General features: G+C 40.5%; 48 protein-coding genes and 1 pseudogene (1 of these 49 running past the window's edge). 33 read left to right on the forward strand and 16 right to left on the reverse strand.

Annotated features, from left to right (window positions below):
- Window positions 1-289: 289 nt before the first annotated feature.
- A complete protein-coding gene (locus tag CWB65_RS03740; protein ID WP_138739919.1) occupies window positions 290-817 on the reverse strand; it encodes a sugar O-acetyltransferase in 528 nt (175 codons plus the stop codon).
- A 154-nt stretch (window positions 818-971) separates the two neighbouring features.
- Here CWB65_RS03740 and CWB65_RS03745 point away from each other — a divergent pair, with 154 nt between their 5' ends.
- The 11 genes from CWB65_RS03745 (at window position 972) to CWB65_RS03795 (ending at window position 17249) form a co-directional block, all read left to right on the forward strand.
- The gene (locus CWB65_RS03745; protein ID WP_138739920.1) at window positions 972-1736 is read left to right on the forward strand and encodes a DeoR/GlpR family DNA-binding transcription regulator; all 765 of its coding nucleotides are present in this window, start codon (window positions 972-974) and stop codon (window positions 1734-1736) included.
- 46 nt (window positions 1737-1782) lie between these two features.
- Window positions 1783-3603 (forward strand): glutamine--fructose-6-phosphate transaminase (isomerizing), encoded by a 1821-nt coding sequence (glmS, locus tag CWB65_RS03750; RefSeq protein WP_010557868.1) that lies wholly within the window; start codon window positions 1783-1785, stop codon window positions 3601-3603.
- 291 nt (window positions 3604-3894) lie between these two features.
- Window positions 3895-7422 carry a type I restriction-modification system endonuclease gene (hsdR, locus tag CWB65_RS03755; protein WP_138739921.1) on the forward strand — a complete coding sequence of 1176 codons (3528 nt, stop codon included), beginning with the start codon at window positions 3895-3897 and terminating at the stop codon, window positions 7420-7422.
- A gap of 116 nt (window positions 7423-7538) precedes the next feature.
- Window positions 7539-8618 (forward strand): Fic family protein, encoded by a 1080-nt coding sequence (locus CWB65_RS03760; RefSeq protein ID WP_138739922.1) that lies wholly within the window; start codon window positions 7539-7541, stop codon window positions 8616-8618.
- 27 nt (window positions 8619-8645) lie between these two features.
- Complete coding sequence (locus tag CWB65_RS03765; RefSeq protein ID WP_138739923.1) at window positions 8646-10313, forward strand: class I SAM-dependent DNA methyltransferase; 1668 nt, start codon at window positions 8646-8648, stop codon at window positions 10311-10313.
- Window positions 10313-11791, forward strand: a complete 1479-nt coding sequence (locus CWB65_RS03770; RefSeq protein WP_138739924.1) for a restriction endonuclease subunit S — start codon at window positions 10313-10315, stop codon at window positions 11789-11791. The genes CWB65_RS03765 and CWB65_RS03770 overlap by 1 nt, the downstream gene beginning before the upstream one ends.
- Before the next feature lies 1 nt (window position 11792).
- Entirely contained in the window at window positions 11793-13535 is a 1743-nt protein-coding gene (locus CWB65_RS03775) for an AAA family ATPase (RefSeq protein ID WP_212750941.1), read from the forward strand.
- Window positions 13498-14625 carry a hypothetical protein gene (locus tag CWB65_RS03780; protein WP_138739925.1) on the forward strand — a complete coding sequence of 376 codons (1128 nt, stop codon included), beginning with the start codon at window positions 13498-13500 and terminating at the stop codon, window positions 14623-14625. The genes CWB65_RS03775 and CWB65_RS03780 overlap by 38 nt, the downstream gene beginning before the upstream one ends.
- Window positions 14626-14634: 9 nt before the next feature.
- Window positions 14635-15678 carry a restriction endonuclease gene (locus CWB65_RS03785; protein WP_138739926.1) on the forward strand — a complete coding sequence of 348 codons (1044 nt, stop codon included), beginning with the start codon at window positions 14635-14637 and terminating at the stop codon, window positions 15676-15678.
- A gap of 74 nt (window positions 15679-15752) precedes the next feature.
- A complete protein-coding gene (locus tag CWB65_RS03790) occupies window positions 15753-16037 on the forward strand; it encodes a type II toxin-antitoxin system HigB family toxin (RefSeq protein WP_138739927.1) in 285 nt (94 codons plus the stop codon).
- 9 nt (window positions 16038-16046) lie between these two features.
- Window positions 16047-17249 carry an ImmA/IrrE family metallo-endopeptidase gene (locus CWB65_RS03795; RefSeq protein WP_138739928.1) on the forward strand — a complete coding sequence of 401 codons (1203 nt, stop codon included), beginning with the start codon at window positions 16047-16049 and terminating at the stop codon, window positions 17247-17249.
- Window positions 17250-17345: 96 nt separating this feature from the next.
- On the opposite strand, the gene CWB65_RS03800 is transcribed toward CWB65_RS03795, so the two are convergent.
- A complete protein-coding gene (locus tag CWB65_RS03800; RefSeq protein WP_249365012.1) occupies window positions 17346-17717 on the reverse strand; it encodes a helix-turn-helix transcriptional regulator in 372 nt (123 codons plus the stop codon).
- Between the two features lie 313 nt (window positions 17718-18030).
- Here CWB65_RS03800 and CWB65_RS03805 point away from each other — a divergent pair, with 313 nt between their 5' ends.
- The 9 genes from CWB65_RS03805 (at window position 18031) to CWB65_RS03845 (ending at window position 29751) form a co-directional block, all read left to right on the forward strand.
- Entirely contained in the window at window positions 18031-18843 is an 813-nt protein-coding gene (locus CWB65_RS03805) for a TnsA endonuclease N-terminal domain-containing protein (RefSeq protein ID WP_171047561.1), read from the forward strand.
- The gene (locus CWB65_RS03810) at window positions 18836-20944 is read left to right on the forward strand and encodes a TnsB C-terminal domain-containing protein (protein WP_138739930.1); all 2109 of its coding nucleotides are present in this window, start codon (window positions 18836-18838) and stop codon (window positions 20942-20944) included. Before CWB65_RS03805 ends, CWB65_RS03810 begins: the two co-directional genes overlap by 8 nt.
- Window positions 20945-20946: 2 nt before the next feature.
- On the forward strand, window positions 20947-22395 hold the full coding sequence (locus tag CWB65_RS03815) for a TniB family NTP-binding protein (protein ID WP_138739931.1): 1449 nt from the start codon (window positions 20947-20949) through the stop codon (window positions 22393-22395).
- Window positions 22364-23872: a TnsD family Tn7-like transposition protein gene (locus CWB65_RS20235; protein WP_138739932.1), complete on the forward strand. Its 1509-nt coding sequence runs from the start codon at window positions 22364-22366 to the stop codon at window positions 23870-23872. The genes CWB65_RS03815 and CWB65_RS20235 overlap by 32 nt, the downstream gene beginning before the upstream one ends.
- A gap of 265 nt (window positions 23873-24137) precedes the next feature.
- Window positions 24138-25328 (forward strand): alpha/beta hydrolase-fold protein, encoded by a 1191-nt coding sequence (locus CWB65_RS03825; protein ID WP_138739933.1) that lies wholly within the window; start codon window positions 24138-24140, stop codon window positions 25326-25328.
- 159 nt (window positions 25329-25487) lie between these two features.
- Window positions 25488-26795, forward strand: coding sequence for a DEAD/DEAH box helicase (locus tag CWB65_RS03830; RefSeq protein WP_138739934.1), 1308 nt, complete (start codon window positions 25488-25490; stop codon window positions 26793-26795).
- 344 nt (window positions 26796-27139) lie between these two features.
- Entirely contained in the window at window positions 27140-27988 is an 849-nt protein-coding gene (locus CWB65_RS03835; RefSeq protein WP_138739935.1) for a hypothetical protein, read from the forward strand.
- A 7-nt stretch (window positions 27989-27995) separates the two neighbouring features.
- Window positions 27996-28904: an acyl-CoA desaturase gene (locus tag CWB65_RS03840; protein ID WP_138739936.1), complete on the forward strand. Its 909-nt coding sequence runs from the start codon at window positions 27996-27998 to the stop codon at window positions 28902-28904.
- A complete protein-coding gene (locus CWB65_RS03845; RefSeq protein WP_138739937.1) occupies window positions 28894-29751 on the forward strand; it encodes an alpha/beta hydrolase in 858 nt (285 codons plus the stop codon). The genes CWB65_RS03840 and CWB65_RS03845 overlap by 11 nt, the downstream gene beginning before the upstream one ends.
- Before the next feature lie 168 nt (window positions 29752-29919).
- Here CWB65_RS03845 and CWB65_RS03850 read toward each other — a convergent pair whose 3' ends face one another.
- The 5 genes from CWB65_RS03850 to CWB65_RS03870 all read right to left on the reverse strand — a co-directional run bounded on the left by CWB65_RS03850 (window position 29920) and on the right by CWB65_RS03870 (window position 33156).
- Window positions 29920-30822 (reverse strand): homocysteine S-methyltransferase family protein, encoded by a 903-nt coding sequence (locus CWB65_RS03850; RefSeq protein WP_138739938.1) that lies wholly within the window; start codon window positions 30820-30822, stop codon window positions 29920-29922.
- Between the two features lie 166 nt (window positions 30823-30988).
- Window positions 30989-31234, reverse strand: coding sequence for a DUF3297 family protein (locus tag CWB65_RS03855; RefSeq protein WP_006792550.1), 246 nt, complete (start codon window positions 31232-31234; stop codon window positions 30989-30991).
- Between the two features lie 161 nt (window positions 31235-31395).
- Entirely contained in the window at window positions 31396-31605 is a 210-nt protein-coding gene (locus CWB65_RS03860; protein ID WP_006792549.1) for a cold-shock protein, read from the reverse strand.
- 187 nt (window positions 31606-31792) lie between these two features.
- The gene (locus CWB65_RS03865; protein ID WP_006792548.1) at window positions 31793-32002 is read right to left on the reverse strand and encodes a cold-shock protein; all 210 of its coding nucleotides are present in this window, start codon (window positions 32000-32002) and stop codon (window positions 31793-31795) included.
- Window positions 32003-32406: 404 nt separating this feature from the next.
- Window positions 32407-33156: a GntR family transcriptional regulator gene (locus CWB65_RS03870; RefSeq protein WP_008131874.1), complete on the reverse strand. Its 750-nt coding sequence runs from the start codon at window positions 33154-33156 to the stop codon at window positions 32407-32409.
- A gap of 170 nt (window positions 33157-33326) precedes the next feature.
- On the opposite strand from CWB65_RS03870, the pseudogene CWB65_RS03875 reads away from it, so the two are divergent.
- From CWB65_RS03875 to CWB65_RS03915, 10 genes and pseudogenes are all read left to right on the forward strand, one after another.
- A pseudogene (locus tag CWB65_RS03875) lies at window positions 33327-34084 on the forward strand (TSUP family transporter).
- A 521-nt stretch (window positions 34085-34605) separates the two neighbouring features.
- Window positions 34606-36189: an alkaline phosphatase gene (locus tag CWB65_RS03880; RefSeq protein WP_138739939.1), complete on the forward strand. Its 1584-nt coding sequence runs from the start codon at window positions 34606-34608 to the stop codon at window positions 36187-36189.
- 11 nt (window positions 36190-36200) lie between these two features.
- On the forward strand, window positions 36201-37991 hold the full coding sequence (locus CWB65_RS03885) for an alkaline phosphatase (RefSeq protein WP_138739940.1): 1791 nt from the start codon (window positions 36201-36203) through the stop codon (window positions 37989-37991).
- 112 nt (window positions 37992-38103) lie between these two features.
- Window positions 38104-38832 (forward strand): hypothetical protein, encoded by a 729-nt coding sequence (locus CWB65_RS03890; protein WP_033025783.1) that lies wholly within the window; start codon window positions 38104-38106, stop codon window positions 38830-38832.
- Window positions 38833-39116: 284 nt separating this feature from the next.
- Window positions 39117-39548: a hypothetical protein gene (locus CWB65_RS03895; RefSeq protein ID WP_008131882.1), complete on the forward strand. Its 432-nt coding sequence runs from the start codon at window positions 39117-39119 to the stop codon at window positions 39546-39548.
- A 112-nt stretch (window positions 39549-39660) separates the two neighbouring features.
- Window positions 39661-40011 (forward strand): hypothetical protein, encoded by a 351-nt coding sequence (locus tag CWB65_RS03900; protein ID WP_008131883.1) that lies wholly within the window; start codon window positions 39661-39663, stop codon window positions 40009-40011.
- A 53-nt stretch (window positions 40012-40064) separates the two neighbouring features.
- The gene (locus CWB65_RS03905; RefSeq protein WP_249365014.1) at window positions 40065-40736 is read left to right on the forward strand and encodes a hypothetical protein; all 672 of its coding nucleotides are present in this window, start codon (window positions 40065-40067) and stop codon (window positions 40734-40736) included.
- 52 nt (window positions 40737-40788) lie between these two features.
- A complete protein-coding gene (locus tag CWB65_RS03910; protein ID WP_008131886.1) occupies window positions 40789-41202 on the forward strand; it encodes a hypothetical protein in 414 nt (137 codons plus the stop codon).
- A gap of 18 nt (window positions 41203-41220) precedes the next feature.
- Window positions 41221-41322 (forward strand): hypothetical protein, encoded by a 102-nt coding sequence (locus tag CWB65_RS20200; RefSeq protein WP_349304530.1) that lies wholly within the window; start codon window positions 41221-41223, stop codon window positions 41320-41322.
- Window positions 41323-41336: 14 nt separating this feature from the next.
- Window positions 41337-41708, forward strand: a complete 372-nt coding sequence (locus tag CWB65_RS03915; RefSeq protein ID WP_008131888.1) for a hypothetical protein — start codon at window positions 41337-41339, stop codon at window positions 41706-41708.
- Between the two features lie 97 nt (window positions 41709-41805).
- On the opposite strand, the gene CWB65_RS03920 is transcribed toward CWB65_RS03915, so the two are convergent.
- Together CWB65_RS03920 and CWB65_RS03925 are read right to left on the reverse strand one after the other, a co-directional pair.
- On the reverse strand, window positions 41806-43695 hold the full coding sequence (locus CWB65_RS03920; RefSeq protein WP_006792530.1) for a monovalent cation:proton antiporter-2 (CPA2) family protein: 1890 nt from the start codon (window positions 43693-43695) through the stop codon (window positions 41806-41808).
- A gap of 119 nt (window positions 43696-43814) precedes the next feature.
- Window positions 43815-46211 carry a PKD domain-containing protein gene (locus tag CWB65_RS03925; RefSeq protein WP_008131891.1) on the reverse strand — a complete coding sequence of 799 codons (2397 nt, stop codon included), beginning with the start codon at window positions 46209-46211 and terminating at the stop codon, window positions 43815-43817.
- A 250-nt stretch (window positions 46212-46461) separates the two neighbouring features.
- Here CWB65_RS03925 and CWB65_RS03930 point away from each other — a divergent pair, with 250 nt between their 5' ends.
- From CWB65_RS03930 to CWB65_RS03940, 3 genes are read left to right on the forward strand one after another with little or no spacing between them, the layout of a single operon-like run.
- The gene (locus CWB65_RS03930; protein WP_008131893.1) at window positions 46462-47118 is read left to right on the forward strand and encodes an ABC transporter ATP-binding protein; all 657 of its coding nucleotides are present in this window, start codon (window positions 46462-46464) and stop codon (window positions 47116-47118) included.
- The gene (locus tag CWB65_RS03935; protein ID WP_138739941.1) at window positions 47111-49552 is read left to right on the forward strand and encodes an FtsX-like permease family protein; all 2442 of its coding nucleotides are present in this window, start codon (window positions 47111-47113) and stop codon (window positions 49550-49552) included. Before CWB65_RS03930 ends, CWB65_RS03935 begins: the two co-directional genes overlap by 8 nt.
- A 7-nt stretch (window positions 49553-49559) precedes the next feature.
- Complete coding sequence (locus CWB65_RS03940) at window positions 49560-50669, forward strand: lipocalin-like domain-containing protein (RefSeq protein ID WP_008131897.1); 1110 nt, start codon at window positions 49560-49562, stop codon at window positions 50667-50669.
- Between the two features lie 82 nt (window positions 50670-50751).
- Here the strand turns inward: CWB65_RS03940 and CWB65_RS03945 are convergent, their stop codons facing one another.
- The 7 genes from CWB65_RS03945 to CWB65_RS03975 form a co-directional block, all read right to left on the reverse strand.
- Window positions 50752-51645 carry a DUF4097 family beta strand repeat-containing protein gene (locus CWB65_RS03945; RefSeq protein ID WP_008131898.1) on the reverse strand — a complete coding sequence of 298 codons (894 nt, stop codon included), beginning with the start codon at window positions 51643-51645 and terminating at the stop codon, window positions 50752-50754.
- Window positions 51646-51850: 205 nt separating this feature from the next.
- Window positions 51851-54382 carry a TonB-dependent receptor plug domain-containing protein gene (locus tag CWB65_RS03950; protein ID WP_138739942.1) on the reverse strand — a complete coding sequence of 844 codons (2532 nt, stop codon included), beginning with the start codon at window positions 54380-54382 and terminating at the stop codon, window positions 51851-51853.
- Window positions 54383-54672: 290 nt separating this feature from the next.
- On the reverse strand, window positions 54673-55518 hold the full coding sequence (locus tag CWB65_RS03955; protein WP_138739943.1) for a DUF4198 domain-containing protein: 846 nt from the start codon (window positions 55516-55518) through the stop codon (window positions 54673-54675).
- A 35-nt stretch (window positions 55519-55553) separates the two neighbouring features.
- Window positions 55554-56063: a DUF2271 domain-containing protein gene (locus CWB65_RS03960; RefSeq protein WP_138739944.1), complete on the reverse strand. Its 510-nt coding sequence runs from the start codon at window positions 56061-56063 to the stop codon at window positions 55554-55556.
- Window positions 56063-56695 (reverse strand): PepSY-associated TM helix domain-containing protein, encoded by a 633-nt coding sequence (locus CWB65_RS03965; protein WP_039038175.1) that lies wholly within the window; start codon window positions 56693-56695, stop codon window positions 56063-56065. Before CWB65_RS03965 ends, CWB65_RS03960 begins: the two co-directional genes overlap by 1 nt.
- Before the next feature lie 134 nt (window positions 56696-56829).
- Window positions 56830-57225: a YbaN family protein gene (locus CWB65_RS03970; RefSeq protein WP_138739945.1), complete on the reverse strand. Its 396-nt coding sequence runs from the start codon at window positions 57223-57225 to the stop codon at window positions 56830-56832.
- Window positions 57226-57357: 132 nt separating this feature from the next.
- Window positions 57358-57671, reverse strand: partial view of a porin gene (locus CWB65_RS03975; RefSeq protein ID WP_039038176.1) — the 3' portion only. It continues 1000 nt past the right edge of the window; only the last 314 of its 1314 coding nucleotides appear in the window; the start codon falls outside the window, past its right edge; the stop codon is at window positions 57358-57360.

The raw sequence follows: 57671 nt of genomic DNA on the forward strand, positions 1-57671 counted from the left end.
ACATTACCAGGCTTCAAATTGTAGAAAGCCGCTTCAGAAGTGAAGCGGCTTTTTTACGTCTGCAGAAAAGTAATATTCAACATTCCCTTCTCTAAAGCGTAGCGTCTCCTGAGCAAAGCGCCTCTTTGTGAAGGGGGCTTTTGTTATTAGCAGCGCACCGACTTCACATAAGAAAAACCCGTTACAGCGATGTGACGTTTTTTTGCTGTCTGGGGTTTAAAAAACGAACCTTCAACACCTAGGTCGGGCGAGCAAAGCGACACCCGACGCTAAAAAACATCGATTATAATTATAGTGTTCTTATTTCACGAGCAGGGTTACCAGCAACAACAGTATCCGCCTCTACATTTTTAGTTACTACCGATCCCGCACCAATAACACTATTATCGCCAATAGATACGCCTGCTAAAATAATTGCACCTGCGCCAATCCATACGTTGTTGCCTATTGTAATCGGTGCTGCAAAGTTTTCTTTATTGAGTCGCTGTGTAGGGTTAACAGCATGAGATACCGCTAATAGCTGAACATTGGGACCAATTAAGCAGTCCTGCCCAATGCTGATAGCACCTTCACTAATTGGGGCATCTAATACCGTACAGTTAATGTTTATGAAGCTACGATCACCAATAGTTATTTGATTACCATAATCGCAATGAAAACCCGATTCTATAATTACCCCTTCACCGCATTGAGCGAACAGCTCTTTAATACGTTTTAAATTACCTTTACTTGGGCTTTTATTAAAGAGTCGGCATATTTCGCCAGTTTGCTTTCGTAGCGCTAATAGCGTTTTATCTAAGCTGTTAAATGACTGCATTAAGGCTTCTTTGATTGATTAACTGATCCTAGCGCTATTTTACCTTTATTATTACTTGTTGAAAGCTGCTTTATTTTTGCTCGTTCACTTGCCATTTAAGGAGTTTCGTTTAGAATTACATATCTTTCGAAACGAAACTTAATTTACGAGCTTTATGACTAAACGAAACACACAGCAACGCCGTCATTTAATACTTACTCAGGTAAATGAGCTAGGTGAAGTGGCTGTTGAAAAGCTCGCTGAGCAGTTTCAAACATCTGAAGTAACCATTCGAAAGGATTTAACTGCGCTTGAAAAAAGCGGCTTGTTACTGCGCCGTTATGGTGGAGCTATTGCACTGCCTAAAGAAATCGTCACCGACGAAATAGACTCTAAACGCAAAGTAGCAATAGCTAAGGCTGCAGCAGCACTCATAAAAGATCATAACCGCATTATTATTGATAGCGGGCGCACTACGGCCGCTATGATCCCAGAGCTTGCAAATAAGCGAGGGTTAGTTGTAATGACCAACGCGATTAAAGTGGCGAGCCGTTTACTATCACTTGAAAACGAGCCAACACTTTTAATGACCGGTGGTACATGGGATCCACATTCTGAGTCGTTTCAGGGGCAAGTTGCCGAAAACGTATTATGCTCTTATGACTTCGATCAATTATTTATTGGTGCAGATGGCATAGATGTAAAGCGCGGCACGACTACCTTTAATGAGTTAGTTGGCTTAAGCCAAGTAATGGCAAAAGCAGCTCGCGAAGTAATCGTTATGGTTGAATCAGATAAGATTGGCCGAAAAATACCAAATTTAGAATTACCGTGGAAAATAGTAACCACTTTAATAACCGATACTAGCTTAGCAGATGATAAACGCAAAGCGATTGAGGCGTGTGGTGTAAAACTAATTTGTGCAGAGATTATTGATTAGTAACTACAAAGCGAGTTACTAGAATTAAAAAATTGATGGAGACACTATGTGTGGAATAGTTGGGGCAGTTGCAGAACGTCCAGTAAACAAAATTTTAGTTGAAGGCCTTAAACGTCTTGAATACCGTGGCTACGACTCTGCCGGTGTAGCACTTTTAGAAGGCTCTACACTAAATACTGTAAAAGCAGTCGGTAAAGTAGTTAACGTAGAGGCTGCACTTGAGAAAGCAGGCGTTAGCGGTCATACAGGTATTGCACACACACGCTGGGCAACACACGGCAGCGTTACTGAAGAAAACGCTCACCCGCACGTATCAAACAACCAGCTAGCACTCGTGCATAACGGTATCATTGAAAACCACGCAAGCCTACGCGCATCGCTTAAAGAAGAAGGCTACGAGTTCCTATCTGAAACCGATACCGAAGTAATGGTGCACTTAATTCATAAGCTTCGTAAGCAACACACTACGTTACTTGCATCTGTTCAAGCAGCGGTTAAGCAATTTGAAGGTGCATTTGGTACTGTTGTATTTGATAAAGCAAACGACAACGAAATCATCGTAGCGCGCTCAGGTAGTCCACTTGTTATAGGTTTAGGCCTTGGCGAAAACTTTATTGCCTCTGATCAGCTAGCACTATTGCCCGTTACTCGTAGCTTCATCTTTTTAGAAGAAGGCGATGTAGCCCGTATTACCCGCGACACTGTTGAAATTTTTGATGAAAATGGTGACGCTGTAGAGCGTGAAGTTATTGAATCAAATATCACGCAAGACGCGTCAGGCAAAGGCGACTACCGCCACTACATGCTAAAAGAAATTTACGAGCAACCACTTGCGGTACGCAATACCCTTGAAGGGCGTTTAAACGACGACCGCGTAGCAATTGATGCCTTTGGCGACAGCGCTCAGCAAATATTTAAAGACGTAAAACACGTACAAATTATTGCCTGTGGTACGTCATACCATTCAGGTATGGTTGCCCGTTACTGGCTTGAGCAATTTGCAGGCGTTAGCTGTAATGTTGAGATTGCCTCTGAGTTCCGTTACCGCCAATCGTATGTACACGAAAACAGCCTGCTTGTGACTATTTCACAATCGGGTGAAACAGCCGATACGCTAGCGGCATTACGCTTAGCTAAAGAGCAAGGTTACATGGCATCAATGACCATTTGTAACGTACCGGGTTCATCGCTTGTGCGCGAATCTGACCTTGCCTTTATGACTAAAGCCGGCGCTGAAATTGGTGTAGCTTCTACTAAAGCATTTACAACACAATTAGTTGGTTTGTTAATGCTTACTGCGTCTATAGCTCAAGAAAAACAGCTTGATCAAAGTGCCATTGTAAATGCTATAAAAGTACTTCCTGCTAAGCTTGAAGAAACATTACTGCTTGCTGATGGCATTGCAGACCTTGCAGAAGAGTTTGCCGACAAGCATCACTCACTGTTTTTAGGTCGTGGTTCGCAATACCCAATTGCAATGGAAGGCGCGCTTAAGCTTAAAGAGATTTCGTACATTCACGCAGAAGCCTACGCAGCGGGCGAGCTAAAACATGGCCCACTTGCACTTATTGATGCCGACATGCCAATTATTGTTGTAGCACCAAACAATGAGCTATTAGAAAAGCTTAAATCAAACGTAGAAGAAGTACGTGCACGTGGCGGTATTATTTACGTATTCGCAGATAAAGATTCACACTTTGAGTCAGACGACACAATGCGTGTAATCAACGTAAACCACACTGACGACATTATTGCGCCAATTGTTTACACACTGCCATTACAGTTATTGTCGTACTATGTAGCCGTAATTAAAGGTACCGACGTTGACCAACCACGTAACTTAGCTAAATCTGTTACGGTTGAGTAAAATCAATAAGTTATTGTTTGTTGTGCACGTTAAATAATGATCAAAACTGAGTTTAATGTGCGCTACTAAAAATAAAGAACGAAACAAACGAGTTCGATTCTAAAAATAAAGTATGCAACTAAAACGGTCACAATAAGTGGCCGTTTTTTGTATGTATATCTTTTTGATTAAGAATGTATAATTTTTAACTTATATTGGTATTATGGCTGAAAGTAATAAGCTTAATGGTATTCAACAATAAAAATATAAGTTGAATAAGTAGATGCCCAATAAGTTAGAGCAAGTGCTTAAATGGAGTTAGCTGTGGATAATAAAATGGGAAATTTTTACTTTCTTTCTGAACACGACGATCTTTTTGTCGAGCTAGCGGGTGCAGCTGAAAAAGCGTTTGCTAGTGACCCCAATACCACGTTAATTAAATTGAGACAGCTAGGCGAGGCGATTGCGCAACACATTGCTGTATTAGTAAAAGTGAATTTTGAAGACAATACATCGCAGCTTGAATTAATACACAGAATCAGCAGAGAGCTTCAATTAGATCAAGTTGTTAAAGACCTTTTTCATACGCTAAGGGTTGAAGGAAATAAAGCAACTCACAAATTTAGAACAAAACATAAAGAAGCTATTAATGGCTTAGTTGTCGCACGTAAGTTAGCAATCTGGTTTCATCAGTCATTTGGTAAGCAGGGTACCTCATTTAAACCGGGTGCTTTTACCCCTCCTCATGACCCCAGTGAGCAATTACGTAGTTTACAAAGTGAAATAGATAACTTAAAAGTCGACCTGCAAAAAGCAAACCTCGATCTTGACTCCAGCCAACAACTCAACGAATTAATAAATAAAGAAAAAACAGAATATGAATCGCTAGCTTTTGAAATGGACCAAGAGTCCAAAGAGCTAGCTGAGCAAGCGAAAGAACATGAAAGAGCGCTTGCCGACCAAAAACACAACTACGAAAAAAAGATAGCAGAGTTACAAACTAAGCTTTCAAACCTAGATGACGAGTCAAACACCTCATATAAGCAAAAGCTAAGTACAAGTTCAAAAGCTGCAACTCAGCATATCGTCCTGGATGAAGCGTTAACGCGTATTTTAATCGACCAACAGTTACAAGAATCTGGCTGGGAGGTTGATACTGAAGTACTTACCTATAAAAATGGCACTCGCCCAGAAAAAGGAAAAAACATAGCCATTGCTGAGTGGCCTACTGAATACCAAGGAAAAAAAGGGCGTGCTGATTACGTACTTTTTGCAGGCCTTTCACCTATTGCTGTGGTTGAAGCTAAAAAAGAAAACACCAATGTTGCAGGTAAAATTTCACAAGCAGAGCGATACAGTAAAGGCTTAAATGTTCAGTCCCCTTTAATACCTGCTTGGGAGCTACAAGGGTTGACCATAGCATGGCCAGATGAAGATGATGGCCACTATAAAGTGCCGTTTGTTTACTCCTGTAACGGTCGCCCGTATGTACCTCAACTTGCTGAACAATCAGGTACGTGGTTTCGTGATGTACGCGAGCCTGCAAATATTAAACGCGCTTTGCCAAAGTTTCATACCCCAGAGGGGTTGCTTGATCTACTTAAGCGCAGCAAAGACGCCGCACAACAAAAACTAAAAAATGAGCCTTTTGGCTACTTAAAAGTGCGTGATTACCAGCAAAAAGCGATTATCGCTGTTGAAAATACCTTAGCGCAAAATATTCGCCATGCTTTGCTAGCAATGGCCACAGGCACCGGAAAAACCCGTACAATTATTGGTTTAATGTATCGCTTTTTAAAAGCTGAACGTTTCAAGCGAATTTTATTTTTAGTCGATCGAACGGCTCTAGGGCAACAAGCAATAGACGCTTTTAACGAAGCTCCGCTTGAACAAAACCACACTTTATCAAAAATATATAATGTGGCAGAACTAGGAGACATGGCGGCCGAGGCAGAAACCCGCGTACAAGTTGCAACTGTGCAAGCTATGGTTAAGCGTATTTTTATGAGTGATAATCCGCCACCGCTAGATCAGTTTGACTGCATCATAATTGATGAAGCCCACCGAGGTTATACACTCGATCAAGAAATGACAGAGGGTGAACTGGCGACTCGCGACACGAGCCAATACTTGTCGAGCTATCGCCGAGTATTAGATTATTTTGATGCAGTAAAAATAGCACTGACGGCGACACCCGCAAAACACACTAGCGATATTTTTGGCAAACCTGTTTATACCTATTCATACAGAGAAGCAGTAGCTGACGACTGGCTAATAGATCACGAGCCACCGATTCGTTATGAAACCTTATTAACACAAAATGGCATTACTTTTACCAAAGGTGAGGAAGTTAGCGCTATTAATACGCAAACTGGTGAAGTACAAAGCGCCGAACTCGATGACGAACTAAGTTTCGAAGTTGACGCGTTTAACCGCCGAGTTATTAACGAAAACTTCAACCGTGTTATTTGTGAGCAACTTGTGCAAGAGCTAGATCCCTTTGGTGACGAGAAAACCATGATTTTTTGTGCCACCGATTTGCACGCCGACATGGTAAAACGCTTACTCGATGAGGCTTTTAAAGATCTTTATAACGGCGAATATAATCAGGCTGCCGTGGCTAAAGTAACTGGCCAAAGCGATAAGGTAGAGCAGCTTATCCGCCAATATAAAAACGAGCGATACCCTAATATTGCCATTACTGTCGACTTATTAACGACCGGCATTGATGTGCCTAAAATTTGTAACTTAGTGTTTATGCGCCGAGTAAAATCTCGTATTTTATACGAGCAAATGGTTGGACGTGCAACCCGCCGCTGTGACGACATAGGTAAAACCGTATTTCGCATTTATGACCCAGTTGATATCTACGCTGCATTGCAAGATGTTAATACTATGAAGCCCCTAGTAAGAGATCCGAATGTTACGCTCGACCAATTAGTGGATGAAATTACTAACCCTGATCTACTTGAACGAGCGCTTATTGCTCCAGGCGATACACCTGAACAAAGCCATGCTGATGTCGTGCTGAGTCAACTCAGCCAAAAGGTGATGCGGGTATTACGTAAAGCACAGAAAAAATCAGAAAGTAAACCAGCCCTTAAGCAAAAGTTAGATGAGTTACAAGAATCATGGGGCGTAGAACCAAAAAGCTTACACACCTATTTAAACCAGCTAGGGCCAAAACAAGCGGCAACGTTTATAAACCAGCACAGTGGTTTATTAAATCAGTTAGCAGAGGTCAATAGCTTGCTAGGCAGCGAACGACAACCTGTTATTTCAGAGCATCACGATGAAATCCGCGATCGTAGCCAAAGCTATGGTGCGCATCAAAAACCAGAAGATTACCTCGATAGTTTTAATCAGTTTGTTAAAGAGCAATTAAATCAAAATGCAGCGCTTGCAGCGGTTGTTAACAAGCCGCGTGATTTAAATCGCACGCAGCTCAAAGATATTAAGTTACTACTTGATGGTGCCGGTTACACCGAGCCTAAGCTGCAAAGTGCAGTGCGTAACCAAACTAATCAAGATATTGCAGCGAGCATTATTGGTCATATTCGTCGCGCGGCATTAGGTGAGGCACTGGTTCCGTTTGAACAAAGAGTTGCGCAGGCTATGGCGCGCATTTACCAAAGCCACCAGTGGAACCCTAACCAGCGTAAGTGGTTAGACCGATTAGCTAAGCAACTTGTGCATGAAGTCATTATTGACCGTGATTTTGTTAATAACCGCTTTGGCGAGCATGGCGGTGCAAAGCAATTTGATAAAGTATTGAATAATCAACTTGATAGCGTACTAGAAGAACTTAGCGAAGCCATATGGCCTGCTAAAACGGCTTAACAACGAAGTATATAAATAAATGGAATTGCTATACATGTTATATAGCTTATGTATAATTTTCTAAACAATTTATACATAACCAAACAGACATGTATAAAAAAGGATAAAAGCTATCTATGTCGACCTATATTGAGCCTTTACCTCTCCCTAACATTGAACAGTGGGAAACCCGTGCCGTTTTAAAAAAAACCGCCACAGCACATCGTCATTTAGCAGAGCTAAAAGGCGTTGCTGCAAGCATACCTAACGAAGCCATACTGATTAATACACTCGCTCTACAAGAAGCAAAAGACAGCTCAGAAGTAGAAAACATCGTAACAACACACGATGAACTTTATAAAGCTAACTTGTTTGAAGAAGCTGTAACCAACCCTGCAACAAAAGAAGTACAAGATTATGCAGTCGCTTTGAAGCAAGGGTTCGAAACGGCGCGTAAAAGCAAACTTATTCGTCTTAATGACATTCTAGCAATACAAAAAAACCTAGAACATAATGATGCTGGTTTACGAAAGCTCCCGGGCACAGATCTAAAAAATGCACGAACAGGTGAAGTGGTTTATACCCCACCACAACACGGCGATGAAATTACAAAACTTATGGATAACCTAGTGCAGTTTATTAATAACGATGAGTTATGTGACGCTGATCCATTAGTAAAAATGGCCATTATTCACCATCAGTTTGAAAGCATTCATCCATTTTACGATGGTAACGGCCGTACAGGGCGTATTTTAAATATTTTGTACTTGGTGACTAAAGACTTACTAAACCTACCAGTACTGTACTTAAGCCGATTTGTGATTAAGAACAAAGCTGATTATTACGCTAATTTACAAGCAGTGCGCGACACGGGTAATTGGGTACCTTGGTTAGAGTTTATGCTTGATGGTGTTATTGATACCGCCCGAGACACCATTTCACTTATCACCGCCATGAAAACCCTTATGGCAGAAGTAAAACACGGTATACGAGAGCAGCTCCCTAAAATTTACAGCCAAGATTTACTTAACAACTTATTTAACCACCCTTACACCAAAATAGACTTTATTGTGGAAGACCTCGGTGTAACCCGGATTACTGCCACCAAGTATTTAGAACAACTGGTGGAGCACGGCTTTTTGACCAAACAAAAAGTAGGCCGTGTTAATTACTACATAAATGAACCCTTGTGCTCCTTGCTCGTTGCACACGGCTAATCACCTATTACTAATTTTGAGAACATCATGACGAATAACGACATTGTACAAAAACTTTGGAACCTGTGTGACGTACTGCGTGACGATGGCATTAACTACAGCGACTACGTTACCGAACTGGTACTACTGCTGTTTATTAAAATGGTGCACGAAAACACCGAAGCCGGTACCTTAAAAAAACATCCGCTGCCAATCGGCTGCCGCTGGCAGGATATCAATGAAAAATCTGGCATTAACCTACTTAACGATTACAAGGCCATTTTATTTGCCCTTTCAACCGGTAAACGCCTTGAAGCCGATCCAGAAAATCCAGGCCAAACCAAAGAAGTACAAGTACACGAAGATCCATTAATCAGCGCCATTTATGCCGATGCGCAAACGCGCCTGCGTGAGCCGCGCCATTTAGAGCAAATGATTAAAACGCTGGATCAAATTGATTGGTTTAGTGCCGCTAAAGACGGCCTAGGCGATTTATACGAAGGCTTATTAGAAAAAAACGCCAGTGAGACTAAATCGGGTGCAGGGCAATACTTTACACCGCGCGCGTTAATTAACTCCATGGTACGTTGCATCAAGCCGCAAGTTGGCGAAGTAATACAAGATCCTGCTGCGGGAACCGCTGGCTTTTTGGTCGCTGCCGACCAATACATGCGTGAGCAAACAGATGATTATTTTGACTTAAATATCAAGCAATCTGAATTTCAAAAAAACAGCGCTTTTGTGGGGGTAGAGCTGGTGCCTAACACGCGCCGTTTAGCATTAATGAACTGTTTATTACACGGCATGGAAGGCTACGACGAGGGTGTAATACATTTAGGTAACGCACTGGGCGATGCAGGTAAAGCCTTACCAAGCGCAGATATTATCTTAGCCAACCCGCCGTTTGGCACCAGTAAAGGGGGCGAGGCCAGCAATACCCGAAATTTCACTCACAAAACTAGTAACAAACAGTTAGCGTTTTTACAGCATATTTACCGCAACTTAAAACCCGGTGGCCGCGCCGCCGTAGTATTGCCCGACAATGTATTGTTTGAAGCAGGTGTAGGCACAGACGTACGCCGTGATTTAATGGATAAATGTAACCTACATACTATTTTACGTTTGCCGACGGGTATTTTTTACGCCCAAGGCGTTAAAACCAACGTATTGTTCTTTACCAAAGGCAGCGCGACCGACAAGCATCAGCAAGAAAACTGCACTGAAAATGTGTGGGTGTACGACCTGCGTACAAACATGCCCAGCTTTGGTAAACGCACCCCGTTTGGTAATTCAGATATTGGTTTTACACAACAAGATTTTGGCTTAGACCCACACCTTGGGGCTTTTGAAAAAGTATTTGATCCTGTAGGTCGTGATTTATCGCGACAACAAGATATTGCCACAATACTCGCAGCCCGCACCCAAGGTGAATACAGCTTTGGCGCCGAACAAATCGCGGTAGACAAACAAGCAGCCGTGGAAAATGAAAATGTTGACGACAAGCTATTACATAGCCGCTGGCGCTGCTTTAGCCGCGAGTGGATCGCCAACACCAAAGGTGACTCGCTCGATATTTTATGGTTAAAAGATAAAGACAGCGTTGATGCGGCTGATTTACCCGAGCCAGAAGAGTTAGCAAAGGAAGCCAAAGAGGGATTGCAAGCGGCGTTAAGTGAACTGGATGAGTTGTTGGCTGCGTTGGAAGGAGTGAATTGATGGGTGAGGTTAATTTGCCTGAGGGGTGGGCGCAAACCGTTATTTCAGATATAGCGGATGTTAACCCTAAAAAAATTGAGGCAGAGGCCGAAGCTTTATCGGGTTTCGTTCCAATGTCTCATGCTCCAACTGACTTTAACGGAACATTATCTTTTGAAGAAAAGCCTTGGGGAGAAATTAAAAAATCATACACGAATTTCCAAGATCACGATGTCATTGTTGCGAAAGTAACGCCATGTTTCGAAAATGGAAAAGCCGCTATTGTTAGAGGATTACCAAACGGTATTGGAGCTGGTAGTTCTGAGTTTTATGTTCTTCGGCCAGCGATTAAAGAGGTTTCAACACGGTTTTTGTTTTCTATCGTAAAGTCCTATAAGTTTTTACAAGAAGGTGCCGCGAACATGACTGGTGCGGTGGGCTTGCGTCGTGTGCCTCGTGCATTTGTTGAGACATTTCCTATTGCACTTCCCCCCCTAGCAGAACAAAAAGTCATCGCCAATAAGCTCGACACCCTGCTGGCACAGGTGGAAACCACCAAAGCGCGCCTCGACCGCATCCAACAAATTCTAAAAACCTTCCGCCAATCCGTCCTCGCCGCCGCCGTCAGCGGTAAATTGACCGAGGAATGGAGGGGGGGGGAAACATTAGATGCTAAAGCTGATTTGGAAAAAGAGTTATTATTTAAAGATGATAAGAAGCGAAAAATCGAAGCAACTTCGTCCCATGAACTTGTTGTTGATAACTTTTCACACGCTTGGGCTGAAACTAAATTTGATGAGCTTTACCGTTTTATAGATTATCGAGGTAAGACCCCCAATAAATCGGAGTCCGGTAAACGCCTATACACGGCTAAAAATATAAAAATGGGCTACTTGTCTAATGAGCCTATAGAATACTTAAGCGAAAAGGATTATAAATCTTGGATGACGCGTGGCTTCTCCAAGGTAAATGACATATTTTTTGTTACAGAAGGCCATACAATGGGCTGCGTTGCATTGAATGATATTGGTTCAGATATTGCTCTTGCACAACGGACGTTAACGTTGCAACCATACGGCGACGTTTGTACTAAATTTCATTACTACTTTATGCTTTCTCATTCTTTTCAAAAGCTTGTCGATTTGAACGCAACAGGAACCGCAGCCAAAGGTATAAAGGCATCAAAGTTTAGAGGCTTACCGTTACCATTTCCAACATACAAAGAGCAAACTGAAATCGTCCGCCGCGTAGAAGAGCTGTTCGCCTTTGCCGATCGCATCGGGCAAAAAGCCAATGCGGGATTAGAACGCGTTAACAACCTCACTCAATCAATATTAGCTAAAGCCTTCCGCGGCGAACTTACCTCCGACTGGCGTGCCAACAACCCTGAATTAATTAGTGGTGACAACAGTGCAGAAGCCTTGTTGAAAAAAATCAAAGCAGAGCGTGCAATTAAAGGATCTGGGAATAAATTAAAAGTTAAAAGGACTAAGCGGTAAAATGAAACTATTGAGCATTTCACTAGATGGCAAATATAAAGGATTAAGAACAGATACCTTTGATTTTAGTCATAGCCATGGGCGATTAATTGCTTTGATCGGTTTAAATGGATCAGGTAAATCGCAGTTACTGGAATTAATTAGTGAAACATTTGCTTATATAGAATGCTATCAAAGACATGATTTTAAAACGTATCAACCATTAGGTTTTGCTGTCTCTGTTATTTATCAAATAAACCTGATGAATGATCCGAATGTACTTAGCTATCCTGATGAATTAGTTAATCTTGATGGCAATAAACCTACATTAAAAGTTTCCATTTTTAAAAGTGGTGCGGTTCAGACTGAAGTGAAAAATGATGGGGTATGGAATGAAATTAACTCAAAGAAACGTCATTTTCCTACCCCCAAAATCATCGGTTATTCATCAGGTTTGCATGAGAACCTTCAACGTAGCTTTATGAAAACTGCTACCCAATTTTATGATGTAATGCGTATTCGCAGTAATCGCCGTAAAGAATTGATAGGTAGAATTGATGAGGTGGAAGTAGCTAATATCAATAAACGCTATTTAAAGCGTAATAGGCATATTTTTTCTGAACCTGAAAACTATGACGAAGAACTTAATAATCTTTATTTACTTCAAGAATCTGACACAGTAATCCCAAAAAATCTCTTCATGGATTATGACTGCTGCTCTCTTCTTATGGTGGCATTTTCTATTTTACCGGCGGATGAAATTAATGTGATTTTGTCGGAGATTCGTCATAATATACCGACAATCATTAAACTCCGTTATTCACTGAACGCAGGAATAGTTGGAGAAGACTCCTTAAAAGATATTAGGTTATTAATACGTGCTGGCGGTGAAGGATGTGTGCAGGGGGTAGGCCAAAGAACAACTGATGAGCAGTATGATTTCTATGAGTTAGATTTCACTGAAGGGATAATTTCATTAGATATGAGGCGCGAAGACGTAAGAGAAAGGTTAAAAAGTCAAAATTATAATGATCCACTTCGTTTATTTGGACGACTGTACAAACTCCAATTACTTGGAGTTAAAAATTGGGGCGGAAATAATCTTAAAAAATTAAGAAGAAATAATTTTTTTGAAACGGTTAAGAAACCTCTAAAAACAAAACTACCTATCTCTGTAGAATTATTAGAATTATCGGATCAACAAGGAAGCTATATAAATTTTGATGATTTATCTGATGGTGAAGCACAATTAATTCAAATTTTAGCTGCTGCTAGAATTTTTAGAGATGAACAAGCTTTGTTTCTTATGGATGAGCCTGAAACTCACCTTAACCCGTCATGGCGTACATATTTCCATCAACATTTAGCGGCTGCAAACGGTATAGGAGGAGCTTGGACAGACAGTTCTCAAACTATACTATCAACGCATTCTCCTTTTATGATTTCATCTTTGCGTAAGAATGATGTTTATCGTTTTGAAAGAAATGAACATGATGTCATCACAATGACTCAAGCTGAAAATCAAACTTATGGTGTCTCTTTTGATCTATTAATTAAAGAGTATTTTGATTTACAGTCATTAATATCTCAGACTGTTGTCAAAGACATAAAAGCTCATTTACCCAAAAATAATCTTCCGGATGAACGAGCAGCTGCTTGGGAGTGGATTAACGATAATATAGGTGAATCAATGGAAAAGCTTACTTACTGCGGAAACTTGAAGACTAATGCTATTCCCGTTAAATCCAAATACTCCAAAAAGTAAAATATTTGAAAAACTCAACTCAGAGCTTTTGTTTTTCTTAAGGACAAGCATATTTAAAAAACGTTTTTCTCGACAGTTATTTTCAAAAAAGATTGGCCAAGAGTGTTTTGATAATGAGCAAACTAAAGAGAAGTTTATGGCTGTTTGGAAGAAACTACCGAAAGATCAAGCTGGAAAGCAGGATTTTTTTAATTTAATCAATAACAGCCAAGACGTTTCACTGTTGTTCGTTAATAAAAATGCCGCTATTCCTCGTATTCAACCGACTGATTTGTTTGATGCATTCAAGGAACTTACTTCACATTTGTTTGCCAGAACAAAAAAGTTAAAAGGAATTATTCAGTTAGCTAATGAGTCTATTGGGGACCATTATCAACTATACGTTCAATTTAATACTGAGCTTTGTTTTTTATGCGGTACTGCTGCGCTTTCGCAAAACCGATTTAATATAGAAGATGCTGAACAATGGGTATCAGATTATGACCACCTTCTTTGTAAAGATAAATATCCGACATTTTCATGCCATCCAGATAACTTTATACCAACTTGCCACATATGCAACAGTAAAGCTAAAGGTGCAAAGGACGCTTTATATGATGGTGCTATAAGGAGAAAAGCATTTTATCCGTTACCACCACTCACTCAGAGCTTTTATCAAAAAGTAATGTTAAAACCAGTATTTGCAAAGTTAGACGATTATGCCTCTGATGGTAATAGCAACCCGTTACGTTCAGCACAAATAAAATATATGGAGCCCACCCCAGATGAAGTTGAAATGATTAAGTCTTGGGTAGACCTATATCAAGTTCCAAAGCGCGTAAACGAAAGAATAGTCGCTAATTTTTGTGAGTATATTTCTGCGGATTGTACACCGGAGGACTTTGAAGATTTCTGTTATCAAATTGAAAAAAAATCAAAAAGAGAGCCACTAGATATGAAAGCAACTGAGTGGCGGTTTTGGTGGTTTAGACTCTATGAATGGCTTCATAGCCAAGATGAAGAGACTAAGAGAGATGCTTGGGCATTAATAGAGTGGAAGCAGCAACAAGTTAATAGTAATAATAATGCTATACAGACGTATGGAATTTAGGAGAGGTATATGGCTATTTGGTTAATAAGAGCTGGCTCTCAAGGACAGTTTGAACAAAAGTTTATTAATGAAAACCGTGTTTATGTGACGTGGGATGGATTAAACAGCGATCTTACTAAAATGAGAGAACGCCAAGAGCTAATCGATGCGCTGTCTATTAATGACCCTGATGCTAAGCCGAAAAAGTTAATGAATCATGCTAGCCAAGTTTGGCCATTTGCCCATGCGATAAATATGGGTGACAGGGTTATTTTGCCCTCAAAAATTCAGCCTGTTATTTATATTGGAAAAATAACATCAAACTATAATTTTGATAAAAATGGTACCGACCCTTTCTTTCACTGGCGTAGCGTTGAGTGGTTACCGGATCCAATCCCCAGAGGACACTTTTCTCAAGATTTACTTTACAGTTTTGGTGCGTTTATGACTATATGTCGGATTCAGCGTAATAATGCTGAAGAACGTATTAACGCTATGGAAGCGAATGGTTGGAAGGCTGAAACTCAAAGGCAAATTATAAATCAAACTGTTAACTATTCGTCTAACCAAGATGCTAATGATGAAGAGGTTGAAATAGATTTAGAGGAGCTGGGTCATAGCCAAATTATTAAATTGATTGAGGCTAAATTTAGAGGTCATAACTTAACACGTTTGGTTTCTGCTATTTTAACAGCTCAAGGTTACACCTGTTGGCAGAGCCCTGAAGGTGCGGATGGTGGTGCTGATATTTTAGCTGGTGACGGGCCTATGGGGTTTGGAGCTCAGCGAATTTGTGTTGAAGTTAAATCTGGAGACGGTTTAGTTGATCGCCCAACCGTTGATAAACTGATGGGGGCGATGACAAAGTTTAATGCTACCCAAGGATTATTTGTGGCTTGGGGTGGGTTTAAAGGTAACGTTCAAAAAGAGTTAGCATCAAGCTTTTTTCGAGTTCGATTATGGACTCAGCATGATTTATTAGAACAATTATTTATGTTCTACGACAAGCTAGAAGAGGACATTAAAGCTGAGCTACCACTTAAACGTATTTGGACCGTAGCGTCAGCAGATTAGAATCCATTATCATACTTAACTTCCCTTTTTGGTAATAATAACTATAATTCCCTTGTTGGGAACTTTGAGGCAAGATGAAGGTCTTAGGAAGAGACAAACTTACAGAGTTTAGTCAAAAGCATGCTAATGCAAAAAAAGCACTTGAAGCTTGGTTTTCAGAAGCTAATGAAGCTGACTGGAAAACACCCCAAGATATAAAGAACCGATATCGAAGCGCAGATTTTTTAGCTGATAATAGAGTGATCTTTAATGTAAAAGGTAACCATTATAGGTTAGTTGTGAAAGTGAGATATCAAAATGGTATTGCTGTGATTGAATGGGTTGGAACCCATTCGGAGTATGACAAGCAACGCTTTTAAGGAGGTATTATGGGCTACATTAAGTTAATTAAATCGTCTCAAGATCATGAGCAAGCTTTAGCGCGTGTCATGACATTAATGGATTTTGATCCCGCTCCAGATTCAGCTGAAAGTGATGAGCTGGATTTACTAGCATTTTTAATTGAAAAGTACGAGGAAGAAGCGTTTCCTATTGACTCCCCTGATCCAATTGAAGCAATAAAATTTCGTATGGAGCAACAGGGCTTGATTAAAAAAGATTTAGTGCCTTATTTTGGATCTGCTTCAAAAGTAACAGAGGTACTAAATGGCACGCGAAGTTTAAGCCTGAATATGATTCGTAAGCTAAGCGCGGGCTTAGGAATATCTGCTGATGTGTTGATTAAAGAACCTTGCGCTAAAAGCGCTATCTCAAAAGATATTAATTGGGATGCCTTTCCTATAACTGAAATGCGATCTCGAGGATATTTTGAAGGATTTAAAGGCTCAATAAATGAATTGAAAGAGTATTCAATTGAGAAGCTTAATCAGTTTTTAACGTCTGTACCCAATGGATTTTCTTTAAAACCAGCATTGTTAAGAACCACAGCTCATTTACGCTCAAATGACAAAGAGACTGATAGCTATGCTTTATGGGCTTGGCAAGTTAGGGTTTTACAAAAAGCGCAATTGGAGCAGCTCCCAGTAAAATATGTAAAAGGGACTGTTGATGCTAATTGGATGAAAAAATTAGCGCAATTGTCGTGGTCTGATCAGGGGCCTAAATTAGCTAAAGAGTTTTTAAACCGCCATGGTATTCATTTAGTTATTGAGGGTCATTTGCCAAAAACATATTTGGACGGTGCTGTATGTATTTGTGCAAGCGGGAACCCTGTTGTTGCACTTACATTACGCCACGATAAGTTAGATAACTTTTGGTTTTCTTTAATGCATGAATTAGCGCATATCGCGTTGCATTTAGATGGAACCGAGACTTGGTACTTGGATAATTTAGATGCAGAAGGTGGAGATAAAGTTGAACAAGAAGCCGATGCATTGGCCCAAGAAAGCTTAATTCCATCAGGTTATTTGAACCCTTTAGAAATGCACGATACTAGTTCAGTCCGTAAATTTGCGAGTAGCCTTAGTATCTCCCCTTGTATTGTTGCCGGCAGAGTACGCCATGAGCTCAATGATCATTCTAAATTTGGCAAAGCATTTAGAGATAAAGTAAAAAGCCATTTTAAAAAATAAACTTCGTTTTCAACAGTAATGGGTAGGTATGATTCTACCTGTTACTTTACAGCACAAAGCTTCGTTCGATTAAAAAGGCTATTTTGTGTTGTAAATTCAATTATCAGATGCACGAATCCACTCTGTAACAGTACTCTTTTGCCAAGCTTTGTAGCGAGGCCCTAAATCTAGTGCTTTAGGGAACAGGCCATCATTAACCATTCGATATAGTGTCGATCTACTTATTCCGAGTATTAAACAAACCTCCTGAATTCGTAAAAGTGATTCCGGCGGTTTTTCTGATAATTTACAGGTAGGTGGTGCGTCTAAAATCTGGGAGGACTTTATACTTTTGTCATTTTGTTGGTTTAAAAGGTTATTTGATATTTCAGTAATCGTTTTTAATGCCAGTTGCATTTCTGCAATATTGTTTTTTAGTTGTAGCTCTAAAACTTCTAGGTATTGCTCTACTTGTTTATGTTGTTTCATCTGAGTCTTAAGCATGTTTTAAGAGTGATTTTGAATAGCTCACCAAAAGAAGAGGCGAGAAATATTTTTCAAAATTTTAGCACTTAAAAATAAATTTTTTATAAAAAAATTATTTTTTCTTAAATTTAATTAAGTACTTATTTTTTAAGGGAAACGCTTTATATATATTTATCTTTAGCTTGGTTATATTACTTTAAAGTTAATAAAAACATTAGGTTACGAGCGGTTCTTTCAAAATGTGTTAAAATTAACTTGTAATTAAGGGCATCAGGATGATGCCTCAAAGAGTCTTATGTTGATAAGGATATTAACGATGTTAAGTACCACTGATGTGAGTGGCGAGGCTCAAATGAGTCTTAAGTTAAATGAAATTGTCGAAGAAGCTTATGTTCCAGACAAAGATTATCAGCCTGGTGCTACTGTGCACACGGTTTCTTCAAAGGGTCAAATGCGACGAGTTAAAAGTCGCACAACTGGGCGCATTGAACATACACTGTCTTTACTTGAATATATGGTGTTCATCATTTTGGATATGGATCCTCAAGTGGTCGACATCCAATCTCAGTACCCACATGACCTACAAACCACGTTGAAGCTAGCCCATGATTTAGGGATTAACCACTCGCCACAGTACGAGCCAGAGAAAAAGCCTCTAACAACCGATTTTGTTGTTACGCTTGACGGTCCTGAACATGAAAAGTTTGGTGTTTATGTAAAATACGTACAAGATTTAAAAGGCTGGCGGACGATTGAAAAGCTTCAATTAGAACGAGCTTCGTTGGCTCGACTTGGCATTCCGTTGTATGTGGTTACGGAAGAACAAATTTGTAGGAAAACCCACCGTACTCTGGAGTGGATAATTGGCGCGAACCTAGATGATTGTGATGTTGATGAGCTTTACTCTCATGTTGCCACAATTCAGAACGTTTTTCTCAGCAACCCAGACGAACGAATTCATAATTTACTTGTTGCTCTTGATGAAGATATAGGGGTTCAGGATGGCACCTACCTTTACAGGTTTAAGCAACTCGTGCAGCTTGGTGCTTTCTTTTTGAAATTTGACAGAGACTTCTTTGACCTAAGGGGAGCTGACATTCAAGTTGTAAATGAGGTGCTTCATGCTTGATTTTATGACGCGCAATCATGTTTACAGCTGGGACGGCCATAAGTACCGTTTATTGGATGATTTTGGTGACTTTGCCATTTTCATTAATATTGAAAAAGATGACGCTCTCCCTTTTCAGCTAACTGTACAACAAGTCGAAAATATTGATGATCAACACCAGATTATCAATGTTGAGGATCCATGGCGAGAAAGTGTAAATCGTAGCTATGAAGTAGGTCATGATTATCATGCAATACGTGATAGTAACCTTGCTCGAATCCAAGGTGTCATTGGTGGCTCTAAATATTGGATTAAAAAACAGCGGGCTGAATTAATTAAAGTACTTGTATCAATGAAAGTTGGTGCAAAAAGCACGATTTATCGTTATCTCAGACGATATTGGCAGCGCGGACAAACTCCCAATGCACTTTTGCCTGATTATGCTAACTGTGGTGGTAAAGGTAAACCTAAAACAAGAGGGGAAAAACGCTTAGGTCGGCCTAAAGAACATGGAAGTTACGATTCATCTCAATCTACTCCGGAAATGGAGTCAGTAATGGAGACTGCTATCAAGTACACCATTTTCAGCGGTAAATACACGGTTGATAAAAAGGGTAAACCCAAGAATGTATTTAGATTGGAAGATGCATATCTTGATTTTTTGGCGCGATGGTGTGATGGCGATGTTCGTAAATTGGAAAATGAAAAACCAAGCTCTGATTTATTTAAAGCTTTTTTCTATCACAAATTCAGCCCAGAAGCCCGAGCAAAAGCCAAAGTTGGTGATAAGTATTTCAATGCTAACTTAAGGAAGCTAAATTCAGACGTCAGTGCCAATTTAGTTGGCCCTGGATACTCTTATGAAATAGATGCGACGCCATTCGATGCTGGACTGGCCGATGAAGAGCGGTTCCCTCTAGGTAGGCCGACTCTCTATGAAGTTATTGATAGTGATACTTCTAGCTGTGTAGGCTTCTTGCTGACACTAACGCCTCCATCCTATTTCAATGCCATGAACGCTATGACCGTTGCGATCAGGGATAAAGTTGAATTATGTCGAGAGTTTGGTTTGGAAATCGAACCAAGTGACTGGTCGATGCAAGGTTTACCAAAAGCTTTTTTTGGGGATTTGGGCTCTGATCTTAGAAGTAAAAAAATCACTTCTGTCACAGTGGAGCATGGATCAGCGATGATTAATAGCGGAGCTTCTCAGCCAGAAAAAAGAGGTAAAGGTGAAAGAAGTTTTGGTCGAGTTTATGCTGAAATAAGCCACCTACTTCCTGGCTTGATCTCGCAATATTTACCAAAGAAACATGGCGGTAAGTATAAGCCCGAAGATTATACAATGCTGCTAGATGAGTTGAATCGCATTATTGCGCGAACAGTCATGGTGCTTAATTCAAAGCCGATGGGAGTTGGAAAAGTCGACGCAGACTATCCAACCAAGCTTGATACCTCTCCAAACTCGAAATGGAATTGGGGCATAGCTCATAGAACAGGACCACTTCATTCTATTGATCCAGAGTACTTTTGGTATTCATTGCTTGAAAGAGATCAAGCGAGCGTGTCTAGAGGTTATATTCTCACTTACAAACATCTTCAATTTGAGATCCCTGATACGCCAGGTCTACGAGAAAGGGTTTACAACAACAGGCAAAAAATGGAGGTTGCCATCGATCAATCAGACGCCTCTGCTATCTACCTAGTGCCAAAGAATGGAGAGACTAAGTATATTAAATGTCTTCTGTACGTTCATTATAGACGATTTGAAGGACTAACTTGGCGTGACGCAGAGTTGAGGTACAAAGAAATTCAAGACACAAATAATGACGCAATGCACCATCACACGCTGTATGCACTTGAACAACAGTTAAAAAACAAGGAAGAAGTGCGTGCAGCTATAGAAGATAAGAAGTCAAAGTCAGCTAATCGAACAATGAGTGAAGAGCTTTCTAAACTTGGTGATAAAGCTGCTCAAAGGGATGAAAGTAAAGCGATTTACGGTGCTGTAAAGCCTGAGTCAGCGAGAAACGAACGCAATCCTTCCAACAACGATTCGCAAACTTCTGTCGTGATGGCAAATACACGACTGAACAAAATTTTCATGGATGATGAGGACTAATTATGAAAAAACAGCAGACATTACCTATTGAAACGATACCAGCAAAAGCTTGGCGAGCTGAAGATTTGATTTCAACTGATGACACAACCGGTAATCAATTTGTTGATGTGCTCAGGGATACATTAGATATGGGCTTATTAAAGGCTCATTTTAAAAATGATCAAGTTATTAAGGCAACAGCTGAAGATAAAGATAGCCGGCGGAAAAGTAGTGTTCAGTCGTTAATTGATAGTTTTTATGTTTCAGTGCCTGAGATTGTTGATTTGTACGATCGCTTAGACTTGACGATAAAAAGCGGGTATCAAAATAAGGCTCCTATTAGGAATAAAGGTCGAGTCTTATCTAATAACCTAATGTTAGCTATGGGCGGTAATCCCCATGTTTGGCATGACGACACAGCAGTGCAAAAGCGCCGAGATATTACCGCCATTGTAGGGCCGAAGAGCTGTGGTAAAACGGCAGCAATTGAGCGTTGTTTATCACTCTATCCGCAAGTAGTTTGGCATGGGAAGCTTTCTCAAGTTCAAGTCGTGTATTTAAAAGTTGAGTTGAAAGGGGTTTCCAATCTATTGGAGTATTGCGCCCGGTTCCTAGAAGCCTTAGAGCTTGCTTTAGGAAGTGAAAAGTTTGATGAAGAAGTGAAGGTGGCCCCTAGTGTATGCGCTGCATTTATGAAAATGAGGAGTCTTCTAACAACCTATAATGTGGGAACTTTGATCATTGACTCATTAGAATCGACTCAGAATTGGCCTACCGATAAACGAGAATTGTTATTTGAACACTTAGCTGGTCTTGCTGACATAATTCCTGTTGTTATGCTTTCGAGTGATGTTGATTGTTATGACATTAATGAAATAAGTTCGGAAAAGCTTACCTGGGATCCTCTTTGTGCTTTCGCAAGTGAAAACGAAGAACTATCTGATCGCTGGTCTCGATTTACAGCTAGGCTTTGGAAGTTTAACTGCTTGAAAGCGCAGGATATTGAGCTAAATAAAGAGCTTAAAGAAATATGGTTTAACGCATGTAAAGGTGTTGTTGGAATAGCAGTGCGCTTTTATGCACGATGTCTGCATGAGGCTATAAATACGGGAATGGAAAGCATTTCTAAAGAGTTAATGTTGAGAGTACAGAAAAAGTACTTTAGCCAGCACCGTTCGTTTTTCTCTGACATTGCTCGTGGAAAGCGATACGATAAATCAGCTAAACCTCTGCCGCCGCCAGCTTCAAAGCCAAAGCGTCGTAAAATGCCTAAATTGGAATCCATGCAGCGAAAAGACTTTAGCCGCATATCAAAATCACAATGGAAGACTCTGCCTGAAGATGATTTGCGTTACATAGCATCTCAACAAAAAGAGGACAATTATTACTTAATGCTCAAGGAAGTTGGACTCGTATTGCCAATTGGAGATTTCACTCTTCATGATAAATTTCCCCAAACCTTATCCAGATGAGCTCTTATACAGCATTTTAGCGAGAGCGAGAGTGCAATTTTGTGAGGTCAGTCCCAAGCGATTGATTGACCTTGCAATGGATACTCGAACAGCAATATCGACAATTAACTTCCCTTCCAGACTTAATGCTCTGAGTGTAACAAACTCTTTAACCCTGCGTTCAAGCGAACAATTGACTTATAACAACACGCTATTTCCATTATATGCGCCATTCATGCCGGAAGACCGTCGAGTACAATGTTTAGAACTTTTGAAAGGTAAATCATATGGAGCGGTGCATTTACGCTCTGGGTATGCCTGCTCAAGAATTCCAAAGTTACATCACCTTCGGTGTTGTCCTAAATGTTATTCCGAGCAATTAAACACTTTGGGTGAGCCATACTGGATGCGAGTACACCAGATTAGTGGAGTTGAATACTGCCTTGTTCATAAAGCAAAGTTAGTTTCAGTGCAGCCATATCACTCAGTATCTAAGCGACATGAATATATACCCTTATCAATTATCTCGCTCGACGATATTAAAATGAACACCACATCTGAGTTTCATTGTTTTTATTGGCTTGCTAATCAAGTAATGGGTTTGCTTGAGAAAGGATCTGAAACTTCAGCAAGCTATAGCCAATGGACGGCTTTCTACCATCAACTAGTGAACGAAGCTGGTATGAGCAAGGGTAATTATGTCGACTATTTAAAGATAAAATCAGCGATATTAAAAGCTTGGCCTTTGTTTTGGCTTAGCGCCATGAATCTAGTTCCGAGTGAATCTGAATCTAGTTGGCTACACTGCATTACCAGAAAACACCGGAGGTCATTCAGCTATCTTGAGCACTTAGTTTTTATTTATGCACTTAAAGGGGAATCTGCGAATATTATTGAAATTTTAAGGTGCGTAAAGTTAATTCAATTAGGAAAAGAACTAACATATAAGGGTTGTACTCACACTGATAGGGAGTTAAAAGGCTATAAAAAAGATTGGTACAATTTGGTTAAAACCAGAGGAACTAAAATTGCTCGTACAGGTAATGGAGCTGCTATATATGCTTGGCTATACAGGCACGATAAAGGTTGGCTACTTAAAGTTAACCTTCGATATAAACAGCCTATACCATACATTAATACACGAGTTGACTGGCACAAAAGAGATGTTCAGCTGATTCGCCAATTAGTAGAAATTAGGGATTTGTATTTGTATGACCTTGAAGGCCCAAGAAAGTCTCAAAAATGGTACCTGAGCCATTTGGATAAAGGCACATCAATTGAAAAGCAATTCAATAAACTTCCTTTAACCGCTGAGTTTCTTCGAAGATATTCAGAAGATGTATCTGACTATCAAATTAGGAGATTAACTTATACATTAAAAAATAGCGGCGACATGTCACTACCAAGGTGGTTAGTTCTTCGAAAATCTGGGCTGAATGATGTGCGCATAACTGAGGTTGCATCGAGGTTTTTGAGTTGCTTTTACCCGGATAGTTAAGCTAAAAAGTGATTAATACCTATTTTGTTTAGTTGCGAAGTTATCTAGTAGCGAACTTTAAGAAGTAGAAACTGGGAGCGTACACTTTAAATTGGCTGGGATCGTACTTTCTATTTAAGATCATACATTTATAGAGCATCTCAGTTTCGAACATTATTTAACGTGCACATTTGTTAGTTAAAACTAAAAAGGCGCTTAACGCGGCTTTTTTTGTACCTCAAAGCCTGTTAGATTAAATAACCCACTATTTTCAAAAGGATTAGTAATGCGTTTATTAGCCGTTATTTGTTTTGTTAGCTTTTTTGCTTTTAGTTCACAAAATGCCTTTGCACAATCTGGCACTAAACAGCAAAGTGTAGATTACTCTCAGTTCATGCACTCTATTAAATCGGCTGTTTTAAACGAAGAGCGTACTGTTGTAGTCCAGCTACCAAAGAACTACCAAGCTGAGCCAAACAAAGTTTATCCGGTCATTTATCGCCTTGATGGCGCGGGTAACATACCGCTTATAAGTGCTGTGATGGAGCGCTTGCAAAATGATAATCGTGCACCAGAGGTTATTATTGTCGCTATTGAAAACACCAATCGCTTAAGGGATTTATACCCCACAGTTAATAAAGAGCCACAAGGCCCGGTAGGTGAAGGCGGTGGTGCAGCAAAGTTTTTAGCATTTATTGAGCAAGAACTTATGCCCTTAATTAATAAAAGTTATCGTACGCACAATTATAATGTGATTGCAGGGGCCTCTGCGGCAGGCGTGTTTGCACTTTATACAATGCAAGCTAACCCAGATCTTTTCCAAGCGCATATTGCCTATAGCCCAGCGGTTTGGTGGAACTATGGTACATCGGTAAAAGCAACTAAGGCGTTTATTAATACATCAAAAGACCTAAATAACTATGTTTACATTAATATAGGCGAAGAAGCAGGCATAATGCGTGAGCGATACAATGAACTTCAGCAAGCTTTGCAATCTAATCGCTTGCCAAATTTACGCTTCTTTAGTGATGCGTTTGATGGTATCTCGCATAACCTGACTTCGGTTGCTGGTTCATTTAATGCCTATCACAACTTATTTTTGCCTAAACAAATGCCCATAAGTGCTTTAACTGACGATGTAACCTCTATTGATACTTATTATCAAAGCTTATCTCAACAATGGGGCGAGCAGATTGCGCCATCGGATCGCGCTGTTAGATCACTCGGTTATAACTTAACGGGCAGCAAGCAATTTACCCGTGCTATTGAAGTGTTTAAGTACAATATAAAAAACCACCCAAAGTCAGTCGATGCGTTTTCAGCCTTATCTTATGGCTATGAAATGCAAGGCGATACTCGCCAAGCGCTTGAACAGATGAAATTTGCTTTAACGATAGCAGACGACTCATATCCATATATACATTACTTAAAAGAAACAAAAGCTAGATTACAAACGCAGCTAAGTAAAACGCAATAATGTAAAAGGATAAAGCGCAGGGAGAGCCTGCGCTTACAGTTACCTTTACAACACGCAGCTGTTACCTATGAAAACATTTAAATCACTAATCCCTACTTAATAAGCGCTAAATACGCTAAAATTACAGGCTACTTTTTTAGCAATAAGCCCACAACTTTTATGACCTCAGCCGCAAGCCCTAGCACCTTTAACGATCTTGGCCTTATTCCAGAGCTACAAGCTCGTTTAACCGATTTGGAATATAGCCAACCTACGCCAATTCAAGCTAAAGCGATTCCAAGTGTACTTGCTGGTAGCGATTTAATTGCGGGGGCAAATACTGGCTCAGGTAAAACAGCAACGTTTGCATTACCAATGCTGCAAACCCTATTTTTAGAGCAAGGCGCTAAAAAAGCAGCGAACAAAGGTAACTTTGTCACTGGGCTTATTTTGGTACCTACCCGTGAGCTTGCAACGCAGGTGGCCAATAGCGTTAAATCATATTCTGCCAACTTGAATGGCGCCATTAAAACGGTGGCGGTATTTGGTGGTGTGTCGGTTAATACACAAATGCAGGCTCTACGCGGCGGCGCCGATATTATCGTGGCAACACCAGGGCGCTTGCTCGATTTAATCTCAAGCAATGCGATTAAGCTCGATAAGGTAACGACCTTAGTGCTTGATGAAGCCGACCGCATGTTAAGCCTTGGCTTTACCGAAGAACTTACTGAGTTATTGGCGCTTATGCCTGCTAAAAAACAAACAATGTTGTTTTCAGCAACCTTCCCAGAGCAAGTCACTCTATTAACGCAAGAGCTGTTAACTAACCCTGTTGAAATACAAGTTCAAAGCAAAGACGAAAGCACCTTAGTACAGCGCGTATTTACGGTTAATAAAGGCGAAAAAACCACGGTTTTAGCGCATTTAATTAAAGAGCACAAATGGCGCCAAGCGCTTATTTTTGTAAACGCTAAAAAAGACTGTGAGCACTTAGTGGGTAAGCTTGAAAAGCGTGGTATTAACGCACAGGTATTTCATGGTGATAAAGGCCAAAGTGAGCGTACTCGCGTAATTGAAAAATTTAAAGCGGGCGAAATCGAAGTACTTATAGCCACTGATATAGCAGCCCGTGGTTTAGATATTGCCAAACTGCCTGTTGTTATTAACTTTAACTTACCGCGTAGCCCCGCCGATTACATGCACCGTATTGGCCGAAGCGGCCGTGCCGGTGAAGTGGGTTTAGCGTTATCGTTAATTGATTATGAAGACTTTCATCACTTTAAAATAATCGAAAAGAAAAACAAACTGCGCTTAGAGCGAGAAGAAGTAACCGGTTTTGCAGTTAACCAAGCAAACCTTGATGCAGCTGATGCGCTTAAAAACGACAAGCCAATGGCAAAGCCTGCAGGCACAGGTAAGAAAAAGAAGAAAAACAAAGTTAACCCAGAAGATGATGCATGGAGTGGTTGGCGAAACCGTTCTAAGTAAGGTTTTATAGTAATTGCTTATAATTATCAGCATATTATATTTTTAAAAAGGCGCATTTGCGTCTTTTTTATTGTCTTTAATTTCTTGCTTTAACTGTGTATTTAGGTTTTTATAGGTTGCAAGTCACATTAAGTAGAGGCTTTTTGGAAATATAAAAATGGCATATGGATCATGTTTATTTGGTATAAAACCAATTATTACGTATTCATAGCAAATTAAAATATGCAGGGTATGTAATGGTAAAAACACAGAAAAATAAAGCTCCTAGTCATATAAGTAAACGGCGCAGAAATATTTCAATCCTACTATTGATAGGTGTTTGTTCGCTGCTAATTCGTGCACTAATGTCTTATAACTTTGACCGAACCGCTTTGCTCTATGTTGGCGTCCCTTTTTTTGTATCCGTTGCTTTACTATACATAGTTAAAAAACCTGAAAAACCAAGCTTAAATAGGTATTACGGACACTTAGTCTTGTGGTCGCTAATCGTTATGCTTGGCACGTCGGTTGTTTTGTTTGAAGGCTTTGTATGTGTGATCATGTTTATGCCAATTTACTTTGGCATATTATTTCTCATGTACTTATTTCAGCTTCTATCCTGCTATTTAAAGAGTAGAAACAAAGGGTCATATTACGCTCATATCTTACCTGTCGTTATTTTTTTAAGCGCATTTGAAGGTGTAGTGCCAAGTACTAGCTTTGAAAGAGAATATTCAATAACTAAAAATATAGTTATCAGCGCCACCCCAGAAGAAATAAAAAATAAGCTTATTGAGCCAATGCATTTAAATATAGAGCGTAATTGGCTGTTAAGTTTATTCCCTATGCCCAACAATATAGATGCAGGTACATTATCAGCAGGAGATGTACATAATATTGATTTTACTTATCATCGTTGGTTTGTAACAAATACCCACAAAGGGCATATGAAACTTGAGTTAACTCAAGTTGAAGATGACTATATTCGTACCACCTTTTTAGAAGATACAAGCTACATAGGTAATTATCTAAAGCTAAAAGGGACCGAGATCCGGTTTATAAAAGTAGATAATGAAAATACAAAAGTGATGCTGACTATTTATTATCATCGATTTTTAGACCCAGCTTGGTATTTTGGCCCAATACAAAAATATGCTATTGGGCAAACCGCAGATATGCTCTTAAGTGAATTATTTATTCCTGAAACAACTTAGGGCTGCAATGTATATTAATGAAAGAGTTATAACTAGTGAGCAAAGTAATGCTAGCGTCGGGGATGTAGTTTTATCTCCAATAAAGGTGTTATGGGTTGGCGGTATGCTATTAACTGCCGTTTTAGGTGGGTGGTACACATTTTCAATCAGTGCGCTGCTGGTATTTATTGCAACGACGAGCATCATTTTGTGTTTGGGGCACTCATTGGGTATGCATCGCAGGCTTATACATAAGAGTTATAAATGCCCGCTTTGGCTTGAATACTTTTTTGTACACTTGGGTGTCGTTGTGGGTTTAGCTGGGCCAATTGGTATGATTAAAACCCATGATATGCGCGACTGGGCGCAGCGCCAACCTGAGTGTCATGATTACTTTGGCCATAAGCAACCTATGTGGAAAGACTTTTGTTGGCAACTCTTTTACGATATTAGATTAAATAATTCACCTACATTTAATATAGAAACTAAGGTAATAGAAAGTCGAGTGTATAGTTGGATGGATAAAACGTGGATGTTACAACAGCTCCCTTTAGCGTTTTTACTATTGTTGTTAGGAGGTATATCTTGGGTTATTTGGGGTATATGCGTGAGAGTAAGCATCTCAATTATAGGCCATTGGCTGATAGGTTATTTGGCCCATAATATTGGTCAAAGGCATTGGCATGTAAACCAAGCGTGTATTCAAGGTTATAACGTCCCTTTTGCTGCGTTGCTAACAATGGGTGAAAGTTATCATAACAACCACCACGCATTTCCTGGTTCAGCCAATTTTGCATTAGAAAAAGGTCAATTAGATGTTGGCTGGCTAGTACTTAAAAAGCTAGAAAAACTAGGCTTGGTTTGGGATTTAATCCAACCCGAAAACCTCCCTGTGCGAAGCGAATTAAAAAGAATCGATTCCCAATATGAAAACTAATTCCTTTTTAAAGTTGTTATTATTACTTGGTGTATTAACTTGTTTTAAATTAAGTGCAAATACGCCATATGAAATTCCTAGAAGTAGCGTTATTCAGCTAACAGAACCTTCTAGTAAGCGTGTTTACCCTGTTTTTATTCAACTCCCTAAGTCATATAAAAATAAGCCAGATAAAACATACCCAGTTATTTATTTAACCGATGCGCCGTATACCTTTCCTATAGTGGCAGGGGCTACACGGTTTCCTATGAATAGCGGCAAAATGCAGCAAGCAATTATTGTTGCCATTGGTTATGAAAAAGGGTCTATTGGATCAGCTAGTCGAATTAGAGACTACACACCTACCTTTGCAAAGGATTGGAAAAAACAAACAGGTAATGCGCAAGGGCACATTAAGTTTATTAAAAACACCGTTTTCCCTTATATTGAGCAAAACTACCGAGCAAGTCACACACAAAAAATCTACATAGGTAACTCGCTAGGCGGCTTATTTGGTGCCACTGTTTTATTTAAAGAACCCGATTTATTTAGCCATTATATTATTGGTAGCCCGTCTGTTTGGTTTGATAGCAACGTAATTTTAGCGCTACAAGCAAATAAACCTAAAGTGCCTACAAAGGTTTATATATCGGTGGGAGCAAAGGAAATCCCAGCTTTTGGTGAAGGGCAAAATATGGTTGAGGGTACCAAGCTATTGGTACAAAAAATTAATGCACTTAACAGTGACAACATACAATTAAAAAGTGTTGTTATTGAAGGGGCGAGCCATGCAACCGCATTTCCTACTACTGCAATACAAGGGCTTGATTGGGTGTTGGGAATAACACCGATCGACTCAAATATTTAATCATTCTAGCGTGCTAAATAGAGCGCTAACAGCGTTATGAATTTCTCATGTAGAACAACTACATGTCGATATTTATGCCTTGTTATCACGCTATTTATCTGTCGCTATAAATGCCTAATAACTTAACACGATTGGTGCAGCCAATAAGCCCTAAAGGGCACTAAAAGCTTAAGCGCTTTCAAGTTCCTGCTTCCAGTTTACCAGCACTTCAATAAACTCTGGGCCTATACCACAGCAACCCCCAATAACAGTTGCACCCAGAGCGTGCCACTTTTTTGCAAAGCCTAGGTATTCTGAAGGTGAAATATCACGATACGCTTGCGATCCTTGATTGGCTTGATAGTCGTGGGCAATAGGCGTAAAGCCGTTTGCAAAGGCGCCCAAAGCCACGGTTTTATTAAGCTTCGACAATACCTTATTAGTATCTATTAAGGCTTGTTCTATTACTTCGGGGATCGAGCAATTAAATAAAATACCTTCAACATTGTGATCAAGCAGTTCAGTTACGGCGTCAGTTACAAATTCGCCTGAGCGCAGGGTTGCTAGTTCGCTAACTTCATCATTTAAGGTAAATGCGTAATAGCATGGTTTGTTTGAATTTTTAAGTACGCTTGCCATTACTTGTGCTTCTTCAATGCTAGAAATAGTTTCGCCAATCCATAAATCTACATACTCGTTTTGTGCTTCATAAAGTGTATTTAAAATAGTAAAACCACGCTTACGTTCAAATAGCTCCGGGCGGTAAGAGCCAAATACCGGAGGAAGCGAACCTGCTACCAGTATATTTTTATTTGCACTTTGAGCCGCTTTTTTTGCAATGATTGCAGCTTGGTTAGCAAGCTCGGCACCCTGTGCATCATAAAGCGGTTCGCCTAAATGAAACGGTACACAGGCGTAACTATTTACAGTAATTACTTCAGCGCCAGCATCTATAAACCCAGAGTGTGCTTGAGTAACAAAGTGTGGCGCTTCTATAAGTGCCTGTGCACTCCAAAGAGGTTGCGTAAACGGAGCGCCAATGCGTTTAAGTTCGCGGCCCATGCCACCATCTAAAATAATTACTTTTTTCATAATAAGCTTCCGTTGTTCTATACAATATGACGTCATTCAAGCATGTTTTGCTTAAAAATATAGTGAAACTTCATCAGGTTTAACATGAAAATAGCTCAATACTTTTTAATAGACACAAAAAAAGCGACTGCCTAGAGGAGTCGCTTACTTTTAAATAAGGATTAGCTTATTTGTAAAACGCTTCTACCTTGCCTTTTACTTTCATAAGCAATGGCTGACCGCGGCGATCTAACGCTTTAGGTGCTGCTACTTTAATCCAACCTTCGCTAATGCTGTATTCTTCAACGTCAAAACGTTCTTTGCCATTTAGTGTAATACCAATTTCATGTTCAAACACTTCTTCTACATAAAATTTGCTGCGTGGATTAATAGAAAGTTGATCTGGTAATTCAGGTTTGTTTGTATCAGTCATAATAGGGATCTGCATAGAATATATTGTGCGCTATTGTAGGCAATACAGGAGTTATGCTCAAGCAAGACTGAAATAAATGTTTGAAGGGGTTTTACTAATACTTATAAGAGGTAATTAAGGGGGTAATAAATGCGTTAAAAAACGCATTTATTTAAAACATGTTAAATGCTAACAATGTTTTCAGCTTGTGGGCCTTTTTGACCTTGAGTAACAGTAAACTGTACACGTTGGCCTTCAGCAAGTGTTTTAAAACCGTCGCCAGAGATTGCGCTAAAATGTGCAAACACATCAGGGCCAGACTCTTGCTCGATAAAACCAAAACCTTTTGCTTCGTTAAACCATTTTACTGAACCAGTAGTTGTAGTAGACATAATATGTATCCTAAAAAATTAATATAAGTGTGCCTGAAAAGAGGCGATTGAGCCGGAAAAAATAGTTAACTTGAGGATAACGCGCAGGATTATTACTAAAACAACGGGGTACTAACAAATAAAACAAAACTTCTTTCAAACTAGTATTCAAAATGGGTTATTGCTAACCCATTTAATTGTTTAGCAATTAGATGCTAACAATGTTCTCAGCCTGTGGGCCTTTTTGACCTTGAGTAACAGTAAACTGTACACGTTGGCCTTCAGCAAGGGTTTTAAAACCGTCGCCAGAGATTGCGCTGAAATGTGCAAACACATCAGGGCCAGACTCTTGCTCGATAAAACCAAAACCTTTTGCTTCATTAAAAAATTTAACTGTACCAGTTGTTGTATTAGACATAATAGATCCTAAAAATAAATAAAAGTGTGCCCTAAATAGGCAATTTAACAGGAAGAAAACGTGCATTTAACTGAGGATAACGCGAAGGATTATTACTAATATCAACGAGGTACTTACAAATAAATTGGGTTTTCATCAACCCGATGCCGAGCAGGATAACAGCATGTTTGATAATACACCAAGCTTTATTGTCATTTTATTTTTTAGCCTAGGGTAGTTTACTCTTTGTTGCGCCGTTTTTACTTATTATTACGTAGGTACGAGTCAGTAGATTAATGAAGAAGCAGTTATCGCGCTTACTAGGTTACAAACCTCACGCCGCGATTAAATCGCCATTATATTCAACAAACTTCAATCCACAAAGATCAACACACCCTAGTTATTAGCAGTTAAAGCGCGGTTTATTAATCAAGTTGGATTTGGTAATGGTAATGATCGCTACGGCACTTGCTTTGGCGGTATTCTATGCGTTTACCTTCAATTGATTCGGTAATGCGTGACACTAATAACAGTGGTTCGCCAGTTTTAATTGCGAGCATTTTTGCATCAGTTTCGTCGGCTAATACCGCTTTAATACTGTCTTGGGTTTTATGTACGGTTTGATTAAATTTGGTTTGGTAGTAGTGGTACAATGTATGCGGAATATCGCTAATTTGATGTATATCAGGAAAGTAGCTTTGTGGAAGGTATATAGTCTCGCTCATACAAAATTCGTTATCAAGAATACGCCTACGCACAAGCTTGGTTACTTTGTCTTTTTTATTAAGTTGTAAGGCATCGATAACATCGTGTGTTGCGGGGCATAGCTCAACCGATAGAAGCTCTGCCTTGGGTAAGTCTGCACCTTTACCATCGGCCTGAAGCGGGAAAAATCTAAACAGTGCGTCTTGCGCAGTATGCTCAGATACAAAGGTACCAACACCTTGACGGCGGGTGACTATTTTATCGTCGGTTAGTAAGTTAAGGGCTTTACGAACAGTGCCTTGGCTTACATTAAATTCTTCAGCAAGGCGAAACTCGCTAGGTAATGATTCGCCAGGTACCCAGCGTCTTTCAACAACGAGCTGTTTAATATAATCAGCCACTTGTAAGTAAAGTGGTTGAAAAGCCAAGCTTGGGCCACTTAATTTGTGATCAAACATAGAGTTACTCATTGTTATTTACCGTTAAATTCAATCCACCTGTAGTTATAACATAGGTGGTACTTTTTGCGCATCTTTGCGTAAGCCCAATTAATTATGAGCTATTGCAATACAGCTTACATTTACATTGTTATTAAAAACAATTTGTTACGCTACAATAGCGCATATCTAGGAAATTTAAGATGCTCAGTATCTCGTTAGAACTCATATTGCTTATGGCGCTTTGTCTTGGCATTGCCACAATAATGCAAACGCTTAGTGGGTTTGGTTTTGGGTTGCCAGTTTTACGCTCTTAGATGTATTACCATTAACGGCAACCACGTTTTTAGTAAGTCTGTTAGGGCTTGTTAACTCAACCATTGTGGTGATTAAAAACCGCAATGCGGTAAAAATCCCCGAACTAAAACTGATGCTGCATACGGGTATTCCGCTAATCTTGCTAGGGTTTGTTTTGCTTGAATATATGTCGGCGCATTTAACGCAGCTTTTAAACTTTATTTTAGGAATTAGTATTTTGCTGTGTTGTGGCTTAATGCTAGTTGGCCGTGAAAAAGTTAATAAGAAGAGCGGGCGTAGCTCATTTTTAATCGCAGGCGGCTTAAGTGGTTTGTTGGGCGGGCTGTTTTCAACCTCGGGACCACCGCTGGTTTTTCAGTGCTATAAACAAAGTTGGTCTATTGAGGCCATACGCAGCACATTGCTTGCTGTATTTACCATTAGCGGCTTAGTGCGTGTAGGTATTGCAACATTTGGCACCTTACCTGAACCCGACATTATGTTTTTAATTGCAGCGGCAATACCTCTTGTGCTTTTAGTTACACATTTTGCCCGTAAATTAACCGATTACGTTGATGCAAAATGGGTTTATATAATAGCAATTACATTGCTCGGCTTAAGTGGTGTATCGCTGGTGGCCACATCAGCAGCGAGTATATTGTAAATTTAGTGGGTAACTTAACTTAAGTTTATTTACGTTGATATGGGAATTACAGTAGTTTAACTAGTGTCTTATGAACAGTTAGTGTTTGGTTAAGAAGCCCCTTAAATGCATTTGAATTACGTGAGCCAGACTTTGAAGCAACGGCTTGTTAGTACATCAATCAGCAACAAGACGATGCCTTTAGAGTATCGCTTATTGCTAAAAACCTAACAGACGAAAGCTATGCAACAACCTACAGTGGCGATAATTTCCGTTACCAAATACCGCGTGATGCAGAGCGCTACTTTGGTGTGTCGTTTAAGGCGCGTTTTTAATAGTTAAAAAATTTTCCCTTGTATAACAACAAGCGTAGCGTTAAACCGCTGCGCTTTTTTGTGTCTTATTTTTGTAAATCTTTGGTCACTTTTTCTTCATTAAAACGTCCTTTATTAGTCATATGTATTTTCTATAGTGCAGCGGTTACTTATTTGAGGTTTTAGCTTCAAGAAAAAATAACCACTACATAATGGGAATAATAAAGGATGAAAATTAAAAAAGTCGCTGCGGCGGTTGGGCTAACATTTATGTTAAGCGCTGCAAGTCATGCCAATGTATTACCACAAAGCCAAACAGACAATAACTGGTATACAAACGCACAAACTACGTTAGCTACTAAAAATACTCAGGCACAAAGTGCACAAGTTACAAAAGCAAAAAACGTAATTTTATTTGTGGGTGACGGCATGGGTATTTCTACCCTAACGGCAGCACGTATTTTAAAAGGCCAACGAGCAGGCAACCCAGGTGAAGAAGGCTATTTGAGCTTTGAAGAGTTCCCGTATTCTGCGCAAGTTAAAACGTATAACGTAGATGCGCAAACGCCGGATTCTGCAGGCACAATGACCGCAATGATCTCAGGTGTTAAAACTGATGTAGGCGTAATTGGTGTAGACGAAGACATTGAGCGCGGTGTGTGTTCAACTGTATCGGGTAACGAGCTTTTAACCGCAACAGAACTAGCTGAAATTAAAGGCCTAGCAACAGGGGTTATTTCTACAGCGCGTATTACCCATGCAACGCCAGCGGCCACGTATGCTAAATCGGCAGACCGTAACTGGGAAGACATTTCAGATATGCCAGAAGGGTCAGAAGCCTGTGAAGATATTGCATCTCAACTGGTTAACTTTGAAAAAAACCTAGAAGCGCGCTTTTTAGGTACCGACGTAGACGGCCTTGATTTTGTAATGGGTGGCGGTCGTCGTCACTTTTTACCAAAAGATGCTGCGGCTAATTCAAGCGATGCGACAAGCGCCGTTGAAGGCGATCGTACCGATGAGCGTAACCTTGTCACTGAGTGGCAAACACAATACCCAAATGCAACGTACGTCATGGACCAAGCAGGGTTTGATGCTATTGCCGATGACGCTACGAAAGTATTTGGCTTATTTAACGAATCGCACATGCAATACGAAGCTGACCGAGCAAACGACGTAGCAGGCGAGCCATCACTGACCGAAATGACCACAAAAGCAATCGACGTGCTGGGTAAAAACGACAATGGCTTTTTCTTAACGGTTGAGTCGGGCCGTATTGATCATGCGCACCACGCAGGCAATGCTTACAACGCACTTAACGACACCATTGAATTTGCCAATGCAGTTCAAGCAGCAATCGATAATACCAACCCAGAAGAAACCCTTATTTTAGTCACAGCCGATCACAGCCACGTATTTACTATTGCTGGTTACCCTAAGCGCGGTAACCCAATTTTAGGCCAAGTAGTGGCCGTAGGCCAAACAGCGCCAAGCCTTGCTGCCGATAACATGCCATACACTACGGTAGGTTATGCAAATGGTTTAGGTTTTAGAGACCTAGGTGATGAAACAAACGCTGATGCAACCTACTTAAGCGGCCCAGTAGCTGGGCGCGTTGAGTTAAATGGTGTTGACACAACAACCCCAGGTTTTCACCAAGAAACAACCGTACCACTGGGTTCTGAAACGCATGCTGGTGAAGATATTTCATTGCATGCTAAAGGCCCTGGTGCACAACTTGCTCAAGGCGTTATTGAGCAAAACGTTGTATTTCATCTAATTAACCAAGCTCTTGAATTAACTCAGCAATAATGGCGGCGAACATGAAAAAATTAACAGTACTTTCTTTAGCAGTAATGGTCGCGCTAGCGGGTTGTTCAAGTGATGACGATAAAAGTGATAACAACATTATCGCAGTAGACAACGCCATAGCCGTGGGCTCAGCGCAATGTATTAATGGCGGTGTAGAAACCCAAGTGGGCGTAGATACAAACGAAAATGGCGAACTCGATAGCGACGAAGTTAACTCATCTAACCTAGTGTGTAATGCGCCGGCAACGTCGCTAACTACAGAGCAATTAGCTAACCTTACAGGTAATGCTTGGTATAGCGACGCGCAAACAAAGCTATCAGCAACGCAGCAAGCTAATAACGAGGCGGTTACAGAGTCGGGCAAGGCGAAAAATGTTATTTTATTTGTAGGCGACGGTATGGGTATTTCTACCGTTACGGCTGCACGTATTTTAGCGGGTCAGCTTGAAGGCGGCATGGGTGAAGACTACCAACTTAGTTTTGAAACCATGCCTTACTCAGGCTTTGTTAAAACGTACAACGTAGATGCACAAACACCTGATTCAGCAGGCACAATGACGGCGATGGTGTCAGGCGTTAAAACTGATGTTGGCGTAATCGGTGTAGACGAAGACATTGAGCGCGGTGTTTGTTCAACTGTTGCAGGTAATGAGCTGGTCACCTCGCTTGAGCTTGCTGAAATAGCAGGTAAAGCAACAGGCCTTATTTCAACGGCGCGTATTACTCACGCAACACCCGCGGCAACGTATGCTAAGTCGGCTGATCGTAACTGGGAAGATAACTCTGATATGCCAGCAGGTTCAGACGCATGTGAAGACATTGCATCGCAACTTGTTAACTTTGAAGCTAACCTAGAAGCACGCTTTGCGGGCATTGATGTAGATGGTATTGACGTAGTAATGGGTGGCGGTCGTCGTCACTTTTTACCAAAAGATGCCGCGGCTAATTCAAGCGATGCAATCAGCGCAGTTGAAGGGGATCGTACCGATGGCCGTAACTTAGTAACCGAGTGGCAAGCTACTTACCCTAATGGCAACTACGTAATGGACCAAACAGGGTTTGATGCAATTAGCGACGATGCTACAAAGGTGTTTGGTTTATTTAACGAATCTCACATGCAATACGAAGCTGACCGTGCAAACGATGTAGCGGGCGAGCCTTCGCTTTCACAAATGACTGAAAAAGCAATCAACGTGCTTAACAACAACGAAAACGGCTTTTTCTTATCGGTAGAGGCCGGGCGAATAGATCACGCACACCACGCAGGCAATGCATACAACGCGCTTAACGACACCATTGAATTTGCTAAAGCCGTTAAAGCCGCTATGGACAGCACTAACCCAGAAGAAACGCTGATTGTGGTGACTGCCGATCACAGCCATGTATTTACTATTGCAGGCTACCCAAAACGTGGTAACCCAATATTAGGTAAAGTGGTTGCAGTTGGCCAAACCGAGCCAAGCCTTGCAGCCGACGACATGCCATATACTACAGTAGGTTACACCAATGGTTTAGGCTACAGAGACTTAGGCGATGAAACCAATGCCGACGCTTCTTACTTAGCTGCACCGGTTACAGGGCGTGTTGATTTAACAAATGTTGATACAACCACACCGGGCTTTCACCAAGAGTCGTTAGTACCACTTAGTTCAGAAACCCACGCGGGTGAAGATGTAGGTGTTTACGCAATGGGCCCAGGTGCACATTTAGTAACAGGCACAAACGAGCAAAGCTTTTTATTCCATGTAATGGACTTTGCCGCAGACCTAGTTAAAACAGCCGATGAAACAGTGGCTCAGTAAATAGAGCCTATTAAAAGCCCGCATTATTTTGCGGGCTTTTTTATGTCATAAAAATGCCATTGTTAGTGGTTATGTTATGGCAATAACAGTGACGTTAAATATAGAGAGCACCATGAAAACAGCATTATCATTACTCGCAACCATGTTGGTTGCCACACTAACAAGCGCCAGCGCAGTTGCCACTCAGTGCAACCTAAATAGCCAGTATTTAAAAGCCGACTACACAATTACCAACACCCACAAAAATAAGCAAAGTAGTCAGGTACTTACACTTTGGCGTAATAACCAGCAAGTCGCACATCAAAGCGATGTTACTACTGAGCTGTGGCAACATTTAGCTAATAAACAAATTCGTCCAATACGTTATTTTAATGCCCAACAACGCGGTATTGAGTATCAGCCATCGGAAGTGCGCGGCGTACAAAATTGGAGTGCTAAAAATCAGCTGGTGGATAATCACTTAATTAAAAAAATGACCCTTACAAAAACGCAAGGCACAGGCTGTGATGAGGTAAAAAACTACACCTACCAAGAGGGTGAAAATACCTACACACTTGCTTTTTATAGCCAAACCCAGCTTGTTAAATCTTTTAGTGTAAACAACACAAAAAACCAAGCAATCACGTTACTAAGCTTAAATAACGTAAGCTACAACAAGCAGCAAGTTACTTTGCAATTTGCACAGTGGGACCGCTTTCAAACCACCGATTACGCCGACATTGGCGATAACGAAAACGACCCGTTTTTAGCAAAAATGATAAACCTAGGTTTTATAGAGCACGGTGCAACAGGGTTTTATAACCAGCAAGGTGAAGCGATTCAAGGTGGGCACCACCACTAGGGTTTAGATGAGTTTTAATATGGTGTAAAACGAGCTTGCTGTGTTGGGGATAAATTTATACTTCAATCAGCAAGCTGTGGTGAGCTACCAATCACCCTGTAAAATTTAAAATACCCCTGCCCAAATAAGACCTCGAATAATCGGCTCTTCTTATAAATAAGCAGCCACTTACAGCCAAATATTTTTAATTGGCAAAAACTTGCGCTATTTGATACTAATAGAAGTCCACACAATAGGGACGTTTGCAAAAATGCCTCTTAACAAAGCTGTTATATTGGACTTAAATGCGAGCACTTTTAGTTATATGTTTTTTCTGGACTAACTCATTATTCGCCTGCGGTGATGATGAACTAGGTCAACTCGCATCTTTTGCAATAAATGAAGACTATAGCGTAGGTAACGTTACAGGCTATAATGTATATGTACCTGAAATGTTTAATAATTATTATTTAACGTCATTTACTCTAGTGATAAAAGATACTTTCTTAGGAGACTTAAACTTTACTGAAGCTAATAGTTATAAAGGTTATTACAAAGCTTTTTTTCAAGTTAATCCTGAAGAATTAGATTTACTAAATATAGTACTCGGTTACTCAACAACACAGGACAAAAAAGGAATTGTGATGTGTGGTGAAAGAATACAGTTAAATTTAAAAGAGTTGCTCAGAGCAAATCGGCCAGAAGCGATCATAGCAATACCACCGCCGTTAAAATAAAAATTATGTTCTTTTTTACAACGTCGCTCAGAAAGTTTGAAGTAGCTTGGTTGAGTTTTTTACGGCGCTTCAATTGTTCGCAATGTTTAAACAAAGTTAGGAGTTACTTTTAATGAGAAAGTACGTATTTAGTCTTTTATTTATCTTATTACTAGCCGGGTGTGATTTTGAAGTACCTGGAGCCGATGAAAGGTTTGGTACGCAAAACTTTGTATCTGCTATTTCTCTCATTGAACTACATAAAACCCGCAATGGCGTATATCCAAACACTTTAGCCGAACTGGATTTTTTAGGTGATTGGGATGGTATTTGGTTGTCCGCTGTTAAATATGAAAAAAATGATGACGGCTACAATTTATACCTTGAGAGAGGATGGGCTGGTAAGCCCTCATTAGAGTTTCCTGAGAGATTCAAGCAAGGTTTAGGTATTAAAGAAACCAATATTAAATGGGTAAAAAACTAATTACCAAAGCTTAAACAGTTGCTTATAAGGAGTTTGCATCGAATATGCGCATTATGAATTTTATTGAAAAAGCTAATAAGGTATTACTATTTATTGCTGCGTTAGTTGTAATTTTTGCTATTGGTAAGAGCCTTATTAGTGATCTTTTTAAAAGTGGCTATTCTGCGCCTAAGGTTCAGGTGATAGAACATAGTGCAGCCCTTGATGAAGAACCAAAGTTACAAAAAAATTATATTGGTCAAATCAAAGATGTTCACATTTTAGAAATCACATCTGACAAAATAGTAAATCAAAAACCTTACGGCGCTAATGCTGAAATTATTGTTTCCTCAGCACTGAATTTTAGTCGTAATGCAGTAAATTTAATGTTTACTAAAGCTGGCGAGAAAAACAAAGTGTTATTCAAAAATAACGTATTAATTGTAGGCTTTTCTCCGGTTCAATTAAAAGAAACCAGTTACCAAAGCGTTTTAAGTAAAAATATTTACTCAGTTGTACAAAACGATACAAACAAAGATGGCTTTTTAAATAGTGAAGACCAAAAAGAGTTATTAGTTTCTGAATACGACGGCTCTGGCTTGAAATCCATTATGGATAATATTGAGGGCTATCAGTTAATTAGTAATAATACGGCCTTAATTTATACCAAACCGGAGAGTGAAACACTTTATTATATTTTTGATGTACTATCAGGTGAGCTAGTTAAGCTTGATACACGCTTGTAGTTAGTAATTAACTTAAACACACAACCTAATTGTGCGCTGAAAGGCGTTTTATATGGACATGACAATGCTCAAATCTATTACTGTTACTAAAAAGAATTATACCGACTACGCTGATTTTATAATAAAAAAGTTGTGTGCGCCTAAAGATAATAAAGGTCTAGGGTTTATAAAAAATGTGATTGCATGGTTCGTGCTAACTGTTGTTTTTATGACTTTTTTTCAGGTTGAGTCTATTCGCCTTTCTGACTTTCATTGGCCAAGTGGGTTAATTGTGGCAGTGCCATTTTTAATATTGATTATTGTATTTTTATACAATAATCATAAATTAAAAAAGCAATCAATCCCCAATGAAAATGGCGTAATGATTGGCAATAAAACAATTGAGTTTCAAGCTGATGGTATTTGCGAAACTAATCATCTAGGACGTTACTTTTATAAATGGCAAGCCTTTGAATCAATAGAATAAAATAAAGGCGACTTATATATATTTGTAGACAAGCTATTGGCTTTAATAATTCCAGCTAGTGCTTTTACAAGCGAAGCCGAAAAAGAAGAACTAAAAGCTTTAATTAAAGCCTATATCTAGTTATGTATTAATTTATGAATATTTACAAAGCTTTAGCGCTTATTTTAATGCTTATACCTATTTCATCAATGGGAAGTGAAAAACAAGCTAACACTACCGATGAACAACAAGATAAGTATCTTGAGCATAGAGCTGCTTGGGAGAAAATGCTAAAAGAGCGCTATGACAAAGAGTTAAAGCACAACCCACCAATACCGCCTTGGATTAAATTTCCAGATTATCACCCAAGCGAAATTTTTTGGAGAATGGGGGAAGGCGAAAGCTACATAAGTGACTACGTCTTTACTTATTTTAAGTACGCTTCTAAAGCTGAAATAAATGCTTATAAGATTAAATATCCAGAACCCGCAGATTGGGGAGGAATATATAAGCGTTTTGAACACTAGCTAAAGTTCGGCTATGTTTTTAGGTAACTTATGTGAGTGTGGTATTTATTAAAAGTGCTATTAACTCATGCTAATAGCACATATCAATTTTTAGACACTACTCCAAATGAGCATCATCAGGCTTTTTAGGTTTATCAGCGAGTTCTGTTAGGCCGTCTTCACAGTCGCCGCTATCGCAGGTATTTAAATCGCTTTGTGCTTGCCTGTCTTGCTGTAATACTTGCTTTAAATCTTCCATACGTTGGCGCACGGCTACGCCGTAGCTGGCATCGTCGCCCCATAGTTCGGCAAGTTGTACAACCGCAGCGCGATCGTGTTCTCTAAACAGCTTACCGGCGCGCTCGGCGTCTTGTTTGTTGTTTCCAAGTAGCTCGAGTGCTTCTACGGCTAAATTAATAGCTGAGTCGACGGTTTCGCGGTTAAAGGCATCTACTTTTAAATTAAGTAATTTGTAAGCGTGGCGACGGTCTATTGCGCGGGCAACAATTTTTAATTGTGGGTAGTTTTTGTGGGCAAGCTCAATTATTTCAATAGTTTTGTCAGGGTCATCAATGGCAACAACCAGCATTTGTGCGGTATGAGCGCCTGCAGCTTCAAGGAGTTCTTGGCGGGCGGCGTCGCCATAAAATACGGTATTACCAAAGCGGCGTAGTAATTCTATTTGGCTGGGGCTGTGATCGAGTACTGTTATTTCGTAGCCTTGGGCGTGTAATAAACGGCCCATAATTTGTCCAAACCGTCCGTAGCCCGCAATAATAACGTGTTTAGCTGTGCTAATTTGTTCAGGCTTGTCGAACTCTGGCGCACTGGTATGGCTGCGCTTTTCGAGTTGTTCGTACATCATTAACAACAGCGGCGCTACTAACATGGATACGGCGACGACCAGGGTCACTAAGCTTGTTTGTTCTGGTGTTAAAATGGCCAGTGTTGTGGTTACGCTTAATAATACAAAGGCAAATTCGCCGCCTTGTGCAAGGGCTAATGCAAATAGTAAGCGCTGTTTTTTACTGATGTTAAAGGTAATGGCAAGGGCATATAAAATACAGGCTTTTACCACAATAAGTAATGCAACAAGTGCGATAACAGTTGAAAACTCACTAGCCAATAACTCAAAGTTAATAGAGGCACCTACGGTTATAAAAAATAACCCGAGAAGTAGGCCTTTAAAGGGCTCTATATCGGCTTCGAGCTCATGCCTAAATTCACTTTCGGCAAGGACTACCCCTGCTAAAAACGTTCCTAATGCTGGTGAAAGCCCAATACTTTGCATAACAAGAGCAATAGCCACCACTAAAAATAGCGCAAAAATAGTGAATATTTCACGCATGTGAGTTTTAGCTATGTATCTAAATAATGGGGCTGATACGTATTTACCACCGGCAATAATGGCTGCGATCACGCCTACTGATACAGCAACTTGTTGCCATACTGGCCAGTTGGCAATAATAGAATGGCTGATTTCTTTAGAGCTACTTGGTGGAGCAAAGGCAAGCAATGGCAGCAGTGCCAAAATAGGAATAATGGCTATGTCTTGAAATAATAAAACTGAGAATGCATTTTGGCCGGCTTCGCGCTTTAGCCAGCCTTTTTCTTCAAGGCTTTGCAGTACAATAGCGGTTGACGATAACGCGAGCATTAAACCAATAGCGAGTGCGGTTTGCCAAGGCATGGTAAAAAACCAAAAACAAAACGCAAAAATAACGGCGGCAGTTAGCACTACTTGCAGGCCACCGAGTCCTAATATTGAGTGGCGAAGCTTCCATAAGCGGGAAGGTTGCAGTTCAAGGCCAACTAAAAATAGCATCATCACTACGCCAAATTCGGCGAAATGCATTACATCGGTTTGATCGCCCACTACCCCTAATGCATAGGGGCCAATGAGTATGCCGGCAATTAAGTAACCCAGTACCGAGCCAAGGCCCACTCGCTTGGCGATAGGAACCGCCACAATAGCCGCAGCTAAGTATATTAACGCTATTTCTAACACGTGCTTACCTTATTAACGTTGAGATAAATAGCATGGCTTAGGTGCGTATAAAATACAATGAGTTATGTGGATATATGCTGTTATTTGTTGTGTGCGTTTTAAAAACGCACACAACAAGGCTAAATATTACATATGTTTATAATAGCTGATCTTGGATCGTCAGACGCTGAATAAAAAATAGTAATAGGCCAATTATAAGTGTTCTCAACGTTGCTTTCGGTTACCGTCACCTCAAATTTAGCAGTTGCTGGTAGGTCTATAAGCAGTTCGCTATCTAGGTAGGTGCTTCCTGATTTTTGCAAAACGAGTGCCTGAGTTTGGTTAAATTGATATTCAAAACGTGCAGAGGCTAGCAGTGTTTCGGTCATGTTAAAGTTTACGTTAATGGTATCTGGCCCGGTAAACTCAGGACATACAAATACGGTAACCTCCACGCTTTGAAATACGGGTAAACTGTTTTGTTCTAAGTCTATCGTAAAGTTATTTTGGGTAATTGCGGGAGAGTTATAGATGGCATTAGCAAGGCGCGGATCGTTGCTGGTTATAGTAATGTTTTCACCTTCAGCTAAGTTAAGTGTTTCGTTAAACTGACCTGCGCTATTTGTGGTGTACGGCACATTGTTAATTGTGAGTTTGGCATTACTAATTGCGGTTCGTTGCACGTTGGTAATTTGCCCTTTTATGTTGCCCGTTATTTGCGATGAATTAGTAGCTGTAACCGAAAACTGAGTAATGGCTTGGTAGTTGTCAACATCAGTTACCGTGAAAGTTAAGGTGTAGTTACCAGTTAGATCAGGTGTTAATTCGGTTATGTTTTGGTTGGTGCTACTTAAATTAGCAGATGAATCTGTTGGTGTAGACAGCTCCCAGACATAACTGAGCGAGGTACCTTCTGGGTCATAGCTTTGGCTTGCATCAAAGGTAACTGTACTACCAACGGTGCTATAACGGACTAGCTCACCGGTATACATAATAACGGGCTGGGCGTTTTGCGTAACATTAATAGTGAGTGTTTGCGTGTCTGAAAACTGCTCGCCATCATTGGTTTTAAGTGAAACAACAACTTGCCCTTCCGTCGGCGCACTAAGTGTGGGCGCTGAGCTACTTGTACTGCTTAATACAGCTTGATTTGACGACGAAACTATTTCCCAATGGTAACTTAAAACGGCGCCTTCAGGGTCGTAACTGGCTGAGGCATCTAAGATGGCTTGCTCGTCAACACTAATTGAAGGTTTGTAACTTACTAAGGTAACTGGTTTTTTATTATCCTTTGCATGTAGCACCGAGGTTGCTTGTGGTGAGCTGAGTTCACCGTCAGATACAACTAGGGTAACAACGTAATCGCCTTCAACATCAGCAGTAAGCGAAGGGGTAGCCGATGTGCTTTGCTGTAATTGCGCAGTGCTGTTTTCAGGCTTTGCTTGCAGTTGCCAATTATAAGTTAGTGGATCGTTATCGGGGTCGCTACATTGCAGGCATTGTAGGGTAGTTAATGTATTTAAGGTTATGTCTGCTTGTTCTGTAAGAACAGCAATAGGCGCTTTGTTTTCGGTGGCAACGGTTAGGGTTACTTGTGCGGTATCACTTAGGTTACCTTCATCGGTTACGCTAAGATAGATTATGTAATCACCTAACTCATTCGATGCAAAGCCTGCATTTTTGGCAATTGCATCAGATAAACTTGGAACGCTGTTCTCAGGCTTAGAGGTTATTGCCCATTGATAACTTAGCGTGTCGTTTGTATCCGGATCGGTACTTTGTTCACCATTTAGCGTTACGAGTTGGTTGGGTGAAAGTGTACTGTTTTGAACCGAAATCACGGCATTTGGCGCAGAATTTACAGTAAGCTGCTCACTTTTTATAAGTACGTTACTGCTGGCAGTATCGCCAACTGAGTTAGTAATAGTTAATTTAACGCTATACTCGCCTACTTTATCGGCAATAAATTGGCTGTTAACTCGGTTGCTGTTTTCAAGCAGTGTGGTGCTTGATGTCGGCTTGTTGGTAAATTGCCATTGGTAGCTATTAATTACCGCATTAGTAGCGGTGCTTTGTGCTGCTGTTAATTTAACTACATCACCTTGTTTTACAGTTTGTGTGCTGCCTGCGTTTGCAATGAGCTGTGCGTTTGAGGTAACGGTAATTTGTTTGCTTACTACAGAGCTTGAAATTTTGCCGTCGCTTACTACAAGTTCTAACGTGTAGTCTTGCGCCTGCGATACCGAAAATTCAACAGTGCGTTGGTTGTTGGTATTAAGCGATATGTTTTGTTGATTATTTGTGCTACTGAGTTGCCACTGGTATGTGAGTGTGTCGCCGTCAGGATCGCTACTATTTTCTGCACTAAAAATAATAGGTGTATTGATTTTATATTCTGATTGTTCAGTACTTATAACAGCCACAGGTTGCGCATTTGTGCTGACAGGAGGAGTGACTTGCTTAGTGTCAGAACTACCTGAGCCACAAGCAGCCAATGTAAACAAAGTGGGTAATATAATTAAAAGTGTCCGTTTCATATTAATATCCTTATAAAGTTGATATCAATATGTACCCAAAATAGATATAAAGCAAAAAATAAAAACAAACTTTTGTAGTTACTGTTAGGCGCTATGCAGTTATTTGGGTTTTAGTTGCTGATTTAGTTAAATAAATGCATTTACTATGAGTCAAAAAATTAATCAAAAATCCGCTTAAGTGACCGTATTACTGTTATGGTATCGTTTATATAACGGGCCGTATTTTTATTACAGGAATAACCTTTCTTTTATGATTTCGCTAAATAATGTGTTTTTTACACGCCAAGATGGTGGCACAAAACGACAAATAATTAATGATTTATCGTTAACTATTTTACCCGCTGCACACATTGCTTTACTGGGTGATAGTGGCTCGGGCAAAACAACATTATTAAATTTATTAGCCGGTTTACTGTCTCCTGATGCAGGAACTATTACGGTTAATGAGCAAAAAATTAGTGAATTGACTACCAGTGAGCTTGCACTTTATAGGCGTAAAATAGGGATTATTTTTCAGCATTACCAATTACTCAGTCCGTTAAATGTAAAAGACAACATGTGCTTTCAAGCAAGGCTTAATGGGTTATCGCCGAGCGACGATGAAGTAAATACAATGGCTAAAAAGCTAGGTTTAGAAGGCAAGCTTACAGCGATGCCTGAACAGCTATCAGGTGGTGAGCAGCAACGAGTAGGAATAGGCCGTGCGCTATTAAATAAGCCCAAGCTACTATTGGCTGATGAACCGACCGGCAACCTTGATGCGGCTCGCTCACTCGATATCGTTACGCTATTAAAAAGCTTGTGTGAAGAAGAGCAAATAATACTAATTATGGTCACTCATAGTCAGCAATTGGCTAATCAATTTACTACGCAACTATTTTTAAAAGATGGCCAAATTAATGGCTGAACTTAAACTTATATTAATAACGTATATGCAGTTTTATCGCCGCCATGTAGGGCTGTTATTACTGTTTTTTATTGGTTTTAGTTTAGGTGCGGCATTACTGACTGCAATACAAGGTTTAAACCTGGAGGCCGGTAAGCGCTACCAACAAACTACAGCGTTGATTGCAAACCCTGTGACGCATTTTATACGCCCTGTATTAGGTGAAAACAGGTTGCCCAACAGTATGTGGTCGCGCATTAGGGCCGCTGGTTTTACGCAGGTTCAACCCGTTTTAGAAGGTGTAATTGAAACCGATAAGCAGCAAAAGCTCGCACTTAGAGGTGTCAATTTATTGCAATGGCTTACACAAAATACCGACAGCTCAGCATCAGCATCAGCATCAACAGCAAACAATAGCTACTCCGGTTTTGAACAGCTACTAAATACTGTTTATATCGATCCTAAATTAATGCAGCGGCTAAATTTAAAAAACAGCCGTATTAATATAAAAATGGGCGATGCCACCCGCACTTTAACGGTAAGTGAACTGCAAGGTTTAGGCATGACCATGCTGGTGGACATTAGTCTTGCTGATAAATTACTGCGTGCAAATGGGGTGATAAGTTACTTTGAAGTAAGTGGTTTAAATAGTAAACAAGCAGCTAAGTTAAACGCGTTGCTAGGCGAGCAAGCACGCCTTGAAGCTGCGCAAGAGCAAGCTTTTGACGCGCTATCGGAGGCGTTTTTCTTTAATTTACAAGCGCTGGCATTGTTGGGTTATGTGGTAGGTGCGTTTTTAAGCTTTAACGCAATTAAGCTGGCATATAATGCGCGCGCTCACTTACAGCAGCAAATGTGGGTGTTGGGGTGTCAGCGGTCGGCGTTAATTAAGGCGCTGGCTATTGAATTAACGTTACTTAGTTTGTTTGCGGCTGTGTTAGGTGCGATATTAGGCGCGGCACTAGCAAACGCCTTGGTTATGGATGTATCGGCCACTCTTCGAGGGCTTTACCAACTAGATAGAAGCTTTGTAGTCAGCCTTGATAGCAGCATGGTTGCCAGTGGCTTTACACTTAATATTTTTGTTTTGTTAGGATTTTTAGCCAGCCAGTCGGCTCGATTAAGTACTGTTTTAGCGCGTATTAAATGGCCAATGTTAATACTTGCCATTACAGCAACCAGTTATTTAGCGCTAACGGCAAATACCAAAATGGGCGCCTTGTTGCTGTGTGTTTGTGTGCTACTGCTCTTTTTTGTGGTTACGCCACCGATAGTTAAAGCTGTATTTAAGCTGCCATGGCCTACGCAAAACCCGATTATTCAGTGGTTAAAAGCCGATAGCATAGTGCAATTACCTGCATTGTTGAGCTCAGTACTCGCTATTTTAATGGCGATGGGTGCCGCTGTAGGTATGCAAATTATGGTTGGCAGTTTTAGCGACACCTTAGATACACACCTTGAAAAACGCCTAAGCGCCGATTTGTACGTAAGGCCAGACCAAAACATTCAAGCATTAGGAACCAAACTGACTGAACTCCCAGAAGTTGAAAAGGTGGGCGTATATTGGTCAGCTAACAGTGAGCTTAAAACACCTAAAACCATGGTTGCTGTTGATGTTATGGCATTTGGTGCAACGGCCAGTTACAACCAACATCTTACTTTGTTAAACAATAAAGCACCTACATCTACAGTATTTGAAAAAAACAAAAATGGGATTGTGGGTTGCTTAGTGAATGAACCCGCCTTGCTGCAGTACTCGCTTACAGTCGGTGACGTAATAACCCTAAGGCAGCATATTAATACACTAACGTGCCAAGTACGCGCTGCCTATTATGATTACGGCGAGCAAGGTTTAAATGTGGTAGTCACTACAACTGCGCTAGTAAATAGCAGCTTAAGTTACACCGAGTATGGTTTATCGCTATGGCTAAAGCCCAATAGCGACGTAGACGCCATAGCCGAATATATTCAAAAACAGCACCAATTAGATAGCCAACAAGTCATTGCCAATCAGCAGTTTAAGCGCTTTGCTAAGCAGTTATTTGGTAAAACTTTTTATGTTACTCAGGCGCTTAATATATTTATTATGCTGATTGCATTATTTGGTATGTGGGTGAGCTTTTTAACCCTGGGGCGGGGGCAATTGCAGCCTATGGCGGTATTACAAACGTTGGGTGTGACTCAACTGCAATTATTGGGTGCAAAAATATTGCAAGCCGCGCTTATTATTTTAACCACCTTGTTATTGGCTATACCTTTGGGACTTTGCCTTGGGTGGGTATTATTAACTTACGTAATGCCAATTGCCTTTGGTTGGACCATGGCCATGACCGTTAATTGGCTGCAATTAGGTGGTTTTACTGTGCTTATATTTATTTTAGCCTTATTTGTGAGTGCGTTACCGCTAATAAAATTAACGCGAAGCGCAGTTGCCGATAATGTCGCCAAGTTATAGGACTTACATGAATAGACTAAAAGCAGCCGTTATCTTTGTTTTTATTGGCACATTAAGCGCGTGCCAGCCAGAAGTAGAGCAATTAAGTAAAAATAAACCAATGCATAGCGGATTTGCACAGCAATTTGGTGAACCTGTAAATAAACACCAAGGGCTGAGCTTTCCACGCGACCATGGGGCGCATCATCAGCAAGGTATTGAATGGTGGTATGTTACTGCTAATTTAAAGGCCGATAATGGCGACACCTTTGGTGTGCAATGGACTTTATTTAGGCTCTCTGTTGATGATCAAAACACTGCAACTGAAACGTCGCCATGGTGGAACGGGCAGCTGTATTTTGCTCACTTTGCAATACAATCAGATACCCAGCACCATGCGTTTGAAAAGTATGGTCGCTCGGGGCAAGTTAATATTACTGCGCAGCCATTTGAGGCTCGCTTAGATGATTGGCAGTTAGCAAGTAAAGAGGCAGCATTTTTACCGCTTAACTTGAAGGCGCAGCAGGAAAATTACAGCGCTAATTTGGTGCTGGCTAATAGCCCACTTGTAAAACATGGCGAGCAAGGTTACAGCCAAAAAACGCATCAGGGGCATGCCTCTTATTATTACAGTTATCCGTTTTTACAAGCCAAAGGCAACATTACATTTGCGGGTGAAACGTATCAAGTAACCGGAGATGCTTGGTTAGACAGAGAGTGGTCTTCGGCGTTAATTGATCCGAGCCAAAATGGGTGGGACTGGTTTAGCATTCAGGCTGATGATAAAAAGCAGGGTGGTTTGATGGCATTTTGTATTCGTAATGGCAAGCAAAGTTATGATTACTGCAGTGCATCGCACATTACTTCCGGTGGGGTTGTGCGCGCTATTGCAAATAATGACGTGACCTTACAGGTATTAAAAACATCTGAGCTTACAACCCAAACGGCGCAAACAACGCCAAGTAATAAATCCTACCCTATTAAATGGCAGCTTAATGTTGAGGGGTTTGAGCCTATAACCATTGAAGCGCGTAACCCCGATTCACGTAATCAATTGAGTATTCCCTACTGGGAGGGGCGAATTAAAACCCAAGGTGGTTTTAAAGGTAAAGGTTATGCAGAGTTAGTTGGCTATTAGTGGGTTATAAAGTTTTTAAAAAGAAATGCACTTAAGCCCATGCTAAGTGCATTTTATTATTTAAAGCTTGATACACCTGATCTTATTGGTTGTATTTTACAGGGCCGTTAATATTATCAATGCTTACATCGCCCGAGCCTGCTTCAGTAATAGTCAATGATTTTGCATGATTAACACGAATACTGCCCGAACCATCTTCGATGGTAACGTTTGCATCAACATGCTCAATGGTTAAGTCGCCCGAGTTATCTTCAACGTCTACAGCGCCATTAATATGTTGTATTGCTATGCTGCCCGAACCGTCTTCAACGGTTAATGTACCACGTACATTGCTTACACTCATATCGCCTGATCCATCATCAATATTTGCATTGCCATTCACGTTATTAATAGTAATGCTACCTGAGCCATCGTTAAGCTCTAGGTTGCCGGTAATGCTTTGAAGCGAAATATCACCCGAGCCATCGTCTATGTTTAAATTTTTAGCGCCATTGATTGATAAGCTGCCTGAGCCATCTTTTACATCAATATTATTTGTCATGGCGTTAATAGTTATATCGCCCGAGCCATCATCAATATCTAGCTTAAGGTTGTTAGGGACGGTGACCACTAAATTAATGCTTGGCGATTGACCGCTGTAAAAGCTAATTCCATTATTACTTGTATTTTGGGCAACAAGCTTTGCTTTGGTTCCACTCTGATCGAGTGTGAGTTCGTATTCGTCGTCAATATCGGCTGTGTAAATAGTGGCGTCAACATTAATACTGGTTGCTGTTGATGAGCCCATTATTTTAAGTGAACCTGCGCCGCTTAATACGTCTAGATATTCAAGGTTATTGCTAGGTAATGTAAGTTGTTGTGTTTGTTTTACCGATGCAACGCTTGGCGAAATATGAAACACGCAGCCACTTAATAATAAAATACCGCTAATTAGCGAAAGTGGTTTAGCAATGGTAGATACAGTTGATGAGCTCATGGTTAGTCCTTTTAATGTGACGTTATTTGTTAATATAACAAGACTAGAGCAATAATGGGGCCTAAATTTAAGTGTTTGTTTTATAATGAATTTGATTTTTTGCTAAAAATTAAAAGACTAATTAGTGGTTAAAATTACTAACTATTAATAAAAAGGATGCATAGCGCATCCTTTTTGTTTTAACGACTGGTTTTAATTATACAAATTAAAAGCTATAAGTAATGTTACCGTATAAAAAGCGGCCATCTAAACTGTACGGTGTATAGGGTGTGTACGGGAATATTTGGCTAAAGGTAGAGTAACCAATGTTATCGACCGTAGCTTGCGGGTATTGGTCAAATAAGTTATTGGCACCCAGTGCAAATTTCCATTCGTCATTAGGACGATATGCCACTTCTAAATCGGTTATCCATTTAGCGTCTAGGTATTCATCGCGATCGCTTGTTGTGGAAATATCAGCAACTTCACCGTAACGTGTTGAACGTAACGTTGTTTGCCATTCGTTAAAGTTCCACACGGCCGACAGATTCAGTTTGTTGTCTGGTGTGCCTTCTTCAAAACGACCTACTTCACGGCGTGCAAATACAACGTAGTCGTCACCTAAAGAGTTTAGTTGTTCAGGATTATCGTCAACGTGTGTCACTTCGGTGTCGTTAAAGTTAGCCGCTGCGTTTAAGCGCACATCGCCAAAGTTATCTAACTGAAGTAGGTAAGTTGCAACAATGTCTACGCCTTGCGTGCGCGAGTCGATTGCGTTAGTAAAGTAGCGTACGCTTTCGGTATTTAACTCACCAGCATCCGTTAAAATTTGTTGTACTGCGGCACCGCTCAAATTTTCAGAGAGCACAATACGGTCATCAATATCAATACGGTAGGCGTCAACCGTTAAGCTAAAGTTACCTTGGGTGTATACAAAGCCAGCAGTTAAATTAACTGAGTCTTCAGCGTCTAACTGTTTTGCGCCAAGGGCTTGCGCTGCGGGTGCATCTGTTGGGAATAGGCCTACTTCAAACGCTTGGTTGTTTTCAAGTACGGTTGAAATTTGGCGATACGAGCTTTGTGCAAGCGATGGTGCACGGAAACCTGTGCTAATTGCCCCACGTAGCGATAAGTTTTCGTTTACGCTGTAACGTGTTGCAAGTTTTGAGGTAAAGGTGTTGCCAAAGTCGCTGTAATCTTCGTAGCGGCTTGCTAAAACCATGTTCCAGTTTTCGGTTAGGTAGGTGTCAAACTCAACAAATAGTGCAACGTTATGGCGGCTTTCATCGGTTACGCTTTCTGGACCAAAACCCGAAAGTACCTGCGCGCCACCGGCAGCAATTGGGTTGCCATTGCTATCAAGTGCAGTAATGTAAGAGGCTTCTTCACCTTGTTCTATTTTATAGCTTTCGTGGCGGTATTCAGCACCTAGAGTAAAAAATACGTCGTCAGGTAATCCTAAATCAAGGGTTGTGCTGGCATCACCATTGACTATAAATTGGTCATAAACTAGTGCGCCGTTATCAAATTCGGTGGGGCTGGTGGCACCCAAAGACGTATTTAAGCTATTTACAACGCCCAATGCAAAGTCGTTGCGGCCATAGTTGGTACTTACATCCCATGTCCAGTCGCCTGTTTCACCTTCTAGACCTAGGGCAAATGAGTAGTCTTCAACATCGGTTTCAATTTGCGGTAAAAAGCCATCTGGGTAAAGTGCTAATACGTTACGGCTGTCTTGCGCACGGCGGTAAAAGCCACCTGAGTTACCTTCTCGTTTTGAGTAGCTACCAAATGAATACAGGTTAAGGCTGTTATCTAGCTCGTAACCCATATTGTAAAATAAAGCGTAATCTTCAAGGTCAGCTTTACCAAAACGATGGTTGTAACGTTTAATAGTAAATTCGCGCGGGTCTAGGCTGCCATCGTCAAGGCGGCTATATTGCTCGCGAGGGTCAAAACCAGAGCGTTGTGTTGGGTTGTTATCGCGGTATTCAATCGATACGTTTACAAAGCCGCTGTCTGATAATGCAAATCCAGAGTTAGCGCTAATTGTGCGTGTGGCGCCATCGCTAATTTCGCGGTCATCACCTAGGTTAAATGCAAGATCACCGTTTGCATCTGCGTAGGTGCTTTCTAAGTTCGGTGCGCCCGCCATTTGTGTATCGTATTCACCATAGGTTACGCTTACACTGCCGCCTTCAGAGGCATCCTTTAAAACAATATTAATCACCCCAGCAATGGCATCAGAGCCGTATTGCGCTGCAGCGCCATCGCGAAGTACTTCTACGCGCTTAATGGCTGATGTAGGGATCATGTTTAAATCTACCGCAGTAGAGCCTCTGCCTACAACACCCGCTAAGTTTAAAAGCGCGCCAGAGTGACGGCGTTTACCATTGATAAGCACTAAAGTGTGATCGGGCGCTAAGCCGCGCAGTACAGCAGGTTTTGCATGGTCTGTTCCATCACCTAAAGTGGCACTTGGAAAGTTAAAGCTAGGCACTTGGCTGGCAAGAACTTGGCTAATCTCAAGTTGGCCTGTGCTTGCCATGTCGCTGCTAGTAATAATATCTACTGGCACTGAGCTTTCAGCAATACTTCGCAAACTACGGCGAGTACCTGTTACTGAGATTACTTCGATATTCTCTTGTGCCTGAGTATCTTGCTCTGCTGCATTAGCTGTAACAAAAGAGCCGCCAAGAGCAGAGGTTACGGCCAGGCTAAGTGCTAATTTATTGGCTGATAAACGCTTAAAAGTCATTTATGTTCCTTAAGAACGTCGTTGTTTTGGTGAGTTTGAAAAAGGAGCGAATCATATAGAAGCGCTCAACTACGTGCAAAGATAAAAACCATCTATGTTATTCACGTTTTTAATAAGTAAGGCCACTGTTTACGTACGTTACAGACGGTTAGATCGTTACTGTTGTAATCTTGTGGCGAATGGTTGAGAAATCAATAAAAGTAAAAGAGAGATTGAAAAAAGTGATAGGCATAAAAAAGCCAAGTTAAAAACTTGGCTTAAAAAATACGTTTAAATAAATGCCAAAATAATTACTCAGGCGCTACTTCAAGCGTTGTAAATAAAGCATAACGACCTGAGTCTACGCCTTCTTCCTTTACATCAACTTCGGTGGCGGTTTCAATTAAATAGATACCCGGTGCGTTCCATATTGTTGTAAAGAAGCCGTTTTTATCGGTGGTTACTTTTACTTCGCCACGTTCGTTACGGTAGCGAGTGTCGCCTCTTAAAATATTTACTTCAATACCTTCGCCTGCAGGCTTGCCGTCTTGTAGTAATTGAAAACGCGCTTGCTCGCCTACAAATAAATCGTTTGGATGGGTTGGGCCACTTAGTTCAAGGCCTAAACCTAATAATGCAGGCTTAGATGTACCGTTACGGCTTACAAACGTGTCTACCGTTGAAATCACTTTAGTGGTGCGTACGCCTTGAGCGTTGCTAGGTAATTTAGCGTCTGTTTTTTTGCCAAATACACGTTTTCGTTTACCTTCTTCATCTTTATAAAAGGTCATGTACATTGGCTTTTGTGTCATTGCAATGTGGTAGGTGCCCTGTTCAGTTAAACTAACTGCGGCTGAGCTTTTGCGTTTTAAGTAATAAGCACGAATAGTGTCGCTAACCGGCTCGCCGTTTGGCATAAGCGCCATGAGTAATGTGTCGTCCCATTGAGCGTCTTTTTCTTTTGGCTTAAAGGCTTTATCGGGGGCAAACATTTCGTTAGAAATACTCGCATCAATCATTACATAATGCGCTTTATCGCCAGAAAGTGAGGTGTGTGATGGTAATAACCAACGGCCATGTGCGCTGGCTGATGTAGATACCAGCGCTGATAAGCTAAGTGCGCCAATTAATGCTGTTTTTAATAAATTAATTTTCATTTTTCTGTCCTTTAAATTCGAATTATAAATAGCTACTACTTAGCGTTTACGGTAACAAAACTGGTTGAAAACTCTTTTTTACCATCGATGGTAATTTTACCTGGGTTTGTTAAATCGAGTTCAAGGCGTTGGTAATCACGACCGCCTTCTTCACGAACAACTTCAATATTTAAAAGGTATTTACCCGGCGCTACGGCGTTGCCGTCTAAATCTTTACCTTGCCAGTCAATTGTATAAGTACCAGGTCGCTTAGTTGCACCACTTATGCCGTCAAAGTTAATATTGGTTTTGCCTGCTTTACGCCACCATTGGCGTAAGTCTTTAAACCATTCGGCTTTTTGAACCCATAGTGCAAGCGTTGTTACGTGTTTGCGCTCTGGTGTTTCTAGCCATACGGCAACGTACGGCCGGTGGTAAGGTTGTACGTCAAGATCGGGTAGGGTGAGTTCAATTTCTAGCTGTGGCGCTTGTGCCTGAACCGTTGTTTGAAATAGTGCGGCAACCATTAATAATGCTGCGCTAAATACAGTACTAACTTTTAACATTAAGACACTCCTTTAATTTGTGGTACCCAGCATAAATAAATAACCAATGGCGTTGCGATGCCTAAAACGGTTATCCATATACCTGCTAAGCGTTTTTTTCTGTTTTGAAACAAAATAATCATGCCGGTAATGGCAAAAATAATCATCAATACCGCTGAGATATCAATTACCCAGCTCCATACTTCACCGGTGTAGCGACCTTTATGTAAATCGCCAATAAGGCTTAAAAAGCCGCCTGTTTGGTAATCGAGGTTTAGCTCGCCTGTTGTAAAGTCAAGCTCAGCGTAAGCAAAACCGGCCGGAAGGGGATAGTCGAGCATGACAAGTGCGTCTTCTTTTTCCCATTCAATACTTTTTACCTTGGTGAGTGAGTATTGTGTAGCTAGATAAGCTTCTATTTCTGGGTAAAGCGAAGGCAGTGTATTTAGCTGTGCGTTGGCTTTAGTTACAAGCTCAGCTGGAATAGTTGCGGTGACTTGCCCGTTACTTTTATCGTTTTTAAGCCAGTCAACATGGTTAAGTACAATACCGCTAACGCAAAATAGAATGAGTAAAAAAAACAAAGCGGTAGAAATATAAATATGTAGGGCACGGCTTGTACTGTACAAAGCTCGCTTATTAATAAACGACATAAATAATTTAATGTAATAAAATTTATTACATGATAATGATTTGCATTACTTATTACAAATTTACTTACGTAACTTTACATTAATATTTTAAATAACCTGAATTCAGGCTAAATGTTAGTGCGTTTAAACGAGGTTTAATGCTTAGGGGGGTGTGAGGGTCTTAAAATAAGGTAAATCATAACCGCAATTTCTATTGCTGCTACAAGGTATACAACCCAATTAGGTGCTGTTGAGTTAAGTAAAAGTATAAAGCCAATAAGCATACCAATAGCGGCAAAGTACTTAGCTTTAGTTGGTACCACTTTGTGAGCTTGCCATTGCTGCAAGGTAACACCATAGCGAGGATGATTAAGTAACCAATTTGCAAGTGCAGGAGATGAGCGAGTAAAACAAGTGAGCGCCAAAATAAAAAATATAGTCGTGGGCATGACCGGAAGCATAATGCCTACAATGCCTAGCGCCACTAAGGTTAAGCCTAGCATTTTTAACCCTATGTTTTTGTAACAGATAAGTGACGATTTTATATTCATTGACGGCGCTATAGTGAGTGGCGACTAATTTAAAGTGTAGGCCAATTTTACATTTATTATAAAGCTAAAACGCTATTCCAATAAAAAAGGACATACCCAGTATGCCCTTTTTTGTAGACTAAACAGTAGTTATTAAAAATAATAACCAATGTTTATATTAAAGCGTTTTTCTGTTTCGCTGCTATCACCGGCAATCGATCCACCAACGAAAGGTTGGTTTTTAGCATGTACAAAATCAAAGTAGGTAAACAAACCGCCAGCGGCTACAGAAACACCCGTCACGTTCATCCACGTATCTGCGCTGTTGTCAGATTTATCGTAGATAATCCCGTAATCGTTATAAAATTGTAGGCCTGTCACTGGGCCCCACTCAACTGGCATGCTGTAAGCGATGTTTGCATTGGTCATGGTTGCTTCTGCGGCAATACTGTCGTAAAACGAGTAAG

It is taken from the genome of Pseudoalteromonas sp. S554 (assembly GCF_005930865.1).
Lineage (GTDB): Bacteria > Pseudomonadota > Gammaproteobacteria > Enterobacterales > Alteromonadaceae > Pseudoalteromonas > Pseudoalteromonas marina.

What these genes read in the sequence shown, in the direction of transcription:
- CWB65_RS03740 (WP_138739919.1), bottom strand. Translation starts at nt 817, where the DNA reads ATGCAGTCATTTAACAGCTTAGATAAAACGCTATTAGCGCTACGAAAG.
- CWB65_RS03745 (WP_138739920.1), top strand. Translation starts at nt 972, where the DNA reads ATGACTAAACGAAACACACAGCAACGCCGTCATTTAATACTTACTCAG.
- glmS (WP_010557868.1), top strand. Translation starts at nt 1,783, where the DNA reads ATGTGTGGAATAGTTGGGGCAGTTGCAGAACGTCCAGTAAACAAAATT.
- hsdR (WP_138739921.1), top strand. Translation starts at nt 3,895, where the DNA reads ATGGAGTTAGCTGTGGATAATAAAATGGGAAATTTTTACTTTCTTTCT.
- CWB65_RS03760 (WP_138739922.1), top strand. Translation starts at nt 7,539, where the DNA reads ATGTCGACCTATATTGAGCCTTTACCTCTCCCTAACATTGAACAGTGG.
- CWB65_RS03765 (WP_138739923.1), top strand. Translation starts at nt 8,646, where the DNA reads ATGACGAATAACGACATTGTACAAAAACTTTGGAACCTGTGTGACGTA.
- CWB65_RS03770 (WP_138739924.1), top strand. Translation starts at nt 10,313, where the DNA reads ATGGGTGAGGTTAATTTGCCTGAGGGGTGGGCGCAAACCGTTATTTCA.
- CWB65_RS03775 (WP_212750941.1), top strand. Translation starts at nt 11,793, where the DNA reads ATGAAACTATTGAGCATTTCACTAGATGGCAAATATAAAGGATTAAGA.
- CWB65_RS03780 (WP_138739925.1), top strand. Translation starts at nt 13,498, where the DNA reads ATGCTATTCCCGTTAAATCCAAATACTCCAAAAAGTAAAATATTTGAA.
- CWB65_RS03785 (WP_138739926.1), top strand. Translation starts at nt 14,635, where the DNA reads ATGGCTATTTGGTTAATAAGAGCTGGCTCTCAAGGACAGTTTGAACAA.
- CWB65_RS03790 (WP_138739927.1), top strand. Translation starts at nt 15,753, where the DNA reads ATGAAGGTCTTAGGAAGAGACAAACTTACAGAGTTTAGTCAAAAGCAT.
- CWB65_RS03795 (WP_138739928.1), top strand. Translation starts at nt 16,047, where the DNA reads ATGGGCTACATTAAGTTAATTAAATCGTCTCAAGATCATGAGCAAGCT.
- CWB65_RS03800 (WP_249365012.1), bottom strand. Translation starts at nt 17,717, where the DNA reads ATGAAACAACATAAACAAGTAGAGCAATACCTAGAAGTTTTAGAGCTA.
- CWB65_RS03805 (WP_171047561.1), top strand. Translation starts at nt 18,031, where the DNA reads ATGTTAAGTACCACTGATGTGAGTGGCGAGGCTCAAATGAGTCTTAAG.
- CWB65_RS03810 (WP_138739930.1), top strand. Translation starts at nt 18,836, where the DNA reads ATGCTTGATTTTATGACGCGCAATCATGTTTACAGCTGGGACGGCCAT.
- CWB65_RS03815 (WP_138739931.1), top strand. Translation starts at nt 20,947, where the DNA reads ATGAAAAAACAGCAGACATTACCTATTGAAACGATACCAGCAAAAGCT.
- CWB65_RS20235 (WP_138739932.1), top strand. Translation starts at nt 22,364, where the DNA reads ATGATAAATTTCCCCAAACCTTATCCAGATGAGCTCTTATACAGCATT.
- CWB65_RS03825 (WP_138739933.1), top strand. Translation starts at nt 24,138, where the DNA reads ATGCGTTTATTAGCCGTTATTTGTTTTGTTAGCTTTTTTGCTTTTAGT.
- CWB65_RS03830 (WP_138739934.1), top strand. Translation starts at nt 25,488, where the DNA reads ATGACCTCAGCCGCAAGCCCTAGCACCTTTAACGATCTTGGCCTTATT.
- CWB65_RS03835 (WP_138739935.1), top strand. Translation starts at nt 27,140, where the DNA reads ATGTCTTATAACTTTGACCGAACCGCTTTGCTCTATGTTGGCGTCCCT.
- CWB65_RS03840 (WP_138739936.1), top strand. Translation starts at nt 27,996, where the DNA reads ATGTATATTAATGAAAGAGTTATAACTAGTGAGCAAAGTAATGCTAGC.
- CWB65_RS03845 (WP_138739937.1), top strand. Translation starts at nt 28,894, where the DNA reads ATGAAAACTAATTCCTTTTTAAAGTTGTTATTATTACTTGGTGTATTA.
- CWB65_RS03850 (WP_138739938.1), bottom strand. Translation starts at nt 30,822, where the DNA reads ATGAAAAAAGTAATTATTTTAGATGGTGGCATGGGCCGCGAACTTAAA.
- CWB65_RS03855 (WP_006792550.1), bottom strand. Translation starts at nt 31,234, where the DNA reads ATGACTGATACAAACAAACCTGAATTACCAGATCAACTTTCTATTAAT.
- CWB65_RS03860 (WP_006792549.1), bottom strand. Translation starts at nt 31,605, where the DNA reads ATGTCTACTACAACTACTGGTTCAGTAAAATGGTTTAACGAAGCAAAA.
- CWB65_RS03865 (WP_006792548.1), bottom strand. Translation starts at nt 32,002, where the DNA reads ATGTCTAATACAACAACTGGTACAGTTAAATTTTTTAATGAAGCAAAA.
- CWB65_RS03870 (WP_008131874.1), bottom strand. Translation starts at nt 33,156, where the DNA reads ATGAGTAACTCTATGTTTGATCACAAATTAAGTGGCCCAAGCTTGGCT.
- CWB65_RS03880 (WP_138739939.1), top strand. Translation starts at nt 34,606, where the DNA reads ATGAAAATTAAAAAAGTCGCTGCGGCGGTTGGGCTAACATTTATGTTA.
- CWB65_RS03885 (WP_138739940.1), top strand. Translation starts at nt 36,201, where the DNA reads ATGAAAAAATTAACAGTACTTTCTTTAGCAGTAATGGTCGCGCTAGCG.
- CWB65_RS03890 (WP_033025783.1), top strand. Translation starts at nt 38,104, where the DNA reads ATGAAAACAGCATTATCATTACTCGCAACCATGTTGGTTGCCACACTA.
- CWB65_RS03895 (WP_008131882.1), top strand. Translation starts at nt 39,117, where the DNA reads ATGCGAGCACTTTTAGTTATATGTTTTTTCTGGACTAACTCATTATTC.
- CWB65_RS03900 (WP_008131883.1), top strand. Translation starts at nt 39,661, where the DNA reads ATGAGAAAGTACGTATTTAGTCTTTTATTTATCTTATTACTAGCCGGG.
- CWB65_RS03905 (WP_249365014.1), top strand. Translation starts at nt 40,065, where the DNA reads ATGAATTTTATTGAAAAAGCTAATAAGGTATTACTATTTATTGCTGCG.
- CWB65_RS03910 (WP_008131886.1), top strand. Translation starts at nt 40,789, where the DNA reads ATGGACATGACAATGCTCAAATCTATTACTGTTACTAAAAAGAATTAT.
- CWB65_RS03915 (WP_008131888.1), top strand. Translation starts at nt 41,337, where the DNA reads ATGAATATTTACAAAGCTTTAGCGCTTATTTTAATGCTTATACCTATT.
- CWB65_RS03925 (WP_008131891.1), bottom strand. Translation starts at nt 46,211, where the DNA reads ATGAAACGGACACTTTTAATTATATTACCCACTTTGTTTACATTGGCT.
- CWB65_RS03930 (WP_008131893.1), top strand. Translation starts at nt 46,462, where the DNA reads ATGATTTCGCTAAATAATGTGTTTTTTACACGCCAAGATGGTGGCACA.
- CWB65_RS03935 (WP_138739941.1), top strand. Translation starts at nt 47,111, where the DNA reads ATGGCTGAACTTAAACTTATATTAATAACGTATATGCAGTTTTATCGC.
- CWB65_RS03940 (WP_008131897.1), top strand. Translation starts at nt 49,560, where the DNA reads ATGAATAGACTAAAAGCAGCCGTTATCTTTGTTTTTATTGGCACATTA.
- CWB65_RS03945 (WP_008131898.1), bottom strand. Translation starts at nt 51,645, where the DNA reads ATGAGCTCATCAACTGTATCTACCATTGCTAAACCACTTTCGCTAATT.
- CWB65_RS03950 (WP_138739942.1), bottom strand. Translation starts at nt 54,382, where the DNA reads ATGACTTTTAAGCGTTTATCAGCCAATAAATTAGCACTTAGCCTGGCC.
- CWB65_RS03955 (WP_138739943.1), bottom strand. Translation starts at nt 55,518, where the DNA reads ATGAAAATTAATTTATTAAAAACAGCATTAATTGGCGCACTTAGCTTA.
- CWB65_RS03960 (WP_138739944.1), bottom strand. Translation starts at nt 56,063, where the DNA reads ATGTTAAAAGTTAGTACTGTATTTAGCGCAGCATTATTAATGGTTGCC.
- CWB65_RS03965 (WP_039038175.1), bottom strand. Translation starts at nt 56,695, where the DNA reads ATGTCGTTTATTAATAAGCGAGCTTTGTACAGTACAAGCCGTGCCCTA.
- CWB65_RS03970 (WP_138739945.1), bottom strand. Translation starts at nt 57,225, where the DNA reads ATGAATATAAAATCGTCACTTATCTGTTACAAAAACATAGGGTTAAAA.